50 protein-coding genes, 2 tRNA genes and 1 pseudogene (2 of these 53 running past the window's edge) are annotated in these 56808 nt (G+C 66.4%); 24 read left to right on the top strand and 29 right to left on the bottom strand.

The annotated features are described in order from the left end of the window. A protein-coding gene (locus QTH97_RS06425; protein ID WP_286567263.1) for a D-amino acid dehydrogenase crosses the window boundary here: on the top strand, positions 1-801 show its 3' portion. It extends 462 nt beyond the left edge of the window; 801 of the gene's 1263 nt are visible here — the last part of the coding sequence; its start codon lies off the left edge, out of view; the stop codon is at positions 799-801. On the opposite strand, the gene QTH97_RS06430 is transcribed toward QTH97_RS06425, so the two are convergent. From QTH97_RS06430 to polA, 3 genes are all read right to left on the bottom strand, one after another. Next, positions 782-1684 carry a LysR family transcriptional regulator gene (locus tag QTH97_RS06430; RefSeq protein WP_286567264.1) on the bottom strand — a complete coding sequence of 301 codons (903 nt, stop codon included), beginning with the start codon at positions 1682-1684 and terminating at the stop codon, positions 782-784. The two genes, QTH97_RS06425 and QTH97_RS06430, sit on opposite strands and share 20 nt — an antisense overlap. A 30-nt stretch (positions 1685-1714) precedes the next feature. After that, complete coding sequence (locus tag QTH97_RS06435) at positions 1715-3016, bottom strand: M20/M25/M40 family metallo-hydrolase (RefSeq protein WP_286567265.1); 1302 nt, start codon at positions 3014-3016, stop codon at positions 1715-1717. Positions 3017-3156: 140 nt separating this feature from the next. Next, positions 3157-5949 carry a DNA polymerase I gene (gene polA / locus QTH97_RS06440; protein WP_286567266.1) on the bottom strand — a complete coding sequence of 931 codons (2793 nt, stop codon included), beginning with the start codon at positions 5947-5949 and terminating at the stop codon, positions 3157-3159. A 96-nt stretch (positions 5950-6045) separates the two neighbouring features. Between polA and QTH97_RS06445 the strand changes: the two genes are divergently transcribed. From QTH97_RS06445 to QTH97_RS06455, 3 genes are read left to right on the top strand one after another with little or no spacing between them, the layout of a single operon-like run. Continuing rightward, positions 6046-6423, top strand: coding sequence for a hypothetical protein (locus QTH97_RS06445; protein ID WP_286567267.1), 378 nt, complete (start codon positions 6046-6048; stop codon positions 6421-6423). A gap of 7 nt (positions 6424-6430) precedes the next feature. After that, positions 6431-7474, top strand: a complete 1044-nt coding sequence (locus QTH97_RS06450; RefSeq protein ID WP_286567268.1) for a homoserine kinase — start codon at positions 6431-6433, stop codon at positions 7472-7474. A 9-nt stretch (positions 7475-7483) separates the two neighbouring features. Continuing rightward, a complete protein-coding gene (locus QTH97_RS06455) occupies positions 7484-8278 on the top strand; it encodes a BPSS1780 family membrane protein (protein ID WP_286567269.1) in 795 nt (264 codons plus the stop codon). A 121-nt stretch (positions 8279-8399) separates the two neighbouring features. Here QTH97_RS06455 and QTH97_RS06460 read toward each other — a convergent pair whose 3' ends face one another. Continuing rightward, the gene (locus tag QTH97_RS06460; RefSeq protein WP_286567270.1) at positions 8400-10772 is read right to left on the bottom strand and encodes a UvrD-helicase domain-containing protein; all 2373 of its coding nucleotides are present in this window, start codon (positions 10770-10772) and stop codon (positions 8400-8402) included. A 240-nt stretch (positions 10773-11012) separates the two neighbouring features. On the opposite strand from QTH97_RS06460, the gene QTH97_RS06465 reads away from it, so the two are divergent. Then, the gene (locus tag QTH97_RS06465) at positions 11013-11990 is read left to right on the top strand and encodes a GMP reductase (RefSeq protein WP_286567271.1); all 978 of its coding nucleotides are present in this window, start codon (positions 11013-11015) and stop codon (positions 11988-11990) included. Between the two features lie 18 nt (positions 11991-12008). Here the strand turns inward: QTH97_RS06465 and QTH97_RS06470 are convergent, their stop codons facing one another. Continuing rightward, the gene (locus QTH97_RS06470; protein WP_286567272.1) at positions 12009-12875 is read right to left on the bottom strand and encodes an alpha/beta hydrolase; all 867 of its coding nucleotides are present in this window, start codon (positions 12873-12875) and stop codon (positions 12009-12011) included. Between the two features lie 96 nt (positions 12876-12971). Here QTH97_RS06470 and QTH97_RS06475 point away from each other — a divergent pair. Beyond that, a tRNA-Ala gene (locus QTH97_RS06475) sits at positions 12972-13047 on the top strand. Between the two features lie 253 nt (positions 13048-13300). Beyond that, positions 13301-14359: an STING domain-containing protein gene (locus QTH97_RS06480; RefSeq protein ID WP_286567273.1), complete on the top strand. Its 1059-nt coding sequence runs from the start codon at positions 13301-13303 to the stop codon at positions 14357-14359. On the opposite strand, the gene QTH97_RS06485 is transcribed toward QTH97_RS06480, so the two are convergent. Next, the gene (locus QTH97_RS06485; protein WP_286567274.1) at positions 14356-14829 is read right to left on the bottom strand and encodes an Lrp/AsnC family transcriptional regulator; all 474 of its coding nucleotides are present in this window, start codon (positions 14827-14829) and stop codon (positions 14356-14358) included. The genes QTH97_RS06480 and QTH97_RS06485 overlap by 4 nt on opposite strands. Positions 14830-14971: 142 nt before the next feature. On the opposite strand from QTH97_RS06485, the pseudogene QTH97_RS06490 reads away from it, so the two are divergent. Together QTH97_RS06490 and QTH97_RS06495 are read left to right on the top strand one after the other, a co-directional pair. After that, a pseudogene (locus QTH97_RS06490) lies at positions 14972-16167 on the top strand (amino acid aminotransferase). A 1-nt stretch (position 16168) separates the two neighbouring features. Further along, entirely contained in the window at positions 16169-16546 is a 378-nt protein-coding gene (locus QTH97_RS06495; protein WP_286567275.1) for a RidA family protein, read from the top strand. Positions 16547-16568: 22 nt separating this feature from the next. On the opposite strand, the gene QTH97_RS06500 is transcribed toward QTH97_RS06495, so the two are convergent. The 11 genes from QTH97_RS06500 to QTH97_RS06550 form a co-directional block, all read right to left on the bottom strand. Next, positions 16569-16931 carry a hypothetical protein gene (locus QTH97_RS06500; protein ID WP_286567276.1) on the bottom strand — a complete coding sequence of 121 codons (363 nt, stop codon included), beginning with the start codon at positions 16929-16931 and terminating at the stop codon, positions 16569-16571. A gap of 83 nt (positions 16932-17014) precedes the next feature. Continuing rightward, positions 17015-18364, bottom strand: coding sequence for a threonine/serine exporter family protein (locus QTH97_RS06505; RefSeq protein WP_286567277.1), 1350 nt, complete (start codon positions 18362-18364; stop codon positions 17015-17017). Between the two features lie 41 nt (positions 18365-18405). Further along, a complete protein-coding gene (locus tag QTH97_RS06510; protein WP_286567278.1) occupies positions 18406-19665 on the bottom strand; it encodes an ion channel protein in 1260 nt (419 codons plus the stop codon). Positions 19666-19729: 64 nt separating this feature from the next. Then, positions 19730-20152: a YidH family protein gene (locus tag QTH97_RS06515; protein WP_286567279.1), complete on the bottom strand. Its 423-nt coding sequence runs from the start codon at positions 20150-20152 to the stop codon at positions 19730-19732. A 40-nt stretch (positions 20153-20192) separates the two neighbouring features. Next, on the bottom strand, positions 20193-20825 hold the full coding sequence (locus QTH97_RS06520) for a MarC family protein (protein ID WP_286567280.1): 633 nt from the start codon (positions 20823-20825) through the stop codon (positions 20193-20195). A gap of 8 nt (positions 20826-20833) precedes the next feature. Further along, positions 20834-21844, bottom strand: coding sequence for an HAD family hydrolase (locus QTH97_RS06525; RefSeq protein WP_444813390.1), 1011 nt, complete (start codon positions 21842-21844; stop codon positions 20834-20836). Between the two features lie 17 nt (positions 21845-21861). Continuing rightward, on the bottom strand, positions 21862-24348 hold the full coding sequence (locus QTH97_RS06530; protein WP_286567281.1) for an autotransporter: 2487 nt from the start codon (positions 24346-24348) through the stop codon (positions 21862-21864). 16 nt (positions 24349-24364) lie between these two features. Further along, on the bottom strand, positions 24365-25750 hold the full coding sequence (locus QTH97_RS06535; RefSeq protein WP_286567282.1) for a DUF1254 domain-containing protein: 1386 nt from the start codon (positions 25748-25750) through the stop codon (positions 24365-24367). Between the two features lie 35 nt (positions 25751-25785). After that, the gene (locus QTH97_RS06540; RefSeq protein WP_286567283.1) at positions 25786-26706 is read right to left on the bottom strand and encodes an HAD family hydrolase; all 921 of its coding nucleotides are present in this window, start codon (positions 26704-26706) and stop codon (positions 25786-25788) included. Between the two features lie 24 nt (positions 26707-26730). Beyond that, complete coding sequence (locus QTH97_RS06545; protein ID WP_286567284.1) at positions 26731-28296, bottom strand: arylsulfatase; 1566 nt, start codon at positions 28294-28296, stop codon at positions 26731-26733. Positions 28297-28541: 245 nt separating this feature from the next. After that, positions 28542-29249: an SDR family NAD(P)-dependent oxidoreductase gene (locus QTH97_RS06550; protein WP_286567285.1), complete on the bottom strand. Its 708-nt coding sequence runs from the start codon at positions 29247-29249 to the stop codon at positions 28542-28544. A gap of 113 nt (positions 29250-29362) precedes the next feature. On the opposite strand from QTH97_RS06550, the gene bktB reads away from it, so the two are divergent. Beyond that, positions 29363-30544 carry a beta-ketothiolase BktB gene (gene bktB / locus QTH97_RS06555; RefSeq protein WP_286567286.1) on the top strand — a complete coding sequence of 394 codons (1182 nt, stop codon included), beginning with the start codon at positions 29363-29365 and terminating at the stop codon, positions 30542-30544. A gap of 64 nt (positions 30545-30608) precedes the next feature. Then, positions 30609-30684, top strand: a tRNA-Lys gene (locus tag QTH97_RS06560). A gap of 69 nt (positions 30685-30753) precedes the next feature. Here the strand turns inward: QTH97_RS06560 and QTH97_RS06565 are convergent. Together QTH97_RS06565 and QTH97_RS06570 are read right to left on the bottom strand one after the other, a co-directional pair. Then, positions 30754-31647, bottom strand: a complete 894-nt coding sequence (locus QTH97_RS06565; RefSeq protein WP_286567287.1) for a DUF72 domain-containing protein — start codon at positions 31645-31647, stop codon at positions 30754-30756. Positions 31648-31686: 39 nt separating this feature from the next. Beyond that, positions 31687-32286, bottom strand: a complete 600-nt coding sequence (locus QTH97_RS06570) for a TetR/AcrR family transcriptional regulator (protein ID WP_286567288.1) — start codon at positions 32284-32286, stop codon at positions 31687-31689. 111 nt (positions 32287-32397) lie between these two features. Here QTH97_RS06570 and QTH97_RS06575 point away from each other — a divergent pair, with 111 nt between their 5' ends. From QTH97_RS06575 to QTH97_RS06585, 3 genes are all read left to right on the top strand, one after another. Further along, a complete protein-coding gene (locus QTH97_RS06575; RefSeq protein WP_286567289.1) occupies positions 32398-33234 on the top strand; it encodes a thioesterase family protein in 837 nt (278 codons plus the stop codon). Positions 33235-33272: 38 nt separating this feature from the next. Next, entirely contained in the window at positions 33273-34907 is a 1635-nt protein-coding gene (locus tag QTH97_RS06580; RefSeq protein WP_286567290.1) for an acyl-CoA dehydrogenase family protein, read from the top strand. Between the two features lie 69 nt (positions 34908-34976). Next, a complete protein-coding gene (locus tag QTH97_RS06585; protein WP_286567291.1) occupies positions 34977-35768 on the top strand; it encodes an SDR family NAD(P)-dependent oxidoreductase in 792 nt (263 codons plus the stop codon). Between the two features lie 3 nt (positions 35769-35771). Here QTH97_RS06585 and QTH97_RS06590 read toward each other — a convergent pair whose 3' ends face one another. Further along, on the bottom strand, positions 35772-36671 hold the full coding sequence (locus QTH97_RS06590; RefSeq protein ID WP_286567292.1) for a LysR family transcriptional regulator ArgP: 900 nt from the start codon (positions 36669-36671) through the stop codon (positions 35772-35774). A gap of 82 nt (positions 36672-36753) precedes the next feature. Between QTH97_RS06590 and QTH97_RS06595 the strand changes: the two genes are divergently transcribed. Further along, positions 36754-37383, top strand: coding sequence for a LysE/ArgO family amino acid transporter (locus QTH97_RS06595; protein WP_286567293.1), 630 nt, complete (start codon positions 36754-36756; stop codon positions 37381-37383). A gap of 132 nt (positions 37384-37515) precedes the next feature. Next, positions 37516-38436: an alpha/beta fold hydrolase gene (locus QTH97_RS06600; protein WP_286567294.1), complete on the top strand. Its 921-nt coding sequence runs from the start codon at positions 37516-37518 to the stop codon at positions 38434-38436. 42 nt (positions 38437-38478) lie between these two features. Here the strand turns inward: QTH97_RS06600 and QTH97_RS06605 are convergent, their stop codons facing one another. Both QTH97_RS06605 and QTH97_RS06610 read right to left on the bottom strand, forming a co-directional pair. Next, the gene (locus QTH97_RS06605) at positions 38479-39891 is read right to left on the bottom strand and encodes a M20/M25/M40 family metallo-hydrolase (protein ID WP_286567295.1); all 1413 of its coding nucleotides are present in this window, start codon (positions 39889-39891) and stop codon (positions 38479-38481) included. 161 nt (positions 39892-40052) lie between these two features. After that, complete coding sequence (locus QTH97_RS06610) at positions 40053-40682, bottom strand: LysE family translocator (protein WP_286567296.1); 630 nt, start codon at positions 40680-40682, stop codon at positions 40053-40055. A gap of 149 nt (positions 40683-40831) precedes the next feature. Between QTH97_RS06610 and QTH97_RS06615 the strand changes: the two genes are divergently transcribed. Together QTH97_RS06615 and QTH97_RS06620 are read left to right on the top strand one after the other, a co-directional pair. Continuing rightward, positions 40832-41737 carry an SDR family NAD(P)-dependent oxidoreductase gene (locus tag QTH97_RS06615; RefSeq protein ID WP_286567297.1) on the top strand — a complete coding sequence of 302 codons (906 nt, stop codon included), beginning with the start codon at positions 40832-40834 and terminating at the stop codon, positions 41735-41737. Between the two features lie 204 nt (positions 41738-41941). Further along, on the top strand, positions 41942-42829 hold the full coding sequence (locus tag QTH97_RS06620; RefSeq protein WP_286567298.1) for a LysR family transcriptional regulator: 888 nt from the start codon (positions 41942-41944) through the stop codon (positions 42827-42829). 122 nt (positions 42830-42951) lie between these two features. Here QTH97_RS06620 and QTH97_RS06625 read toward each other — a convergent pair whose 3' ends face one another. Genes QTH97_RS06625 through QTH97_RS06650 form a run of 6 tightly spaced genes read right to left on the bottom strand, consistent with a single transcriptional unit; the run spans position 42952 to position 49266 of the window. Continuing rightward, positions 42952-43815: an HpcH/HpaI aldolase/citrate lyase family protein gene (locus QTH97_RS06625; protein WP_286567299.1), complete on the bottom strand. Its 864-nt coding sequence runs from the start codon at positions 43813-43815 to the stop codon at positions 42952-42954. A 12-nt stretch (positions 43816-43827) separates the two neighbouring features. Next, positions 43828-45183, bottom strand: coding sequence for an MmgE/PrpD family protein (locus tag QTH97_RS06630; RefSeq protein ID WP_286567300.1), 1356 nt, complete (start codon positions 45181-45183; stop codon positions 43828-43830). 44 nt (positions 45184-45227) lie between these two features. Then, positions 45228-46418: a CaiB/BaiF CoA transferase family protein gene (locus QTH97_RS06635; protein ID WP_286567301.1), complete on the bottom strand. Its 1191-nt coding sequence runs from the start codon at positions 46416-46418 to the stop codon at positions 45228-45230. Beyond that, the gene (locus QTH97_RS06640) at positions 46418-47578 is read right to left on the bottom strand and encodes an acyl-CoA dehydrogenase family protein (protein WP_286567302.1); all 1161 of its coding nucleotides are present in this window, start codon (positions 47576-47578) and stop codon (positions 46418-46420) included. The genes QTH97_RS06635 and QTH97_RS06640 overlap by 1 nt, the downstream gene beginning before the upstream one ends. Before the next feature lie 31 nt (positions 47579-47609). After that, complete coding sequence (locus QTH97_RS06645; protein WP_286567303.1) at positions 47610-48467, bottom strand: HTD2 family dehydratase; 858 nt, start codon at positions 48465-48467, stop codon at positions 47610-47612. A gap of 16 nt (positions 48468-48483) precedes the next feature. Continuing rightward, positions 48484-49266: a citryl-CoA lyase gene (locus QTH97_RS06650; protein ID WP_286567304.1), complete on the bottom strand. Its 783-nt coding sequence runs from the start codon at positions 49264-49266 to the stop codon at positions 48484-48486. 163 nt (positions 49267-49429) lie between these two features. Here QTH97_RS06650 and QTH97_RS06655 point away from each other — a divergent pair, with 163 nt between their 5' ends. The 6 genes from QTH97_RS06655 (at position 49430) to QTH97_RS06680 (ending at position 56493) form a co-directional block, all read left to right on the top strand. Next, positions 49430-51748, top strand: a complete 2319-nt coding sequence (locus QTH97_RS06655; protein WP_286567305.1) for an acyl-CoA dehydrogenase family protein — start codon at positions 49430-49432, stop codon at positions 51746-51748. Between the two features lie 80 nt (positions 51749-51828). Beyond that, on the top strand, positions 51829-52830 hold the full coding sequence (locus QTH97_RS06660) for a Bug family tripartite tricarboxylate transporter substrate binding protein (protein WP_286567306.1): 1002 nt from the start codon (positions 51829-51831) through the stop codon (positions 52828-52830). A gap of 4 nt (positions 52831-52834) precedes the next feature. Further along, positions 52835-54340: a class I adenylate-forming enzyme family protein gene (locus QTH97_RS06665; RefSeq protein WP_286567307.1), complete on the top strand. Its 1506-nt coding sequence runs from the start codon at positions 52835-52837 to the stop codon at positions 54338-54340. 103 nt (positions 54341-54443) lie between these two features. Continuing rightward, a complete protein-coding gene (locus tag QTH97_RS06670) occupies positions 54444-54815 on the top strand; it encodes a hypothetical protein (protein WP_286567308.1) in 372 nt (123 codons plus the stop codon). Positions 54816-54841: 26 nt separating this feature from the next. Further along, positions 54842-55543, top strand: a complete 702-nt coding sequence (locus QTH97_RS06675; protein WP_286567309.1) for an SDR family oxidoreductase — start codon at positions 54842-54844, stop codon at positions 55541-55543. A 32-nt stretch (positions 55544-55575) separates the two neighbouring features. Next, positions 55576-56493: a DUF3616 domain-containing protein gene (locus QTH97_RS06680; protein WP_286567310.1), complete on the top strand. Its 918-nt coding sequence runs from the start codon at positions 55576-55578 to the stop codon at positions 56491-56493. A gap of 123 nt (positions 56494-56616) precedes the next feature. Here QTH97_RS06680 and QTH97_RS06685 read toward each other — a convergent pair whose 3' ends face one another. Then, positions 56617-56808 carry the final stretch of an AsmA family protein gene (locus QTH97_RS06685; RefSeq protein WP_286567311.1) on the bottom strand. 3540 nt of this gene lie beyond the right edge of the window, so 192 of the gene's 3732 nt are visible here — the last part of the coding sequence; its start codon lies beyond the right edge, outside the window; its stop codon occupies positions 56617-56619.

Consider the following 56808-nt stretch of genomic DNA (forward strand, 5'->3'; position numbering starts at 1 on the left):
TTGCAGCGTGTGCTCGGCAGCGAGCAGCGCCTCGTCACGCCGGAGGAATGCGTTGCGATCGAACCGGCGTTGGCCAGCTACCAAGGACAGATGGCCGGCGCGATCCACACGCCGAGCGAATGCGCGGCGGACTGTCTCAAGGTGTGCACGGAACTCGCAAATGCCTTGCGGGCGCGTGGCGTCCGCTTCATGCCCGGCACGGAGATCAAGGGTTTCGACGTGCGCGGCCGCCGGGTGGCGGCGGTGCAGACCGCAGCGGGCGACGTGGAAGCGGAGGCCTTCGTGATGGCGTTGGGCTCGGCATCGCACACGCTCGGGCGTCAGTTGGGGGCCTACCTGCCGGTCTATCCGCTCAAGGGCTACAGCATCACGGTGGAGGTCGATGCGACGCCGGGCGCGGCGCCACTGGTGAACGTGACGGACAGTGCCCGCAAGGTCGTGTTCGCGCGCATCGGTTCGCGGCTCCGGGTGGCGGGCATGGCCGAGCTGGTAGGGCACGACGCGAGCATTCCGGCTACGCGCATCGAGACGCTTGCGGAGGCGACCCGTGCCGTGTTTCCTGACGCCAGCCGGCTTGACGAATTGCATCCCTGGACGGGGATGCGGCCGGCGACGCCCACGGGTGTGCCGATCGTCGGGCGGCTTGCCCCTGCGCCCGCCAACATGCTATTCAACACGGGGCATGGCGCGCTGGGATTCACGCTGGCTTTTGGGTCGGCTCAAAGAGTGGCCCGCGAACTTGAAGCGGGCACACCGGCCGGAGACACCCCTCTCCAACGCGTCAACCCATCTGCTCGATAGCCTCGCGCATGAACCGAGTGATGCTCCGTACCGCGACAGAATCCGGCCTCCCCGCAAATCGCAGCGCCCGAATAGGCACCGGAATGTGCGGCTCCAGCGTCAACACCTCGACCTTGGCGCGATCCGCAGAGTTCGCAGTACAGCCGTCGACCAGCGCAACGCCCAGCCCGTGGTGCGCCATCGCCAGGGCCGCGTGGTAGGTCTGCACCGTCACGACCGCCTGCTCAAAGCCAACGCCCGCCTGCCGGCAAGCCTGGCTGAGGCTGGTCCCGACCGGATCGCGGCTGTCCAGCCCCACCACCGGCAAGTTCACCAGATCGTGCAGCGCCACTGATCCATTGCGCAGCAACGCGCGCGACAGCATGCCCTTGGGCGCAATGCACACCATGCGGCTGTCGGCAACCGACTCCTGGGTGAGTGACGGGTGCACTGCGGGACTGAATGCGAAACCGACGTCCGCCTCCTGCAGCAACAACGCCGACATGATCTGCGGCGAGTGCAGCGACTCGACCGTTACCGCGATGCCCGGATGCTTCTCGCGAAAGCGCTTGAGCGCACGCGGCAGCACCTCGTAGCTCAGCGCCAGCACCGTGAGGATGCGCAACTCGCCCGCATCGCCGCCGGTTCGCAGATTGGCCGCGAGCCGCTGCACCTCGTCGAGTTGCGCGAACAGCCGCTCGATGTGCGGATACAGCGCCAGCGCCTCGGTGGTCGGCGTCAGTCGGCCCTTCGCACGCTGGAACAGCGAGAACCCGAGCTGGATCTCGGCATGCTGCAAGGTCCGGCTGACCGCAGGCTGCGTGATGTTGATGAGCCGTGCCGCCGCACTCACGCTCCCCGTGAGCATGATGGCGTTGAAGACCTCGATGTGGCGAAGACGCATCGCAGCTGACAAGAACAGGCTGTTTGGGCTTCAGGGCGCTGGCCGCGCCGACACCTTGCCGCGCGAGATGTCCATGATCAACTGCGCGGCAAGGTAGAGCCGCGGCTCGATGGAGTCCACCAGCACGTACTCGGCGTCAGCCGAATGCGCGCCAAAGCCCTGCAGCCCGAAGCGCTCGACCACGGCCGCCTTGGTCTTGAGAGCGGCGAAGGCCGCATCGGTGCCGCCACCGGCGACCTTGTCGTCCGCGCCCAGTTCCTTGCCGAGTTCCTTGTAGATCTGCTGTGCGTGCAACGCGAGGGCGCGCGAGGCGTCCGTGGCTTCCAGCGGCGGGCGCCGGCGCTCGAACTTCATCTCGACCTTGGCCTGCGGAATCAGTTGCTTCTTGACGCGCTCCTGCACCTGCTGCTCGATGCGGTCGTAGTCGCTGACCTTCAGCACCCGCACGTCCGCGCTTGCCGTGGCTGTCGCCGGAATCACATTCCGGTTGGAACCCGAACGCGAGACGGTCCAGTTCATCTTCAGGCCCGTCGCCGGATCGGACAGGTCGCGCATCTGAAGGATCTGGTGCGACAGTTCGTACAGGGCATTCACGCCCAGCTCAGGCGCGGAACCCGCATGCGAGGCCTTGCCAGTCACGTTGAGTGTCACCGAGGCGATGCCCGCGGTGGCGAGCGACAGCTTGTCTTCCTTGACCGAGGATCCCTCGAACGACATCACGACATCGTGCTCCCCGCCCAGGCGCGTGATGAGCGTGCGAGCGCCGGGCGAACTGATTTCCTCGTCGCCATTGATCAGCACCGTGAGCGTGCCGTAGTCCTTGAAGTCCATCGCCTTCAGCAGCGCGATCGTGTGCGCGATGACCGCTATCCCCTGCTTGTCGTCCGCAATCCCGAGGCCATAGGCCTTGTCACCCTCGACGCGGAAAGGCTGGTTGTTCAGCATGCCGATCTGATACACGGTATCCATGTGCGCGATCAGCATGATCTTCTTGGTGCCCGTGCCCTTGAAGGTCGCGCGCATTACCTTGCCGATCTTCTCCGGCGTGTCCTCCATCCGATAGGCGTCGGCCGAAGGATCGATGAGCTCCACCTGACCACCAAGCGCCTTGAACTTGCCGGCGATCAGATTGGCAATCTTGTCGAGCCCCTCCAGATCGCGACTGCCCGACTCGATCGAGACCAGTTGATTCAGCGTCTCCAGAAGTGCCGGCTTTTCCTTCGCGGCAAGCGAAGCGATGCGTTGATCGGGCGCAGCAGAGGCACACGTACAAGCCGCCGCAAGCGCAGCGAGCAATAAGGCCTTCCGCCCCGTAGCAATAGCAGTGTTCATCAGTTCTCAAATCTCTCGACGTTAAAGGATCCATGACCAGGAATACCGCGGAACCGGCTCCGCCGGGCCGCAGGTATTGCCCCCCGGTCAGGGGGCAGGCGAAGCGGCACGAAGTGCGCGCAGGCTGGGGGCGAGCAAATCTAGTGGGCCTTGTCCCAATTGGCCCCGAAGCCGATCTCCGCCAGCAACGGCACCTGGAGGTCCGCCACGCCGGCCATGAGCCGCGGGATCTCGGTGCGCACCCACTCGACCTCGCCCTCAGGCACTTCGAACACCAGTTCGTCGTGCACCTGCATGATCATCTTCGTGCCGCGCTTCTCGGCGTCGAGCACGTCCTGCACCTTGACCATGCTGAGCTTGATGAGATCGGCCGCGGTGCCCTGCATCGGCGCGTTGATCGCGGCGCGTTCGGCACCGCCGCGGCGCGGGCCGTTCGGCGAGTTGATCTCGGGCAGGTAGAGGCGGCGGCCGAAGACGGTCTCCACATAGCCCCGCTGCTTGGCAAGCGCCTTTGTCTCGTCCATGTACTGCTTCACGCCCGGATAGCGCGCAAAGTAGCGCTCGATGTACGAGGCGGCCGCCTTGGTCTCGATGCCCAGGTTGCGCGCGAGCCCGAAGCTGCTCATGCCGTAGATCAGCCCGAAGTTGATGACCTTGGCATAGCGGCGCTGCTCGCTCGACACCTGGTCCACCGCGACCCCGAAGACTTCGCCGGCCGTCGCGCGGTGCACGTCGATGCCTTCCTTGAAGGCGCGCAGCAGCGATTCGTCGCCGCTGATGTGGGCCATGATGCGCAGCTCGATCTGCGAGTAGTCGGAACTCGCGATCACGCTGCCCGCCGGCGCCACGAACGCTTCGCGCACACGGCGGCCTTCAGGGGTGCGGATCGGGATGTTCTGCAGGTTCGGATCATTGCTCGACAGCCGCCCCGTCACCGCCACGGCTTGCGCGTAGTGCGTATGCACGCGGCCGCTGCGCGGATTGGCCAGCAGGCCGAGCTTGTCGGTGTAGGTGCCCTTGAGCTTCGACAAGCCCCGGTGCTCGAGGATCTTCGCGGGCAGCGGGAAGTCCTCGGCGAGTTTTTCCAGCACCTCTTCGTCGGTGCTCGGCGCGCCGCTCGGCGTCTTCTTGATGATCGGCAGGCCCAGCTTGGTGAAGAACACCTCGCCGATCTGCTTGGGCGATCCGAGATTGAAGGGCTGGCCCGCGAGCTCGTAGGCCTCCTGCTCCAGCGCCATGATGCGCTTGCCGAGTTCGTTGCTTTGCGCGGACAGTGTGGGCGCATCGATCAGGACGCCATTGCGCTCGATTCGGTAGAGCGTTTCGCTCGACGCCATCTCCAGCTCGTAGACGAAGCGCAGTTTCTCGTTGGCTTCGAGTTGGGGCCACAGTGCATGGTGCACGTCCAGCGTCTGGTCCGAGTCTTCGCACGAATACTCGGCGGCCTTCTCGATGGACACCTGGCTGAACGGAATCTGGTGCGCCCCCTTGCCGCACAGGTCCTCGTAGTCGATGCCGCTGCGCCCCAGGTGCCGCTCCGCCAAGCTGGCGAGCCCGTGCGGCTTGTGCACTTCGAGCACGTAGCTCTGCAGCATGGTGTCATGCGCATAGCCTTGCACCTCGATGCCGTGGTTGGCGAACACATGGCGGTCGTACTTGATGTGCTGGCCCAGCTTCTTCTTCGCGCCGTTCTCGAGCCACGACTTCAGCTTCGCGAGCACTTCGTCCCGCGGCAGTTGCACCGGCGCATCGGGATAGTTGTGGCCGACCGGGATGTACGCGGCTTCGCCTGGCTTCACGCTGAAGCTCAGGCCGACGATCTCGGCGCGCATCTCGTCGAGCGAGTTCGTTTCCGTGTCGATCGCCACCAGTTCGGCAGCCTTGAGCTTCTCGAGCCAGGCATCGAAGACCTCCCAGCTCATCACGGTGTCGTAGACCAGGTTGGTCGCCTTGGAGGCGGCCTCGAAGCTCGGATCGTCAAAAAGGCCTGTGCCGCCTTCCGGGCCCTTGCGTTTCCTGTTTTCCTCGATCAGCTCGGGCTGCACCTCGTGCGCCTCCAGCGTCTTCACGAGGCTCTTGAAACCGTACTGTTCGTAAAAGGCCTTCAGGCCGTCCGTCTGCTGCGGACCGATGGCTATCGCGTCGAGCGCGGGCAGGCCGCTCACGTGGCCATCCAGATCGCAATCGGTGCGAATGGTCACGAGACGCCGCCCCTGCGGGAGCCAGTCCAGCGCCTTGCGGAGGTTTTCGCCGGCCTGGCCCTTGACCTCGGCGGCGTTCGCGATCAGGCCGTCGAGCGAGCCGTACTGGAGCAACCACTTGGCAGCGGTCTTCGGGCCGACCTTTTCCACGCCGGGAACGTTGTCAACGGTGTCGCCCACCAGGGTCTGGTAGTCGATCATCAGGCTCGGCGGCACGCCGAATTCGGCCGTCACGCCCGCCACGTCGCGCTTCTTGCCGTTCATCGTGTCGATGATGGTGATGTGCTCGTCGACCAGTTGGCTCAGGTCCTTGTCGCCGCTGGACACGATCACCTCGACGCCCTGGCTGGCGGCCATGCGCGCGAGCGTGCCGATCACGTCGTCGGCCTCGACATCGGGCACGCACAGCACCGGCCAGCCGAGCATCCTGACCACCTGGTGGATCGGCTCGACCTGGCTGCGCAGGTCGTCGGGCATCGGCGAACGGTTCGCCTTGTACTCGGGGTACCAGTCGTCGCGGAAGGTCCTGCCCGGCGCGTCGAAGATGCAGGCCGCATAGTCGGCCCGCACCTCCCGGCGCAGGGCCTGCATCATGTTGATCATTCCCCGGATGGCGCCGGTCGCGGGGCTGCTGTTGTCCCCCGGTACGGCGCGAAGGTCGGGCATCGCATGGAAGGCGCGGTAAAGGTAGCTCGATCCGTCGACGAGCAGCAGCGTTTTCTTGTCGGTCATCGGGGCATTTTGCCGTGCCGGACGGCGGCCCCCGGCGCCGCGAAAGATCCTCACTTTGTTGTACCCCTCCGAAGAACGCGGACCTACAATCTCTCCATGTCCTCCTCCACGCTCCTCGTTCGCCGCAACCGGCTCGTTTCGCTGGTGTTGGCCTGCGCCGCGCCGAGCGCCGCTGTGTTTGCGCAGAATCCGCAGCCACCAGCTTCGACGCCCACCCAGGCGCAACCGGATCCGGACAAGGCCGCAGGCCGCCACAACCAGAAGATCGAGCGTATCCACGTCGAGGACCGCAACGCGACGGTCGACGAACTTCGTGTCGGCGGTCAGACAGAAAGCATCACCGTGAAGCCCGCCAACGGGCCGTCCTACCAGGTGATGCCCAACGAAACCGAACGCGTGCGCAATCAAGGGCAATCCGACCAGAGTTCCGGCGAGAACGGTTCCCGGGTCTGGTGGAACGTCTTCAAGTTCTGAGCACGCAGTGGCGGTTTTCACGGAAGTCGGATTCGACGAAGCCGACGCCTTGGTGCGTCGTCTCGGTCTGGGTGCCCTCACCGATCTCAGGGGCATCGAGGGTGGCATCGAGAACACCAACTACTTCGCGACCACGGAGTCCGGCGAGTTCGTGCTGACGCTCTTCGAGCGCCTCGGCGCCGAGCAGCTCCCGTACTACCTTTGTCTGATGAAGCACCTTGCGGCGCGCGGCCTTCCCGTGCCCGAGCCGGTGGCCGACCCGGCGATCGCGCCGCCTACGGGCCACGCACTGTCCATCCCGGCCAACGCGCCCTGCGAGTTGCTGCACACCGTGGCCGGCAAGCCGGCCGCCATCGTGCAACGCCTCCAGGGCAAGAGCGAACTGTCGCCGACATCCGCCCATTGCGCCGAGCTCGGCCGGCTGCTGGCCCGGATGCACCTCGCGGCGCGGAACTATCCCCGTATCCAGCCCAACCTGCGCGGTCTGTCCTGGTGGAACGACACCGCCCCCGTGGTCCTGCCCTATCTGGAAGCCCCGCAAGCTTCGCTGCTGCGCAGCGAACTGGCCTACCAGAACCACGTGGCCGAATCCTCCGCCTACGCGGCGCTGCCGCGCGGCCCGGTGCACGCCGACCTGTTCCGCGATAACGCCATGTTCGACACGCACGCCAGCGCCGAAGCGCCCCGGCTGACCGGCGTGTTCGACTTCTACTTCGCCGGCGCCGACACATGGCTCTTCGATCTGGCCGTGTGCCTGAACGACTGGGCCATCGATCTTGCAAGCGGCCGCCACGATGCCGCGCGCGCCGACGCCCTGCTCGCCGCCTACGGCACCGTGCGCCCCCTGACCGGCCCCGAGCGCGCCCTGCTGCCCGCCATGCTGCGCGCCGCAGCGCTGCGCTTCTGGATTTCGCGGCTGTGGGACTACCACCTTCCGCGTGAGGCGAGCATGCTCAAGGCCCACGACCCGACCCACTTCGAACGCGTGCTGCGTGAACGTGCCCATGCGAGCTTCGAGTTCGACCGCGGCGCCGAAACGCTGGACGCCTGACCCGACCCGATGAAACTCAACCTCGTGCCGGCGCGCACCGGCGTGCTGTGGGTCCGCACCGGACTCCAGGCATTCGCCCGGCAGCCGCTGGCCTTCATTTCGCTCTTCTTCTTTTTCATGGCGATGGTGTCGATCGCCTCGCAATTGCCTCTGATCGGCGCAGCCCTCGCGTTGATGCTGCTGCCCACCATGACGCTCGGCCTGATGGCCGCCGCCGCGCAGGCCGCAGGGCCGGAAAAGCCGCCGGCAGGAACGGTGTTCATGGCGGCGCTGAACGCCATCAGGACGGAAGTTCGGCCCATGGCGGTGCTGGGCGCACTCTATGCAGGCCTGTTCCTGGTCGTCATGGCCATCTCGGCACTGGCCGACGGCGGCCAGTTTGCGCGCGTCTACCTGCTCGGCGGCCCGCTCACCCGTGAACTGGCCGAAACCACCGAATTCCAGGTGGCGCTTTGGATCGCGATGGGGCTGTACCTGCCGCTTTCGCTGGCCTTCTGGCATGCGCCCGCGCTGGTGCATTGGCATCGAGTGCCGCCGGCCAAGAGCCTGTTCTTCAGCTTTGTCGCCTGCTTCAAGAACTTTGGCGCGCTCACCGTCTTCGGGCTGGTCTGGGTGGGCGTCTTCATCGGCGCGGGCATCGTGCTGAGCCTGCTCGCGACGCTGCTGGTCGCCGTGGGCGTGATGGGGATGGGGGAAGGCGCTTCGGCGGCCGGTGGCGCCGTGATGGTCGGCGGCGCCCTGGTGATGGCTGCGATGTTTTTCACCAGTACGTGGTTCACCTTCCGGGATTCATTTGAGGAATGACCCCCAGCCTCGTCCACTGCGTGTGGCTCGGGCACCCCTTCTCAAGCAGCAACACCTGCGGTCCGGCATAGCCGGTTCCGCGGGTGTCTCACCAACAGGCCCGGCTGAGCCGGCCGCATCGTCAGACCGGCGTCAGCTTTGCCACAGAGAGCGCCAGCCACTTGACGCCGTGGCGCGGGAAGTTCACTTGCGCACGGGCGTCGTCGCCGCTGCCTTCGAGCGCCGTCACCGTTCCTTCGCCGAACTTGTTGTGGAACACCTGCATTCCTGACCGCAGGCCGTGCGAAGGCGCGGCTTTCTGCGGGGGCACGGGTGGACTGGCGAAGGTGTCCTTGCTGCTGTAGCTGCCTGCGCCGCCGCGTGTCGTCGCATAGCCGCCTCCGTAGCCGAAGGCCGAGGGAGCGAATCCCTGGTTCTTGGGCGTCAGCCACTTGAGTGCGCTTTCCGGCAGTTCCTCGAAAAAGCGGCTCTTGACGTTGTAGCGGGTCTGGCCATGCAGCATCCGCGTTTGCGAGTGGCTCAGGTACAGGCGCTTTCGGGCGCGCGTGATGGCGACGTACATCAGGCGGCGCTCTTCCTCGAGGCTCTCGTAGTCGCTCATCGAGTTCTCGTGGGGGAACAGGCCCTCTTCCAGGCCGGTGATGAACACGCAATCGAATTCGAGGCCCTTGGCGGCGTGCACCGTCATGAGTTGCACCGCGTCCTGGCCGGCTTGCGCCTGGTTGTCGCCCGATTCCAGCGCGGCGTGGGTCAGGAATGCGGCGAGCGGGCTCAGCGTCTCGCCGGTTTCGGCATCGGGCGCGAGCGCTTCGTCGATGAGGGGGCGGTTCGGGTCGAGGCCCTGGCTGGCGGGGGATTGCCGCAGTTCGTCGATGGGAAGCGCCACCGCGTCGCGGCCGAAGCCCTCCTGCGTGACAAAGCTCTCGGCGGCGTTCACCAGTTCGTCCAGGTTCTCCAGACGATCGGCGCCTTCGCGATCGGCCTTGTAGTGCTCGACCAGGCCGCTGTGGTCGAGCACGAGTTCGATGATCTCGCGCAGCGACATACCCTGTGTCTGCTCGCGCAACACGTCGATCTTGGCGACGAAGGCCGAGAGATTGCCGCCGGCCTTGCCGCCGACCGCGCTGACGGCGTCGTGCAGCGACCGGCCGGCCGCGCGAGCCGCGTCCTGGAGCTGCTCGATGCTCCTCGCGCCGATACCGCGCGGCGGAAAGTTGACGATGCGAAGGAAACTTGTGTCGTCGTCCTTGTTCTCGAGCAGCCGCAGGTAGGCCAGCGCGTGCTTGATTTCGGCGCGCTCGAAGAATCGCAAGCCGCCGTACACACGATACGGAACCGCTGCATTGAAGAGCGCGGTTTCGATCACCCGGCTCTGCGCGTTGCTGCGGTAGAGCACGGCCATTTCCTTGCGATCGATGCCGTCGCGCACGAGCTGCCGCATTTCCTCGACCATCCATTGCGCCTCGGCGAAATCGCTGGTCGACTCGTAGACGCGGACCGGCTCGCCCGGGCCCTGGTCGGTGCGCAGGCTCTTGCCGAGGCGCTTCTTGTTGTGGCTGATCAGTTCGTTCGCCGAATCGAGGATGTTGCTGTAGCTGCGGTAGTTCTGCTCCAGCTTGATCTGGTGCGACACCTCGAACTCGCGCACGAAGTCGGCCATGTTGCCCACGCGCGCACCACGGAATGCGTAGATGCTCTGGTCGTCGTCGCCGACCGCGATCACGCTGTTGTCACCGGGCACGAAGCGGCCGTCGGCCGTGGTGCCCGAGAGCATCTTGATCCACGCGTACTGGAGCCGGTTGGTGTCCTGGAACTCATCGATCAGGATGTGGCGGAAGCGCCGCTGGTAGTGCTCGCGCACGGGGTCGTTGTCACGCAGCAGTTCGTAGCTGCGCAGCATCAGCTCGCCGAAATCGACCACGCCTTCGCGCTGGCACTGCTCCTCGTAGAGTTGGTAGAGCTCGACCTTCTTGCGGTCGTCGTCGCTGCGGATCTCGACGTCGCGCGGGCGCAGGCCGTCTTCCTTGGCGCCGGCGATGAACCATTGCGTCTGCTTGGCCGGAAAACGCTCGTCGTCGACGTTGAACTGCTTCATCAGCCGCTTGATGGCCGAGAGCTGGTCCTGCGTGTCGAGGATCTGGAAGGTGGACGGCAGGTTGGCGAGCTTCCAGTGCGCGCGCAGGAAACGGTTGCACAGCCCATGGAAGGTACCGATCCACATGCCCCGCACATTGACCGGCAGCATCGAGCTCAGCCGCGTCATCATTTCCTTCGCGGCCTTGTTGGTGAAGGTCACGGCCAGGATGCCGCCCGGCGACACCTGGCCGGTCTGCAGCAACCATGCGATGCGGGTGGTCAACACCCGTGTTTTGCCGGAGCCGGCGCCGGCGAGGATCAGGGCGTTGCCGGCCGGGAGCGTCACGGCGGCACGCTGCTCCGGGTTGAGGTTTTGGAGCAGCGGCGAATCTGCGGCGGCCGCGAGGTCGGTGAACATCCACCGATTGTAGAAAGCACTGCGTATGGGGGTTATACGAAGCGGCCGAAGTCACCCTGCGGCGCGGGCGGGTAGAATCAGTCACCGGGCCCAAGTTTCTTGACGTCCGGTTTTTTTGTGCCTGCGCACAGCAGGGTTCGGTCGCGCCGGCACGGCGCACCCGCAAATCCGGTCTCCAAGCCAAGCGCCCCATCGCCGCCGAAATCGTTCGGCGACGACCCTTTAAGGAGCTTGGATCTCATGCAAATCTTCGACTACGACAACATCCTTCTGCTGCCGCGCAAGTGCGTGGTGGAAAGCCGCTCCGAGTGCGATGCAAGCGTCACCCTCGGCGGTCGCAGCTTCCGCATCCCCACGGTGCCCGCCAACATGAAGACGGTGGTCGACGAGACCATCTGCACCTGGCTCGCGAAAAACGGCTATTTCTACGTGATGCACCGCTTCGACCTGGACAACGTCCAGTTCGTGAAGGACATGCACGCCAAGGGTGTGTTCGCCTCGATCTCGCTGGGCGTCAAGAAGCCGGACTACGACACGGTCGACCAACTGGCGGCCGCGGAACTCGTGCCCGAATACGTGACGATCGACATCGCGCACGGTCATGCGGACACCGTGAAGAACATGATTGCGTACCTGAAGAAGAAGCTGCCGAAGACCTTCGTGATCGCGGGCAACGTCGGAACGCCGGAGGCCGTGATCGACCTCGAGAACTGGGGTGCGGACGCCACCAAGGTCGGCATTGGGCCGGGCAAGGTCTGCATCACCAAGCTCAAGACCGGCTTCGGCACGGGCGGCTGGCAGCTGTCGGCGCTCAAGTGGTGCGCCCGCGTGGCGACGAAGCCGATCATTGCCGACGGCGGCATCCGCGACCACGGCGACATCGCCAAGAGCATCCGCTTCGGCGCGTCGATGGTGATGATCGGTTCGCTGTTTGCGGGCCACGAGGAATCGCCGGGCCAGACCGTGGAAGTCGACGGCACGCTCTTCAAGGAGTACTACGGCTCGGCCAGCGACTTCAACAAGGGCGAATACAAGCACGTCGAAGGCAAGCGCATCCTCGAACCGATCAAGGGCAAGCTCGCCGACACGCTGGTCGAGATGGAGCAGGACATCCAGAGCTCCATCAGCTACGCGGGCGGCCGCAAGCTCATGGACATCCGCAAGGTCAACTACGTCACGCTGGGTGGCGACAACGCGGGCGAACACCTGCTGATGTGAGACCGCCCCCGGCGCGGTTCAGGCCTCGAGCAATTGCACGGCGAGGCTGTGCAGCCGGTGACCGGGGTCGGCCAGCGCATCCACGACGCCGAAGTGGTCGAGCCCTGGAAGCACCTCGCAGACGGACACCACCTTGGGGCCCCACGCCTCTCGGATCAGCGTGTTCTGGCGAATGAACTCCTCGCTCTCGTCGCCGCCGGCGACCGCGTAGAACGGAGCGCGCTTCGGCGCCGGCCAGAAGGCCGGGCTCAGGCGCAACGCGTCGGCGTCGGTCAGGCGGATGGCGTCCTTGATGAAGGGCGCGTGCTGCAGGGGCCGCAAGTCATGAAGGCCGGAAATGGAGAGCGCGTTGCGAACGAGCTGCGCCGGCAGATCCGGCGCAACGGCTTTCCAGTCGCAACCGAGCAGCATCGCGCTGAGGTGCCCGCCAGCGGAATGACCGGCTACGGTGATGCGCGAAGGATCGCCGCCGTGGGCCACGACAGTGCGCCAGGTCCATTCCAGCGCGCGCACCATCTGCAGCGCGATGTCTGCGATGCCGATCGGCTGCGCGGGCGTGCCCGGGCACAGCGCATAGTTGGGCACCACGACGCAGACGCCGCGGTCATTGAACGCCCGGGCGATGAATGAATGGTCGCTCTTGTCGAGCGAGCGCCAATAGCCGCCATGGATGAACACCAGCACGGGCGCATCCGCCACCGGGGCGGGAAAGACGTCCAGGGTCTCGCCGGGACCGTCGCCGTAGCGCAAGTCCAAGCTGCACGGCAGGGAGGCGCGGAGCGCCGCGGAGTCCGCGGCCCAGCGCTCCAGGTACGCGGGATGACCCGGCACCCGCGCCCGGTTGTTGTACATGCGGTCCAGCCAGGCGGGATCGTACGAGACCATTCTTCTTGCTCCGGAGTTGGCGAGGCGCGCATCTTGGCACGCCGCCAGCGGGGCTGCACCGGACGCCGGGTTCTGGTTAGAATTCTGTTTGCGTTGGGGGGGGTAGCTCAGCTGGGAGAGCGCCGCGTTCGCAATGCGGAGGTCGGGAGTTCGATCCTCCTCCTCTCCACCAAACGCCCACTGTTCATGCGGTACCCGGCGGACAGCCGCCTCGCGTCCTTGACTACCCTGCTCCAGGGTCCTTGTCGCCTGGCCGACTTGGCACAGGCTCCACTGTCACGACGAATGCGCCCTGGGCCGCTGCACCCAACCATTGCGAGTGCGTCCGGCCGCCGCCATGGCGAACGCCGGTTCTGCAGCAGACTGTTGATTTCCTCGGAGGTTGCGTGAAGGCGATACACGATGCCAAAAGCGACTTGCTGCGAGTGACGCTGACGACCGGGCGTGTTGAAGACACCCCGTCGATGAAGTATCCGAAGGGCGGTGTGAGCATTTACCAGTCGGATGATGGCGCGATCACCCAAGTCGAGTTTGCGAATGCGAAAGCGCGCGGATTGGTCCCGGTGCGTAGCCTGGACGCGCCCATCACCGCGCAGGAAGGATGGGTTGCCTTTCGATCACTCGTCTCGGAGTACAACTGGCCGACCAAGTCCGCCACTCTTCTGCTGATCCTTTCCGCGTGCCTCAGCATCGGCAAGGAGTTCCCCTGCATTCTTGGCGCGCAATGTCTTCCGAAGAACTGGCTTGATGCGCTGTCGAGCGATGGAATGCTCACGATGCTGTCGCTCACGGTGGCGTTCTGCATCGGCATCCACATCAAGCTTCGCCTCGAACGGGGGCTCGTGGACGGCTCCGAAAACTACAGCATCGGCCGCGCCCTCGCCTACGGGTACTTCTCGAACTTCATCGTTGGCGTCCTGCTCACGCTGCGCGCCGAGGGCGAGCGACTGGGCTTGCCGCCGGGCAAGCGACCCGTAATGCACATCGTCTTCCCGCAGGACGTCCAGGACCTGGATGGCTTCAGAGAATCCGTCGAAAGGAACGTGAGGCTCCATACAAGGAGCCAGGACATCATCAACCTCGGCAACGTGGACAAGAAACTGTTCAAGCGCAGCCTGCTCACGCTCACTCAACTGGGTACAGAGGGAGGCCTGGACGACACCTTCTACCTCGACTTCCCCACGACCCTCTACACGATGCAGGACTTCCTGGAGACGCGGAATCTGTGGCAAAAGGAACATCGTCGCCCGCTGCTGGCCCGCGACGAGATCACGCGACTCCAACAGAAATACATTGCGCACTTCTTCGCCTACCTGGAAGAGTTGGCCAACAGCCCACTCGGCGTAGACGCTGCAAGGCGACTTGGCGCCGATCTTTCCCAAGCCGAGCTTTCCGCGCTCTACAAGGAGCACATCACGATCGTGGAGCCCAACGAAATTCTTGCCAGCATCCAATCCAGGGGCGGATCTCAATCGCCCACTTAGCGGGCCGGAACCGGCAAGTCATCGAAGCGCTTGAACTCCTGCAGCGAGAAGCTCGTTTGCACCTGCTTCACACCCGGCAGCCGGTGCAGCTTGCTCTGCAGCAGATCCGAATACGCATCCAGATCGCGGGCCACGACCATCAGCAGGAAGTCCGCCGTTCCGGTGATGCCATGGAACATCACCACCTCCGGGATCGCGCGTACGGCTTCGACGAACTCCATCGAGCGCAATTCGTTCTGGTGGTCGATGCTGATGCTCACGAAGGCCACCACCCCGTAGCCCAGGCCGCGGCGGCTGAGGCGCGCGTGGTAGCCGTCGATCAGGCCCGACTCCTCCAGGCGCCTGATGCGGCGCCAGCATGGTGACTGCGACAGGCCGGTCATCTGCGCCAGTTCGCCGGTAGTCAGGCGTGCGTTCTGCTGAAGGGCCGCCATCAGCTGCCGGTCGATCTTGTCCAGCTCGATTTGCATAAATCAACCCTGATTTCGCTAATAGTTGGATGAATTATGTGTGATGCAAAAATAAGTTGGCTTTGAAAACCTGAGAAATGAGAATCCGGAGATAGTTCATCAACCCCCTTCCATAAGCACCATGTCCACCTCTGCGCCCTCGCTGTTCGCCCACGTCCCGCCGTATGCGGGCGACCCGATCCTGTCCTTGATGGAAACCTTCCAGAAGGACGCGCGCCCCAACAAGGTCAGCCTGAGCATCGGCGTGTACTTCGACAACGAGGGCCGGCTGCCCGTGCTGCCCTCCGTTCGCGCGGCCGAAAGCGCTCTGCTCAACAACATCGGTCCGCGCCCCTACCTGCCGATCGAGGGCATGGCCGACTTTCGCTCGGCGGTGCAGCGCCTGTTGTTCGGCGCCGATGACGAGGCTGTCGCCAGCGGCCGTATCGCCACGCTGCAAACGCTGGGCGGCTCGGGCGGGCTGAAAGTGGGCGCCGATTTCCTGCACCGCTATTTCCCCGAGAGCGGCGTCTGGGTCAGTGATCCGACCTGGGAGAACCATCACGCCATCTTTGAAGGCGCAGGCCTTCAAGTGCAGACCTACCCCTACTACGACCCGGAGACCGGCGGCCTGCGCTTCGACGACATGCTGGCCACGCTGGGCACCTTGCCCCGCCGCAGCATCGTGCTGCTGCACGCGAGCTGCCACAACCCGACCGGGGTCGACCTGTCGACCGCCCAGTGGCGGGCCCTCATCCCGGTGCTGCGCGAACGCGACCTGATCCCCTTCGTGGACATCGCCTACCAGGGCTTCGGCGACGGCCTCGACGCGGACGCCTTCGCGGTGCGCGCCTTGGCGATGCTGGCCTGCAGTTCCTGGTCGCCAACTCGTTCTCCAAGAACTTCTCGATGTACGGCGAGCGATGCGGCGGCTTGAGCGTGGTGTGCGCCGATCGCGATGCAGCCGACGTGGTGCTGGGTCAGCTCAAGGCGACGGTGCGACGCAACTACTCCACGCCCCCGACGCACGGTGCGCGCGTGATCGCCCGCGTGCTGCAGGATCCCGTGCTGTTCGCGCAATGGTCGAACGAGACGGCCGAGATGCGCCTGCGCATCCGCGCGATGCGCGAGCGCCTGCATGCGGTGCTCAACGAAACCTTCCAGGGTCGGCGCAACTTCGACTACCTCGTCACCCAGCGTGGCATGTTCAGCTACACCGGCTTGAGCGAAGCGCAGGTGAACCGCTTGCGCGAGGAGCACGCGGTCTATCTCGTGCGCTCAGGCCGGATGTGCCTGTCGGGCCTGACCACCGGCAACGTGGACCACGTCGCGCGAGCCATGGCGGCCGTACTCGACTGACATGAAAGAAGTCATCGACACCGGCCTGCCGCCTCTCAAGCAACCCTTCTCCTGGGCCGTGAAGGCCTCGGGCAACCTGCTGTTCACCGCCCACGGCCCCGTGCGTGCCGATGGCAGCATCGACACCGGACCCATCGAGGATCAGGCGAGGCTCACTTTCGCCAATCTGCGCCAGGCCGTGCATTCAGCGGGCGGCAACCTGAATGACGTCACCCAGGTGTTGATCTACATGACCGACATCAAGGACATGCCGGCCATCGACGGCGTGTACCGCGAGTTCTTCGAGGCCCCCTATCCGAACCGCTCCAGCATGGGCGTGGCCGCCCTCGTGGTCACGGGCATGAAGATCGAGATCGTGGCTTACGCCGCGATCCCGTAGATCTCCCAGGAAGGCGAAGGCTTCAGTTGGCCGGAGCGGGCGCAGGCACGGGCGTTTCGGTGCGCCGAATCTTGCCGCCGCCCTGCACGCTGCCCCTGATCTCGGTGTCGCCGGTGCCGCGCACGCGTTTCTCGCATGCAGCGCGTGCTTCAGGCGGTTGCCGCTGGCATCGCGCCAGCGCGTTCTCTTCATAGCCTCCGGTGCTGTTCAGCTTGCCTTGCTGCTTGGCTTGCCTGGCCGCCGCGGCTTCGCGCTTGCAGGCAGCCTGGTCCACTCGCGGGTCGTTGCACGCTGCCGCGTCATCGGCTGCCCACACACCGGCCGCTCCGGTCACTGCACCGGCCGCAAGCATCGCGTTCAAGAGCAAACGAAAGGTTCTGTTCACGGTATCGCTCCTTTGGTAAAGAGTTGAGGCGAAAGACAGTCTGACGAGATTCGTTTCCGATGCCAAGCCAGTCGAACAGCGCCTCAGCGGCGCAGTCGGAGGTAGCGAAGCATGACGTTGGCCATGGTTCCGGCACGTTGGAAAACCGGCTCGAACAGTGCGTTGTAGACACCCGTTCCGATCACCGACCCGAGGCCGATCGCGACGATCGAGAACAGTGTGGCCACGAAGTTCTCCACCCCCGCAAGACGATCGTTGCCGACGAGCTCGGCCATCCCGATCAGGCCCAGGGATCCGGGCACCAGCAGCCACAGTGCCGGCGTGAAGGTCACCATCGAAGGCGGACCACCCAGGCGGTACTGCACCATGTACGACGCCGGCGTGATCAGCATGGCGGCGAAGAAGCCGCTCATGTAGCCACCGAACGCCGCATTTCCGACCAGTTGGCCCGCCTGCGCGACGCACAGTAGCGCGAGCATCCACGGCAAGGTCCGGAGGCGCGCGGAGTAGTGGAGCACGTGTCCCACACCAAAGAGCAGCACTCCGAGCCAGGGCGCCCAGGCCCGCACCGCACCTTCCGGCCCGGGCGTGAGCAACTTGTCCGGCGGCAGGCCGACGATCGATGCGGCGGCCAGCATGCCCAGCACGAGAAACACGAGCTGCAGCAGGCCGGACACGAAGCGCGTGCCGCCCGAAACGATGTCGCCGTAGGCCAGCTCGACAGTCGCGATGGCGAGCGTGCCGCCGGGCAGGAAGGTCACCAGCGACGCGACGAGCACGTAGATCGGACTGGCCGCAAAGCCGTGCTGCGCCGCGAGCAGCGCCACCAGCGCGACAACGAAGGCCGCGACGGTCGGCAGCAGCGTCGTGATGATCCCGCGGTTGCGCGCGAGCACCTTGAGCACGCCGACCACCAGCCCGAAGAAGGCGGCTGCCCCCACTACGTCGGCGGCGGGGCGAAGCACCAGCGCGATCCCGACGGTGACCAGCACATGCCCGAGCACGCCCCACAGCAGCCCGAGACGGGGCTGCATCGCCAGGATGGCGTAGATGCGTTTCAGGCCCTCGGCAGGATCGATCGGTTCACGCTCTGCGTCACGCGCCAGCTCATAGGCCGCCTCGATCTGGTCGAATCGCAGCACGAGCCCCTGCTCGGCCGTGAACTCGATCTGCAGCGAATCTTCTTCGGCAAAATTGACGAATACCACCGTTGGCAGTACGAGCGCATTGAAGTGTTCGATCTGGTAGACGCGAGCCATGCGCCGCAGCGATGTCTCGACCAGCCCCGCCGGCGCACCCGTGGCCAGCAGCAGGTGACCGAGGCGCAACAGGAAGCGCAGCAGATGCCGCCGCTCCGCCACCGAGCGCTCCCCGGCAACGCCCGTCGATGCGGCCGGTGGTGAGATCGTCGTCGGCTCGGAATCGGAACTCATGCCGAAACTGCTGCCTTCCATTGCCCTGGCGGGCTTTCGTTTCACGTGCCTTTCGTCGGCTCCGGCATCGCCTTGATCTGCATCTCGGCACGTCCTGCGAGGGCGAGCCAGGCCGGCAGGATCGCCAGGCACAACAACGGCAGCAACTCGATGCCCGGGATCATGACCGCGCCCATGAAAAGGCTCAACCACCCGTCGCGCGTGGCCACCAGCGTGAAGCCGAGCACGGCGCATGCAACGGTCAGCGCCATGGGCACCGCCGGAAATAGCTGATGAACCAGCAAGCCGAAGGCAACCCCCACGAAGACGAGCGGGAAGATGCGCCCGCCGCGAAAGCCGCAGGTCGCGGAAATCAGGACCGCGACGAGCTTGATGACAACGATGAGCGCCAGCCCCGTGGCGTCGTACTGACTCGCCGTGGAGGCCAGCGTCTTCATCTCGCCCAGTCCCTTGAACATGGTGATCGGTCCGCCGACCAGGCCCAGGATGCCGAGCAGGAAGCCGCCCAGCGTCAGCGCAAGCACGGGATGCTTGAGCGACAGGAAGAAGCGATGCAGCAGCGGAAACAGCCAGACCGCCACCATCCCGATCACGACGGCAGCCAGCGCGACGAGCATGCCGGTCCCGATGTCCGCGATCGTGGGGTTGAGGTAGGGCGTTACCGCGAGCGAGAAGTCCAGTTCCTCGAACTGCGACATGGTGAGCGCGCCCGAGCCTGCGGCCACCAGGGGTGCGAAGAGCTGGTCCCAGACGGGCGCCTCCTTTTCCTTGTCCGACGCGACCATCTCCGAGAACAGCAGTGCGGCCGCGACCGGCGTGCCGAACATCGCGCCGATCGTGCCGGCCGCAGCGAGCATGACCCACCCCTTCGCGGGCACGCGCGGCATCAGCTTGGCGCCGATCGCCACGGTGAGCCCCACGATGATCGCGATGATCGGGTTCTCGGGCCCGAGGCTCACCCCTCCGGCCAGCGCCAGGACGAGCGCCAACGCAAGGCCCGGCAGCACGACGATGGGCGTCGGAGGGCCGAACAGCGAGACCGTTGCCGGGTCCGGCCCGGCATGCCCCGGAGCGAAACGCACCACAAGGCCGACGGCCAGGCCGGTCAGCGTGAGCATGCCCAGAATCCACCACCACGTGGTGGCGGTTGCACCGAACTTCGGCGGCAGCACCTGCCAGAGAAAGTGCTGCAGCAGGTTGGCGGCCAGCACCACGACCAGCAGGACCAGGGCAGCAGCCACGCCGACCACGATCGCCGGAATCGCCAGCGCGACCATCTTGCGGAAGCGAGGATCCATCATTTCTTCATCACCGCCGTTTCGAAGTTGCTCGACATGTTGGATCTCTCGAAGCGTTGCCGGACCGTCAGCCGAAAGGCCCGCTACCGAACACCATGCTGGCGATCGCCAGCAAGCCGATGACCAGAAGCAGCAGTGCGACGATCAGGGTCAGGGAGACCGGAAACTGGCTTTCCGCATGAATGAGCCCCTGCGCCTTCAATGCCTGGCGTTCCCGGCGCAACCCGAACATGAAGAAGCAGTGATAGCCGATGCCGGAGATCAGCATCGCGATGCCCAGCAGCACCAGCGCAACGCCGAAATGACGGGCCGCGTCGCTGCTCTTGAGAACTTGCGCATCATGGAGCTTCTGGAACACCTGGAAGATGGTGAAGCCGAAGCCGATCAGCGATAGCGATGTACGGATCACCGACATCAACGTGCGATCGGCGCTCATGCGCGTGCGCTGGAACGACATGCCCGTCCTGCGCGACGACAGTTCGGTCGACATGCGTTCCGAATCCGACCCCGCTCCAATCCATGGTTTCTCGTCAGGCATTCATGACTCCCAGGTTGTGCAGTGCATAGAGGATGATGGTCACCGCGAGAGCCACCTGGAGCACGCCGAGCACAGCTCCCAGGATCTCGAGGACGATCGCCGTCGCGCCGCCCAGGATGCGGCGCGCAAAGAGCATGGCGAGAAGGTTCAGGACCATCACGCCGACCACAATGGCAAAGATCGTCAGCGCGCGTTCCACACTCGTGGTGTGCGCGAGAAGCACGATGACCGATGCGGTCCCGTAGGGCGTGACGACAGTCGGGAACGCGATGCGCATGGCCGCCGCCATCGGAGACCCCGGCAAGTGCGGAGGCGGCGTGGACGCCGGCGCGTACTGCTCCAGCACCAGGCGCATGCCCACGACGAAGAAGATCGCCCCTCCCGCGAGCAGGAGCGCTGGCGGCGAGATGGACCAACTCTGGAGAAGTGCCCGCCCCACGAGGGCGCCTGCGATCACCGCGATCAGTGCGATCACGAACGTGCGCATCGCGATCTTCCTGCGCTCGATGTCGTCCAATTCGTGCGTGAGCTTGGCGAAGGGACCGATGACCTTCAACGGCCCGAGCATGACGAACATCAGCGTGAAGACGCTGCCCACCCCCAGGGAGAAGTTGGTGTCGTGCATGGGCAGTGCTACTTGTCGAACGGGAACACGCGGTTCCAGTCCCGCTTCATGTCGACCACGGTCCAGCCCTTGGCCGTTGCTTCGTCCAGCGCCTTGTCCAGCCTGCCGACATGCGAGTTGCGGTCGTACGCGTATTCGCGCTCGGCGTCCGTATGGTGGACGATCCCCATGAAGCTCGGGCCCACCCCCGCGGCCGTCCATTCGAGCATCTGCTGGTCACCGTCGGAATTACCGAACGCCAGGATCGGACGCCGGCCGATGAAACGCTGGATGCCGACCGGCTTGCCGGGGCCGTCGTCGACCAGGTCGATCTTGGCGAGCCGCATGAGCACCGGCTTGCCGTCGCTGCCCATGCGCAACGCGAGCTGCCCCGTCGAGCCGACCACCTGCTCCGGCGGGATGCCGTAGACCTTGCCGGTGAACACGCGCATGAACTCGACGCCCCCGCCGGAAACGATGAAGGTCTTGAAGCCGTTCTCTCTCAAGTACGCGAGGAGTTCGAGCATGGGCTGGTAGACCAGCTCGGTATAGGCCCGCTTGAAGCGGGGATGGCGCGCGGTCGCCAGCCATTCGGCGGCCGTCTTCGAGAACTCCTCGGTCGTCATGCCGGCATGCGTCGCGGCCAGGATCTGCATCATTCCCTTTTCGCCCGAAGCGGCGACGGCCTTCATGTCGCCCTTGAGGATGGCGCTGAAAGGCGGCGTGGTCTTCCATTCCGGATGCTGCGGCGCCAAGGCCTTCACGCGGTCGAACGCGTACGCCAGCTGGACATAGGCCGGCTGTTCGACCCACAAGGTGCCGTCGTTGTCGAACACCGCGATGCGCTCGGCCGGCGGGACGAAGGTCGGCGAACCTTGCGTGGTCACGTCCGCCACGAACTTCAGGATCGCCTGCTTCGTGGCGCCGTCGTTCCACGAGGGGAGCCCCTGCGCCTGCGCCATCGCAGCCATCAGCAGCAGCACCACGGCCGCCATCCAGCGCCGGACCGTCGAGGCCGAAGGATTTCTCTGCATGTTCATTTCGCTCATCCCCTCGGCTATCTGCGCCCACGGAAACCGCCGCCGCCATGGAAGCCGCCGCCTCCAAAGCCGCCGCCGAAGCCCCCGCCGCCGCGGAACTCGCCACCACTGAAGGAGCGTTGCATGCCCATCGACGAATCGCGCAGGTCTGCAGAGCGTTGCGTCCCGAAGTCGCGCGCGCCGCGTTCGCTGTCGAGCTGCTGGCCGGCCGACTGGCCGCCTTCCCAGCCGCTCGGCGTTGCCTTCTGCCAGCCGTCGCCGGTGTTTCGGTAGACGTTGCCGTCCTTGCCCGCGTAGACGTCGTCGCCGACGTGCGCGACCGTACCGCCGCCCTCGCCGGTGGCGCGGCCATAGCTCGTCACCTGGCCTGTGTTCTTGTTGTAGACGGCGCCTCTGCCGCCCGACACCTCGTTGCCGGTGTACGCATTGCCCGCGGTGCCGCGCGCGCCGACCGCGATGCTGCCGCCCGGCCCCGTGGCCACGCCCCGGGAGCCAGCCGCGTAGTTGCCCGTGTAGACGTTGCCGACCGCACCGCGCTGGCCCGCCGATGCAATGCCGGTGCGCGAGTTGTACGAGGAACCGACCTGGCCGGCCCAGGCATTGCCCGTCCATGCGTTGTAGCCGCCGCCCACGCGCGTCACGCTCGCGCGGTTGCCCCACTGGCTGTAGATGTTGCCGGAGTAGCCGGCCCAGCCGCCCGGACCCCAGGCCACCGCGCCGCCGCGCGGACCGTATGCAGCGCCGCGCCAGACCGGCCCGGCCCAGGGGCCCCAGTACGGGTACGGCCCCCACCCCCAGCCCGTGGCCACCGTCGCCGCACCCCACGCCCAGCCGAGCCCGAAGGCCACCGCCCAGCCGGTCCACGGCGTGTACGCGACTGCCGCGCCGTACCCATAGGTCACCGGCGCTCCGTACCAGACAGTGCCGACCCAGGGGTCGTAGACATAGCCCGTGCCGTATACGACCACGCCCGACACCGGATCGACGATCGACCCCATGTACCCCGGCGAATAGCCGACGTAGACGGTGTCGGGCGTCGTCTCGTAGACCCGCACATAGGTCACGTAGTACAGCGGCGAGCTGGGCGGGATCGCATAGATGGCCGCCGGCACCGACCTCGCGACGGCCCACGGCCCGCGCACCGACCCCGCGACAAACCACACTCCGTTCTCCACCGCGTAGTAGCCGCTGTCGCTCACCCGGATGATGGGCGTCGGCGAATTCGCGACGTACGTCAACGGAGTGCCCTCGATCGACCGGAACCTGGGCTCCCCGTCGAAGCGCGGCGGCGTGAGCTGGGTGCCCGCCACCTTCACCGCCGCCGTCTGGGGCACCGACGCGGCGATCGCTGCTTCGCGCGCCTGCGACGTGCCGGCGATCGATGCCTTGACGTTCTCCTTCGGGCTGTCGTCGGGTATCTTCGCGAATTCCGCCGGCAGCGCATTGGCCGGCACGTACTGCCACGGGCCGTTGTCGGTGGTGGAACGGAACCACCGCCCGGCGATGAGCACATAGGTCATGTTGTCCAGCATGTTCTTGAAGATGTTGCCGGTGGTGTTCTCCACGTAGAGCAACTGCGCGCCGTTCACCGGCACCGGGCGCGGCGTGCCGTCGGTCACGATGAGTTCCGTCGGCGCGGTCGCCACGACGATCGTCGGCGTCTGGCTGTCGAGCCGCGGCGCCGGCCGGTCGGCCGTCGACTGGCCGGTCAGCGGATCGATGGAGCGCGCATCGGAGGCCTGCTGGAAGGCCTTGCCGAGTGCTGACGATGGCGCATGCAGGACAGTCCATGGGCCGCCGATGTCCGGAGCGCTCATCCAGCCGTCGAAGACCTTGAGGTAATGCGTGCCCGTGCTGTCGCGCAGAAGCAAAGGCCGGGTGTTGAGCACGCGCTCGAAGGGCAAGCCCTGCATCCGGCCGTACCGGGGTTCTCCGTCGATGTAGACCAGGATGGCCGGCACGGTCGAGAAGACGATCTTCGGCGGGTCGTTGCGCAGCGGCTGGCGGTCGGCCGTCTGCTGCGTCTCGACGATGTGCATCGCGGCCTCGAGCCGATCCAATGCGATCGTGCGCGACTGGCCGCCGATGGCTTGCGCGATCGCGTCGGTCCAGGCCTTGGACTGGACCTGCGTCGACGACGGGAAGTCGATCTTGACGAGGCGAACGCTGTCGATGGTGACCACGCGCCGGCTCTTGTCCGTGAGCGTGCGGGCATCGAAAGTCACGACGCCATAGCGGGTCTCCGGATGGTCGGTCCCGATCTCCACCTGCACCGCCGAGCGGCCCGCGAGCCTGACGCCGTCCCAGCTGTCGAGCTGTGGCTCGAAGACCATCAGGGTCACGTTGCCTGTCTTGACGGTGCGCGGCCACGGCGATTCCGCGCCGATGGCTGCAGCGCTCGCGGCGCCGGAAGCCGTCGCGTCCTGCGCCCATGCCGCGCCACCCTGACCCAGCACAAAGAGGCAGATCGCCAGGCTGACCGCGCTGCTCGCAACACGTCCCATGAATGCTCCTGATGAACTACGAAGACCTGACCACAGCGGGCGGGGTCCAACTGCCGTCGACGGCCGCGGGCTCCGGCCAATAGGACCGGATGTAGAGCGAAAACTCGCTCGTGCCATCGACAGGCGCCGGGAGCCAGTTGGTCTCCTTGTCCGCGCCGGGTGACTGGGCCTGCACGTAGATCGTCAGAGAACCATCCGCGCCGTACTGCAGCGACTTGTTCTTGGTGCCGACCGAATACCGGGCCAGCGGATTCGGCTCGAAGAAGTGATGGCGGTTGTAGAGCGTCAGCGACCAGAAGCCCTTGACCGGCGGCGTCGCGCCTTTCGCGAACGTGACCGTGTAGCGGTTTGCGCTGTTCAGCCGCTCGCCGTTGCCGTCGAGGTCCTGGTAGAAGTACTTCGTCTCGTTCTGCTTGTTGACGAAGATGTTCGACTTCGCCACCGCCGTGCGCGTGAAGTAGTCGCTGCCGAAACTCGCGCCGTTCGCGATGGTCGACCAGTGGTGCGGCAACTGCCGCCCGTAGTTGCGAAACTGAAACAGCGGCTCGATCAGTTCCTTGTCCGCCGCTGCGAGCGCCTGGTTGAAGACCTCCCTGACCCGCGCATCCTTGCCCGCCGCATCCACCACGGCCAGCACCTGCGCGTAGCGCGCCGATTCGCCGGCCATCGGCTTCGCATCCGCAAGCGCACCCGGCAGCATGTCCAGGAACTTCCCCGGCGGCACCCACTTGGTCTCGGCGCCGTCACCGCCGCTGTTCGAAGGGTTCTTCACCACCGGCACCTTGCGCCAATCGGTGACCTTCATCTTGCCGTCGAAGCTGGCCACCGGATACACGGCGATCTGGTTGATGGCCGACTGCACCGCCTGCAGGTCCTGCGCCGTGTCTTCGCGAAACACGCGCGGCACAACGACGCCGGTGCCGGTCTGCGACACGAACACCTTGCTGATGCCCTGCGGCACGGTGCCCACCCAGTTCGGCCCCGCCAGCAAATAGAAGCCGGGGCGCGTGCCGTACATCCGTCCCAACTCCGCAAAGCTGTCGGTGCGCGAATCCACCACCTGGTAGACCCAGAAGCGATTGCCGAAGTCGGGCACCTGCACGACCACCGGCGACACGTCCAGCGCCAGGATGCTGTTGCCGTAGACCACGTCCTGGTTCGGGCACGCCACCGCACGCTCGGCCGGGTCGATGTAGTCCGTGAGCATGGTCACCGAATTGAGCGGCCCGACCGGCAGCACGCCACCCAGCAGCATCGGATGCGGCAAGGGCGCGAAGGTGAGGCGGCGGTTGTAGACGTTGACGATGGGCCATGCCCAGAAGAAGGCGTCCCGAGCGACCAGGCGCACGTAGTCGTCGGTGAGCTTCATCTGGGTGTCGGGCCCGGGGATCCCGTGTGCCATCGTCATCTCCTCGTGAAAGCCGCGCTCGGCGCGGCTCAGTCTGCGAACACCCTGTTCCAGTCGCGCTGCATGCTCACGACCTCGATGCCGTACTCCCCGGCCTTGTCGAGCGCCTCGACCAGCGGGCTGAGGCGGAATTCGCGGTCGTAGGCGAATTCGCGCTGCGCATCGTCGTGATGCAGCAGCAACGCCAGTCGCTGGCCTTTTCCAGTCTTGACGTAGCGCAGCATCGACAGGTCGCCGTCCGAGTTGCCGAAAGCGAGGATCGGGCGCCGGCCGATGTGCAGCCCGATGTTCTGCGGCTTGACGTCGCGGTCGTCGAAGGTGCCCAGTTCCGAGAGCTTGAAGAGTTCCGCACGTCCCTCGCGCATCTCGAAGCGCGTCTTGACGCTGCTGCCGATCACCTGCTCGGGCGGAATCCCGTAGACCTCTTCCGCAAAAGCGCGCATCAGGTCGATGCCGCCACCGGAGACGATGTAGTTCTTGAAGCCATTGGCACGCAGGAAATCGAGCAACTCGATCTGGGGCTGATAGACGCACTGCGTGTAGAGCCGCCCCAGCTTGGGATGCCTGGCCGAGGCCAGCCAGTCGCGCGCCGCGCCCATGAACTCGTCCTCGGTCACCCCGGCGTGGGTAGCGAACGCGATCTCGAACGCGGCCTGCTTCCCCAGGGTCGCGATGGTCTTGAGGTCGTGTTCGAGGAAAGCCTTGTAGGGCTGGCGGTCCTTCAAGGTCGGATCCTTGTCGGCCAGCCCTTTGAGGCGATCGTTGGCAAAGTAGAGTTGCGACTGCATCGGCTGCTCGCACCAGAGCGTGCCGTCGTTGTCGAAGGTCGCGATACGCTCCGCGGGCCGCACGAAGTCAGGCCCGCCCTCCTTCGTCACGCGAGCGACGAAGTCGAGCAGGGTCTGCTTCAGTGCGCCGTCGTTCCAGGAGGCCAGCACTGTGTTGTTCATGGCGATCCTCCAGACGAACCGACTTCAGTTGCTTCCGCCGGCCGCAGCCTCGGCCATCTTCGACAGTGCGTCGTCGATCGTGAAGGTGTTGGGCTTCTGGATCGGCGGGAAGTCCTTGAAGGTCGCCGCAAAGCGGTCAGCGATGGTGTATGCGCCGTAGAGGATGTACGCGTGGTAGAGGAACCATTCGTAGTAGCTGTTGGAGGTCACGTCGGCGCGCTCGAACGGGTCCGTTCGAAGGTTGAAGATCTTGGGAAGCCGCAGCGCCACGAAGGGCTCGCCCCAGATCCGCATGGTCCCCTGAACACGCTGTTCCATGAACACGACCTTCCAGTTGTCGTAGCGGATGCCCAGCACGTCGCCGTCGTCGCTGATGTAGACGAAGAGCTTGCGCGGACTCTCCTTCTCCTTCCCTGTGAGATAGGGAAGAAGGTTCATGCCGTCGATGTGGTTCTTGTACTTGCGCCCGATCGCGTCGACGCCCTTCTTCGCCTTCTCGACGATGTCGGGCTCGCCAGCCATTGCAAGGAAGGTGGGCAACCAGTCGTGGTGCTGCACGATGCCGTTGGAGACGGTGCCGGCGGCGATCTTGCCGGGCCAGCGCACGACCATCGGAACGCGGAACGCTCCTTCCCAATTGCTGTTCTTTTCGCTGCGGAAAGGTGTCATGGCACCGTCCGGCCAGCTGTTCATGTGAGGACCGTTGTCGGTCGAGTACATCACGAAGGTGTCCTCGGTAATGCCCAGTTCGTCGAGGTAGTCGAGCAGTTCGCCCACGTTCTTGTCGTGGTCGATCATCGTGTCGTGGTAGGGCGACTGCCAGCGCCCGGCCTGGCCCAGGCTTTCCTTCTTCGTGTGCGTGAAGAGGTGCATGTGGGTGAAATTGAGCCAGACGAAGAAGGGCTTTCCGTCCTTGTGCTGCCGCCCGATGAAGTCCTTGGCGGCCGCGGCGAATTCGTCATCGCAGGTCTCCATGCGCTTCACGCTGAGGGGACCGGTGTCTTCGATCTTCTGCTTGCCGACGCGACCCCAGCGCGGCTCCTCGGTCGGATCGTCCTTGTCCGTCGCCCAGGAATGGACCACGCCGCGCGGGCCCACCTTCTTCCTGAAATCCGGGAAGTCCTCCTCGGGGTAGTAGTCGTACATCTCCGGCTCTTCCTCGGCGTTCAGGTGATACAGGTTGCCGAAGAATTCGTCGAAGCCATGGTTGGTCGGCAGCATGCTGTTCAGGTCGCCCAGATGGTTCTTGCCGAACTGGCCGGTTGCGTACCCCTGGTTCTTCAGCAATGCGGCGATGGTCAAGATGTTGGTGTTCATGCCGATCGGCGCGCCCGGAATGCCGACCTTCGACAGTCCCGTGCGGTACACGCTTTGGCCGGTAATGAAGGATGAACGTCCCGCGGTGCAGGATTGCTCGCCATACGAATCGGTGAACTTCATGCCCTCTTTCGCGATCCGGTCGATGTTGGGCGTCCGATAGCCCATCAGTCCCTCCGAATAGCAGCTGAGATTGGTGATGCCGATGTCGTCACCCCAGATCACGAGGATGTTGGGCTGCTTCGCTGCCGCCGCCGGTTTCTTCGATGCCATTGCGAGCTCCTTGGTTGGTCACGGGCGTTCGCCCGGCGCACCAGACGGGAACTGGGCGGTCAGGGCGGTCGATGGGCGCGGGCGCGACGGATTCCCGCCGCGCCGAGGCGTACCGCTAGCATGCGCACGCCGTCGGCAAAGCGCACTTGTCCCAAGGTGAAGCGCCCCTTGCACCTTGGTGCAAGGGGTCACGGGGCCAGGTGGACCAAGCCGGGCCCAGGACGGGTCCCGGGCCGGCAGTCGCGTCAGGCGTCGAGCGTCAGGTGCTGCCCATGCAAGGCCGCGGCGGCAGGCGATGCCAGGAAGCCGATGGTCTGCGCCGCCACGCCGGTCGACACCCACTCGGCCGGGTTGGCATCGGGCATGGCCTGCCGGTTGGCCGGTGTGTCGAGCACGCTGGGCGCGACGCTGTTGACGTTGATGCCATGCGGCGCAAGTTCTGCCGCCGAAGCCTCGACCAGGCGCTGCAACGCGCTCTTCGAGGCGATGTAGGCGGACATGGCGGCGGCGCCGCGCGATGCGGTCTTGGCGGTGACGGCGATCACGCTGCCGGCCTTGCGTTCGATCATCGACGGCACCAGCGCCTGGGAAACCGCCACGAAGGACCAGGCGTTCAGGGTCATCATCCGGTCCCAGGCCTCGCGACTCAACGCGTGGACGGGTTCGCCCATTTCAAAGCCGCCGGCGATGTGGACCAGCGCATCGACCTGCCTGAAGGCGCCCAGGATGCGCTGCGCTGCGTCGACCATCGCCGGCACGGAGGTGACGTCGGCCTCGAGCAGCAGGTGCTGGGAGTTGTCGAGCCCCGGGAATGTGCTCGACAGATGGTCCATCCGATGGTCGATCAGGGCCACGCGGGCGCCCTGATCGAGAAAGTGCTGCACGACGGCGCGGCCCAGCGCACCGGCCGCGCCCGTCACGACCACGTGCCTGAGGGTGTTGGCTTCGATCATTGGAGGCTCCTTGTTGGGGCACGGATGGTAACGCCGGCGTCGGCCGGGTCCGGGGCGAATGGCCTCTGGACTGGCATCATCGAGGTTTCGTTTTTTTGCATCGGAGACTTTTCATGAAAGAAGTGGTTGTTGTCAGCGGCGTGCGCACCGCCATCGGAACCTTCGGCGGAGCGCTCAAGGACGTGCCGCCCACCAGGCTCGCGGCGCTGGTCACCAAGGAGGCGCTGGCACGCGCCAAGGTGGACGGCAAGGACGTCGAGAACGTCGTCTTCGGCCACGTCATCAACACCGAGCCACGCGACATGTACATGGCGCGCGTGGCCGCGATCGAGGGCGGCTGCGCCCAGGAGACACCGGCATTGACCGTCAACCGCCTGTGCGGATCGGGCCTGCAGGCCATCGTGAGCGCCGCGCAGAGCATCCAGCTCGGCGACGCGAAGGTGGCCGTGGGTGGCGGCGCCGAGAGCATGAGCCGTGCGCCCTTTGCCTCGCTCAGCGCCCGCTGGGGCGCCCGCATGGGCGACACCAAGATGGTCGACATGATGCTCGGCGCCCTGCACGACCCCTTCCAGACTGTCCACATGGGCATCACGGCGGAGAACGTCGCGAAGAAGTGGGGCATCAGCCGCGAGACGCAGGACCAGACGGCGCTTACCAGCCACCAGCGCGCCCAGAAGGCGATCGAGAGCGGCTATTTCAAGTCGCAGATCGTTCCGGTGACGCTGGAAAGCCGCAAGGGCCCGACCCAGTTCGACACCGACGAGCATGTGCGCTTCAACGCGAAGCTCGAGGACATGAGCAAGCTCAAGCCAGCCTTCCTGAAGGAGAACGGCACCGTCACTGCGGGCAACGCGTCCGGTGTCAACGACGGCGCCGCCGCCGTGGTCCTGATGGAAAAGGAAGAGGCCGCCCGGCGCGGCCTCAAGCCGATGGCACGCGTCGTCGCCTACGCGTTCGCTGGCGTGGACCCGGCCTACATGGGCATCGGGCCGGTCCCGGCGTCTCGCAAGGCCCTGGAAAAGGCGGGCCTGAAGGCTTCCGACATGGACGTGATCGAGGCCAACGAGGCCTTCGCCGCGCAGGCCTGTGCGGTGAGCAAGGATCTGGAGCTCGATCCTGCCAAGGTGAACCCCAACGGCTCGGGCATTTCGCTCGGCCATCCCGTGGGCGCGACGGGCGCGCTGATCACCGTCAAGGCCCTCTACGAGCTGGAGCGCATCCAGGGCCGCTACGCGCTGGTGACCATGTGCATCGGCGGGGGACAGGGCATTGCGTGCATTTTTGAAAGAGTGTGAACGACTGGCTCGAAGTTGTGGCTATAATCGTGGGATTGCCTGAAACGACACACAAGTCAATCAGGGGCTCTTAGCTCAGTTGGTAGAGCAGCGGACTCTTAATCCGTAGGTCGAGTGTTCGAGTCACTCAGGGCCCACCACCAACACTGAAAAAGCCTGCTACCGGAAACGGCAGCAGGCTTTTTTCTTGGCGCTCTCTTTGACCGCGCTCAGCCGTGCGCCAGCAGCATCTTCAAGAAGCTGATGCCGTTGCGCTGCCCTTTGTCCTCGTCGCAGTTGTTGAAGATGATGTGCGTGTTGCGCACCTTGTAGGCGATGCGCAGGGCCTCGACGACCAGCTCGCGGATTTCCTCGTCGGGGTAGTCGTAGTCGAATCGCTCGGCGGCCGAAGAGGCGCCCCGGGCGTTGTAGGTCTCGGTGTTGCGGCCATGCAGCCGCAGCAGCGCGTAGTCCGGATGCGTCGTCTCGACCAGCATCGGCACGCTGTTGTCGAATCCTTGCGGCCCGTCCACGATGGTGTGCACGGCTTTCAGCTCGCGAAGGAAATCAAGCGTGCCGGCGCGGTGGGCCTCGTCGAGCCATGAGCGGTGCCGGAACTCGACGCTGACGGCGTGGCCCTCCATCATCTCCACGCAGTGCTCCACGTGTGCATGGCCTTCGGGATTGCACAGGAGCCATGGCGGAAACTGGAAGTGGACCAGCCCGAGCTTGCCGCCGATCCTCAAAGGGGCGAGCGCATCGACGAAGCGCCGCCACAGCTCGGCCCGTATCTCCGGCGGAGTGCTGCGGTAGTAGAGCGTCTTGGTCGTGCCCAGCGCCTCCTTGATGTCCTTGTGCATCACCTTCGGGTCCGTCTGGTGACCCGTGAAGAGCCGGAAGGCCTTGGCGTTGAAGGTGAAGGCGTCGGGCGTGCGGTCGACCCAGTTCTGCGTCGTGACCGGATCCGGGATCGCGTAGTAGCTCGAGTCGACTTCGACCAGCGGAAAAATCGAGGCGTAGTAGCGCAGCCGCGCCTCGGGCGTCTTCGCTTCCTTGGGATAGAAGCGCCCGCAGTCAATCAGCGTCTTGTCAGTCCAGGAGGCGGTTCCGACGAGGATGGCCATCGGCGCATGCTAATGGCGCCGTCGGCCCAATGCGATTTGTTACGCGCACAGGTAGGCTCGGATCGCGGTCCGGGCCTGCCGCGACAGTGCCTGCAGGTCGGGCTGGCCGGCAGCCCCGATGTGGGCGTTCGCGATCAGCCCGTACAGGATGGTGAAGCTCACGCGCGCGGCCTCCTCCTTCTCGCACGTCGGCGACAGGTCGCTCGCCGCGCCGAGGGCGCCGGTCCACTCGCCGACAAAGCGGTCGTACATCTTGCGATAGGCGTCCGGGCCGGAGAGGTGCCGCTCCAGCAGATAGTGCGCACCCCATTCGAATGGCTGCTCCCGGTGTGCGTCGATCTGCGATTCGATCACCGCATCGACCATCTCTCGCAGCGGCCGGCCCTGATGCCGCTCGACGGCATCGTGCAGCGCCATCAGCAGCGCCTTGGAACGCAGATGCAGGCACACGCGCGCCAGGTCCTCCTTGCTCGCGAAGTACTCGTAGAAGCTGCCGAGGCCCGTGCCGGCGACGGACACAAGCTCGCGGATTGTGATGCCTGCGTAGCCCCGCTCCACCAAAAGCCGAACAAAGGCTTCCTGCAGGGCCTGTGAGGTGTGGCGTGCGCGGGACTGGCGCGGCTTTCTCCTCGGCGCCATGGGGGACCGACCGGGCCTGGCTTTCATGCTGCGGAACCCGAACACCCTCGGCGCCTGTTGTTCCTAGAATTTTCGACACGCATTGGATGCATTTTGCAGCGCGGAGACACCATGACCGACAGCCCCCATACCGCCGAAACCGCGCCCTCGCTCGCCGTGTTCACCCGCGATGGCGACACCTGGCTTCCCGGCAGCCTGGCACGCGGACCGTGGGACCCGCGCGCGCAACATGGCGGCGCGCCTTCCGCGCTGCTGGCGCACATCGCCGAAAGCGCCATGCCGGAACCCGGCTGGCAGCTCGCACGGCTGAGCGTCGAACTCGTCCGGCCCGTGCCCATCGCACCGCTGACCGCACGCCACGCGGTGCAGCCCTCGCGATCGACGACACGGGTGACGGTCGACCTCCACGCCGGCGACACGCTTGTCGCCCGCGCGCATGGGCTCCTGCTGCGCGCACAGCCGCTCTCCTTGCCAGCAGGATTGCCTGGGTGGTCGCCGGCGATGCTCTCGCCGCTTCCGCCGAATTGCGAGGACCGCGTCCGCATCCCCGGCCTGCCCGACGGCGAGTACTTCCATCGCATGGCGGTGGAGTCACGCGTCGCGCACGGCGACCCGGCCCGACCCGGCCCTGCCGCGGCATGGTTCCGGCTCATCGTTCCGCTGGTGCAAGGCGCCCCCACCTCCCCCGCCATGCGCGTGGCCGCGGCGGCGGATTTCGGAAACGGCCTGAGCTGGATCCTGGCGCCCGAGCGCTACCTGTTCGCCAACGCCGACCTCAGCGTGCACCTGCATCGCCTGCCGGTGGGCGAGTGGGTCGGGCTCGCGTCCGAAACGCATGCGGACGCCGGCGGCGCCGGCATGACGCTCTCTCGCCTGTACGACGAGCAGGGCCCGATCGGCGTCGCCGTCCAGACGCTGGTGCTGCGCGAGCGCAGCGCCGCGGCCTAGGCCCTCCTCCGAACCCCGCACTTCCATCGAGACACACCATGACCGGCATTCACCCCCACAACCAGGTTCCCGAACTCAAGGACTACAACGTCTACACCAGCGACCCCGTGCTTCGCCGAGCCGTGCAGCGTGGCGATGCCGGCTGGCGAGATGCCGAACTCGTGCGCCAGGGCGCCGAGTACGGCGCGGAAGCCACGCTGCGCGCGGCCGAGGACGCCAACCGCCATGAACCCGAGCTGCACACGCACTCGCGCACCGGCGAACGCATCGACCTCGTCAAGTTCCATCCCGCGTGGCACACCATGATGTCGATCGCGCGCCGCAACGGCATCGCCAACCTGCCCTTCTTCGACGGGCGCCCCTCCGCCTGGACCGCCTACGGCGCCTCGCTCTACATGCACAGTCAGATCGAATCGGGGTCGACCTGCCCCACGACGATGACCAAGGCCTGCATCCCGGTGCTGCGCCACAACGCTGCGCTGTACGGCGTCGTCGAATCGAAGCTGGCTGCCATGGAACACGACGAACGCGACCTGCCGCTCGAGCAGAAGCGCTCGATCGCGGTCGGCATGGGCATGACCGAGAGGCAAGGCGGCAGCGACGTGCGCACCAACACCACGCGCGCCGTGCCTTTCGGACAGGGTCCGTGGGGCAGCGAGTTCCTCATCACGGGCCACAAGTGGTTCTTCTCCGCGCCGATGTGCGATGGCCACCTCGTGCTCGCCAAGACCGACGAGCGCGGATCGACTTGCTTCTTCGTGCCACGCTGGCGGCCTGACGGCAGCAAGAACCCCATCCACATCCAGCGCCTGAAGGACAAGGTCGGCAATCGCTCCAACTCCAGCAGCGAGGTCGAGTTCAAGGAAGCCTGGGGCGTGCTCGTGGGCGAGGAAGGCCGCGGCATCCCGACCATCATCGAGATGGCCACCTTCACACGCCTGGACTGCGCGCTGTCCAGCGCCGGCTTCATCCGCCAGGCGCTGGCGCAGGCGCTGCACTACACGCGCAACCGGCATGCCTTCGGCAAGGCCCTGGTCGACCAACCCGTGATGACCGAACTGCTCGGCGACATGGCGCTCGAGTCCGAGGCCGCGACACTGCTCGCGATGGACCTCGCATCGCACTTTGGCTCCACCGATGCGCTCGACGTGGCCTGGCGCCGCCTCATGACGCCCGCGGCCAAGTTCTGGAACTGCAAGCGCGCGGTGGCGCTGACCGGCGAAGCGATGGAAGTCTTCGGCGGCAACGGCTACGTGGAAGACGGCCCGATGGGCCGCCTGTTCCGCGAAGCGCCGGTCAACTCCATCTGGGAAGGCTCGGGCAACGTGATGAGCTTGGACGTGCTGCGCGCCGTCTCCCGCAACCCGGACGACGCGCACCTCGTGCTCGACCATCTGCAGGACGTGGCCTCGCAGGACGCTCGCGTGCTGGCGCAGGCGCACGCGCTGCGCGACGCGATCCAGTTGCCACCGACCGAACTCGAACGCCAGGCCCGCCGCTTCACCCAACGGCTCGTGCTCACGGCGCAGGCCTGCCTGATGCTCCAGCATGCGAGCCCGGAAGCATCCTCAGCCTTCATCGGCAGCCGCTTCGACCCCGACTGGGGCCCGGTGGCTGGCATCAGCGCCGGCACCAGCGATCCGGCTGCGCTGCTGCGCGCGGCATGGTCGTAGGCTGGACAAGCCACGGGGGAATGCTGCACGCTCCGCCTTCCATTCCAGAATGCAGAAAGGCGGTCATCCATGGACTTGAAGCTCAAAGGCAAGCTTTCTCTCGTCTCCGGCAGCACGGCGGGCATCGGCCATGCGATCGCGGCTGCGCTCGCTGCCGAAGGCGCGCGGGTGATCGTGAACGGACGCTCACAGACGTCGGTCGATGAAGCAATGGCCCGCATCGGCGCGGGAGAAGGCGGCGAGGTGCTGGGCTTCGCCGGCGACCTGGGCACGCCCGCCGCGGCCGAGGCGCTGGCGGCTCGGTATCCGAACATCGAGATCCTCGTCAACAACCTGGGAATCTTCGAACCCAAGCCCTTCGAGGAGATTCCCGACGAGGACTGGAAGCGCTTCTTCGACGTGAACGTGCTCAGCGGCGTCCGGCTCGCCCGCCTGTGCCTGCCGGCGATGAAGCGCGCGAACTGGGGCCGCATCATCTTCATCTCGAGCGAAAGCGCGCTGCAGATTCCGGCCGAGATGATCCACTACGGCATGACCAAGACCGCGCAGATCGCCGTCGCGCGGGGCCTGGCCGAATCGCTGGCTGGCACGGGCATCACCGTCAACAGCGTGCTGCCCGGACCGACCAAGTCCCGCGGCGTCGGCGAATTCGTCGAGACCCTGGCCAAGGCGGACGGCAAGTCCTTCGAGGACTTCGAAAAGGAATTCTTCGAGACAGTGCGGCCGACCTCGCTCATCAAGCGCTTCGAATCGCCCGAGGAGATTGCCGCCCTGGTCGCCTATGTCGCCAGCCCACTGTCGTCGGGAACGACCGGCGCCGCGCTGCGTGTCGACGGGGGCTGCACGAAGAGTGCCTTCTGAGCGCTAGGACACAAGCACGCGGCGCGCAGCCGTGTGCACGTGCCGCGTCAATCGATCGAGGACCGGGACCTCCAGCGTTGCCGACTGCCAGTACAGCGCCACGTCGAGCGGTCGATCCGGCAACAGTTCCACGAGACGACCCTCCACCAGATGCTTCTGCACGAGGCACGCCGGATTCATCCCCCAGCCGATACCCGCGAGCGCAGCGGTGACGAAGGCCTCCGACGACGGCAGCCGGTGCGCCGGAAGCGGAATGTCCTTGCGCAGCGTGCGCCGCACCCAGCGCTCCTGCAACCGATCGTTGCGGTCGAAAACCAGGCTCGGCGCCTGCGCGAGGGTCTCGGCGGATACACCCGCCGGGAACCAGCGGGCGACGAATTCCGGACTGGCCGTCGGCACGTAGCGCAAGGCCCCCAGCTTGCGAACCCGGTAGCCCTGGACCGCCTTGGCCAGCGACGTGACCGCCGCCAGGACGTGACCGCGACGCAGCCACTCGCCGGTCTGATCCTGATCGTCCACGGAAATGTCGAGCAGGGCCGCGTCCTCGTGCGAGAACGCGGACAAGGCGTCCACGAACCAGGTTGCCAGACTGTCGGCGTTGATGGCGACGCGGATACCGGGACGCGCCTGCCCGGGGTCCTGCGGGTCCAGCCACGGCAGGTCCGTTCGGAGGGAGTGCTCCAGCATGGCGACCGTCTCGGCATGACGGCACAGGCGCGCGCCCGCTTCCGTGGCCGTGCAGGGCTGTCCCCGAACGATCAGCACGGCGCCGACACGTTCCTCGATGAGGCGCACCCGCTGCGAGACCGCGGATGGCGTGATGTTCAGGAACCGAGCGGCGCGCTCGAAGCTGCCTTCACGGACAACGGCCGCGACAGTGGCGAGCAGGGAGAGGTCGAGCATCGGCGAATCAGATAAGCATTGCTTCACTGACCTTAGCAGCTTTCACTTCGCCGTTGTCCACTTCGTCGCGACACTTGCCCGCATGGCCGATGCTTCGAACTTCGCGGTTTTCCTGACGGGCATGACCCTCAGCGCGTCCCTGATCCTCGCCATCGGGGCGCAAAACACCTTCGTGCTCCAGCAAGGATTGCGGCGCGAGCATGTGCTGGCGGTCGTTGCCGTCTGCGCTCTCCTGGACCTGGCGCTGATGGCCGTGGGCGTGGGGGGCGTTGCCGCGACGATCGGAGAGCATCCTCGACTGCTGTCCGCGCTGGCGATCGCCGGAGCCGCGCTTCTGGCGGCGTACGGAATCGTTGCGTTCCGGCGCGCGATGCGACCGGAGGCCCTGGTCGCCCGAACCGACGGCAGGTCCAGGCCGGTCCTCGGGACCATCGCCAGGACGCTCTCCATCAGCTTGCTCAACCCTCACGTCTACCTCGACACCGTGGTCCTGATCGGTGCCGTGGGCGCGCGCCAGCCGCTGGGGAGCCAATGGATCTTTCTGCTCGGCGCCGGCATTGCCAGTACCGCCTGGTTCTTCGGCCTGGGCTTTGGAGCGCGCGCCCTCGCTCCACTTTTCTCGCGTCCGCTCGCCTGGCGCGTGCTGGACATCGGGGTCGGCATGACCATGCTCGCATTGGCGCTCAGGTTGTTTCTGGGCGCTTTCGACTGAGCCAGCGGCGCACCAGGGTTTAGCCGGCGGTTGCCCCAAAGGACTATTGCGGGACGGGCCATCTCAAGCGGAGACTCCGCCTTTCGCCGCCCAAACGGCCCGGCGCATCACGCGCACAACCGAGGAGCAACCGTGTTCAAGTCTCTCTTGGGATGGCTCGCAGCCGCCCTCATTGCCGGTGCGGCCCAGGCCCAGGTGCCGCCGTTCCCTTCGACCTTCAAGACCCAGGAAATCGCAGTCAACGGCACCAGGCTGCATGTCCGCTCCGGCGGCAAGGGGCCAGCGGTGACCCTGATCCATGGCTACGGCGAGACGGGCGACATGTGGGCGCTGATGGCCGCCGACCTCATGAAGGACCACACCGTCGTCGTGCCGGACCTGCGCGGCATGGGCCTGTCGGCCCATCCGGCCGGCGGGTTCGACAAGAAGACCCAGGCCGCAGACATCGCGCAGGTGCTCGACGCGCTCAAGATCGACAAGACCGACCTCGTCACGCACGACATCGGAAACATGGTCGGATTCGCCTTCGCCGCGCAGTACCGCGACCGCGTCGGGCGCTTCGTGCTGATCGACGCCCCCGTGCCGGGTGTCGGCCCGTGGGAGGAGATTCTCAAGAACCCGCTGCTCTGGCACTTCCGCTTCGGCGGCCCCGACATGGAGCGCCTGGTGGCCGGCCGAGAGCGCATCTACCTCGATCGCTTCTGGAACGAGTTCTCCGCCAATCCGAAGAACTTCGACGAGGCCTCGCGCCGGCACTACGCCAAGCTCTACGCCAGACCCGGTGCCATGCGCTCGGGCTTCGCGCAGTTCGCGGCCTTCGATCAGGATGCGGTCGACAACAAGGCCTTCCTGGCGGAGAAAGGAAAGCTGACCGTGCCCGTGATGGCAATCGGCGGCGAGAAGTCCTTCGGCCCCACCATGGCGGTCGTGATGCGCGCCGCCGCCGACAACGTCACCGAGGGCGTGATCCCCGCCTCGGGCCACTGGATCATGGAAGAGAACCCGCAGGCGACCGTGAAGATGGTGCGCGGGTTCCTGGGCGGAGCGAGCTGATCGGGGGTGCGGCGAACATGCCGGAGGCCCCCGGGCTGTCGCCTACTGCGAAAGCTGCTTGACCATCCGGTACATGAATTCGCGGCCGTCATAGAGCCGCGGGATCGCGACCCGCTCATCGAGGCCGTGCGCGCGCGCGTCGCTGGGCTCCGAGAAGATGCCGGAAACGCCATACATCGGGATACCGAGGTTGCGCATGAAGCGGCTGTCGGTGGCGCCGGTGCTCATCGTCGGGACGACCGGGATGCCGGGCCACATCTGCTGCGTGAGGGAATCGACCACGCCCAGCACGTCGGCGCGCAGCGGCGACGGCGGACTCTTCAGCGGCGGGTTGCTCGCTTCCATCTTGATGCGACTGCCCCCCAGCACCTTGCGCAGCGTGGCATCGACCTCGGCGGGATCGTCGTGCGGCAGGATGCGGCAGTTCACCGTCGCCTTGGCCGACTGCGGCAGCGCGTTCTCCGCATGGCCGGCCGTGATCTGCGTCGCGACGCAGGTGGTGCGCAGCGTGGCGTTGTAGAGCGCCGAGCGCGACAGGCGATCGGTCGCGGCCTCATCCGGCTTTCCTGACGCGACGGCGCGCATGTCCTCGGCCATCTGGCCAGTTTCGAACTGGGCGCTTTTCTCGAAGTAGCTGCGCGTGACGTCGGCCAGCTTCACGGGGAAGCGGAACGCACCGAGTCGGTCCAGTGCCGCGCTGAGCTCGTAGATGGGATTGGCGGGCGTGGGCAACGAGCTGTGGCCGCCGACGTCGCGCACTTCGAGCTTGTAGGTGGTGTACATCTTCTCGGCCACCTGCACCCGGTGCAGCACGGGCTTGCCGTTGTTGAGCTGGCCGCCACCGCCCTCATTGATGCCGAACTCCGCATCGAGCAGTGCGCGCTGGTTGTTCACCAGCCAGAAGGCGCCATTGGTGGGCACGTCGCCAAGCTCCTCGTCAGCCGTGAGCGCGAGCACGATATCGCGGGTGGGCTTGAAGCCCTCGCGCTTGAGCTGGCTGAAGATCGAAACGAACGAAGCTGCCATGGCCTTGTCGTCCGACGCACCGCGAGCGGTGAAATAGCCGTCGTCTTCCTTGAGCTTGAACGGATCGGTCTTCCAATCCGCGCGGCGAGCCTCGACGACGTCGATGTGGGCCAGCAGCAGCAGCGGCTTCTTTCCACCCGTGCCCTTGAAGCGAACGACCAGATTGCCCTTGTTGGGGTAAGGCTCGAAGAGCTGGATTTCGTCCGCCTTGAAGCCCGCATCCAGCAAGTGCTTGCGCATGGCCTGCGCAGCCTCGGTGTTGTTGCCCGTCAGATGGGTCGTGTTGATCTCGACGAGTTCCTTGTAGATGTCGTGGAAGCGCTGTTGCTCGGGCGTCAGCGGCGGCATCTGAGCGGGCGTTTGGGCACCAGCCCAGGGAGCGGCACACAGCAGGGCTGCCGCGGCGCAATGACGTAGCTTGTAATTCATTAGATATCAGTCTCCGGATTGAACGCTATGCAGGCCCCGCCATCCATGCGGCGGAAGCCCGATTCAGTATATGAGGCGGCCTGCAATGGACCCTGTCCCAGAAACGACGCGGGACGCGACGCAGGGACTCGGCCCGTCGGTCACGTCGAACAGTCGAGACTTCAGGCCCGCTGCTTCAGCGCCAGCACCGACAGGCCCGACGCGATGAAGGTCAGGCCGGCTCCGACGTTCAGGCCAGTCCCCACACGCGGATGCCGTTGAAGCCACAGCGACAGCTTCGAGGCCCAGTTCCCCAGGATGCTGAAGATGACCGCGGTCATCACCGCGAAGATGGCGCCATAGACGAGCATCTGCACGGTCACCGAGCCCCGCCCCGCATTCACGAACTGCGGCAGGAAGGCCAGAACGAAAAGCCCCGGCTTCGGATTGAGCACATTGGACAGCAGCCCCGTGAGGAACACCTTGCGCAAGGGCTGATGCGAACTCGGCACGAAGGAAATCATGTCCCTGGACGCGAGGGCCCTGTACCCCAGCCAGAGCAGGTACAGCCCGCCGGCGGCCTTCACCACCCAGAACGCCACGGGCGATGCCTGAATGACCAACGACAGGCCGAGTGCCGCGGCGACCGTGTGGAACATGATTCCGAGCCCCGCCCCCGCGGACGACAGGCAGGCCGCTGCCCGCCCCTGGCTCAGCCCGCGGCTGATGGCCAGGATGTTGTCGGGGCCCGGCGCCAGGACGACGAGCAGACAAGCCGCCAGGTAAGTGAGGAGGATGTCTAGGGGGAACATGTGTTGAAGCCCGTGGCAGGAGTTGGTCGTCCGGCCGGCGATTGTCCGGCATCGGCTGCCGAAGCCCCTCTTTCGAAATGCCGAACCGCGCGTGTTCAGCCCGTGGCATTCTCCTTCGGCGATCCCGCAGAAGTATCTGGAGTGTTCCGATGGTTGAAGGAAAAGTGGTTCTCGTCACCGGCGCAGGCGGTGGTATCGGGCGCGATATCGCCCTGGCCATGGCCAGTCATGGCGCACGGGTGGTGGTCAACGACATCGGCGCCGCGGTCGATGGCCAGGGGCACAACGCGGGGCCGGCGCAACAGGTGGTGGACGAAATCCACGCGCTGGGCGGCGAGGCGGTCCCCAACACCGACAGCGTGGCGGACGCTGCGAGCGCCGCGAAGATCGTGCAGTGCGCGGTCGACAACTTCGGCCGCATCGATGCCATCGTCAACAACGCCGGCATCCTGCGCGATCGCTTCTTCCACAAGATGTCGGTGGACGAGTGGGACTCGGTCATCAAGGTGCACCTCTACGGTTCGTACTTCGTCAGCCGTGCCGCCGCGACCTTCTTCAAGGAGCAGAACTCGGGCGCCATGGTGCACATGACCTCCACTTCCGGCCTGATCGGCAACTTCGGCCAGGCCAACTACGCCGCGGCCAAGCTCGGCGTCGCGGCGCTGTCGAAGTCGATCGCTCTGGACATGCTCAAGTTCAACGTGCGCTCCAACTGCATCGCGCCCTTTGCGTGGAGCCGGATGATCGGCGCGATTCCGACCGACACCGAGGAGCAGCGCGTGCGCGTCGCCAAGATCCAGCAGATGACGCCTTCGAAGATCGCACCGCTGGCGGTCTACCTTGCCAGCGATGCGGCGAAGGAAGTCAATGGGCAGATCTTCTCGGTGCGCAACAACGAGATCTCGCTGATCAGCCAGCCGCGCCCCGTGCGCTCCATCCATCGTTCCGAGGGCTGGACGCCGCAGACCATTGCCGAACATGCGATGCCGGCGATGCGCGCGAGCTTCTACCCGCTCGACCGTTCGGCCGACGTCTTCAGTTGGGACCCGGTCTAGCTGAGCTCGCCCCCAGGCTTGCCCAATTCGTGTGGCCGCCTACCCCCTGCCGGGGGCAACACCGGCGGGACGACGAAGCCGGTTCCGCGGTGTTCCACGAAATGGCGGCCCGCTGTGCGGGGTGGCCCCGGGGGGACTTGGGCGGGATTGGCGGGACAATGAGTGTCTTGTTCTCACTGCTCGGCGCGTCGGCGCCTTTCTTGCGTGAATCTGCATTTCGACCTTTTCGACCTGAAGCTCTTTGCCTATGTGGCTGAGGCGAGGAGCCTGACGCGTGGCGCGGACAAGGCCTGCATCTCGCTGGCCGCGGCGTCGACGCGTATCAAGCAGATGGAGGAAGCCATCGGCGGGAAGTTGCTGCACCGCAATGCGCAGGGCGTGAGCCTCACCGCGGCGGGCGAAGCGCTGCTCTATCACGCCAAGCGCGTGATGCAGCAGATGGAGCACCTGCGCATCGACATGCAGGACTTCGGCAAGGGCATCAAGGGGCACGTGCGCGTGTTCGCCAACACCACTTCCATCACCGAATACCTGCCGGAGAAGCTGGCCGGCTTTCTCACGCAGCATCCGGCCGTGCAGGTCGATCTGCGCGAGTACCTGAGCGAGGAAATCGTGCGGTCGGTGGCCGATGGCGGTGCGGACATCGGCATCCTCGCCGGCGATGTGCACACCGGGGATTTCGATGCACGGCCCTTCGGCCGCAACCATCTGGTGCTGGTGGTTCCCGCAACGCATCGCTTCGCGGGCGCGGAGTCGATGGCCTTCGTCGATACGCTCGAAGAGCAGCACGTGGGCCTGCACCATGGCAGCGCCATCCACCGCTTCCTGCTGCGCAAGGCGGAGCTGGCCGGCCACGGCTACAGCCCCCGCATCCAGGTCGGCAGTTTCGAGGCAATCTGTCTGATGATCGAAGCAGGTGTCGGCGTCGGCGTGCTGCCGGCCTCTTCCGCAGCGCGCCTGTCACGCGCCTTGCGCATCACTACCGTGCCGCTGGCCGATGCATGGGCCGAACGCGAACTCAAGATCGTGGCGCGCAACCGCGATCAGTTGCCTGCCTCGGCGCGCGAGCTGTTCGACTACCTGGGGGGGTGAAATCTCCCCCCAGGCTTGCCCACTTCATGTGGCCGCCGCCCCCCTACCGGGGGCAGCACCAGCGGCCCGGCGAAGCCGGTTTCGCGGCGCTTTCCAGATGGGCAGTTGAGGATGTTCCAGCGTCACGGGGTTTCGGGATGCTCGGGTCTCATGGCACGAAGTACCGCCTGAGCCTTCAGCACCACGGGTCGATCGACCATCTTGCCGTCGACCGTGACCGGTGCACCACCGCTGGCCGCGTCGGCGTCGATCACTCGCCTTGCCCAGTCGAGCTGCGTCGGCGTGGGCGAGAAGCCCCGGTTGACGACTGCCACCTGCTTCGGATGAATGCACAGCTTGCCGCCGAAGCCGAAGCGCCTCGCCTGCAGTGCATCGGCTTCGATGCGCGCGGGATCGTCGATGGCGGTGCTCACCCCATCCACCGGCGGCTGCAGGCCCGCGAGGCGCGAAGCCAGCACCACCCGCGAACGGAAGTACAGCAGCTCCGGCCCGTCGCCTTCGATGTCGAGATCGGCCTGGAAATCGATGGTGCCGAACACCAGGCGCTGCACGCCGGGCGCCGCCGCGATCTCGTCGAGCCTGTCGATGCCGCGTGCGGTTTCGACCAGTGGCAGCAAGGCGACGCCAGGCAGCGACGCGGCGATCATGCGCAGCACGGCAGCATCCTCCGCCTTGGGCAGCATCAGCGCATCGACACCCTTCCGGGCGCACAGTGCGAGGTCGGCCGCATGCCACGGCGTGTCGGCCGCGTTGACGCGAATGCCAACGAGGGGGCCTGCACCCCCGCCGCTTTCGCGCCCGGCAAGCCACTGCACCATCTGCGCGCGCGCCTCCACCTTGCGATCGGGCGGCACGGCGTCCTCGAGGTCGAGCACGACCGCATCCGCGCCGCTCTGGCAGGCCTTGTCGAAACGCCCGCCCTGGTGGCCAGGGACGAAGAGCAGGCTGCGGGCGACGGCCTGGCCGGGTAACGGAGCGAGCGGCATCGGCGAAACCCTTCAGCCCAGAAGCCGCCCGACGCGCGGCTCGCCCGCCAAGCTCCAGATGCGCTGGCACAGCGCCTGCGCCTCCTGCGCCGTGGCAGCCTCGCCGTAATGCGTCAGCCGCTTCATCTTGTCCTCGATCTCCGCACGGCTCAGGGTGTTGCCGGGGTCGCCCTTGGGCTCGTCGACCCGGCCCGACAGCGTGCGGCCGTCGGTCGTGGTCACGCTGACCTTGCCGATCCAGCGCGCGGGGTAGGCGGCGTCGACCTCTCGGTCGAGTTCCATCATCACCTTGTCGCGGAAGGCAGCGACCTCGGGCGCGAGAAAGTCGCGGTCGAACTCGGTCAGGCCCGCCCGGCCATGCACCGCGATCAGGCCCAGCACCGTGCCCATGGAGAACTTGCCCTGGTGCACCGTGGCCGGCACCACCACGCGGCCCAGCACGTCGATGGCACCCTGGTGCACGTGCGTCACGACGCGCTGGACATCGCCGGCCTTCAGGCCGTTTTGCGACATCACTTGCAGCAGTGCATCCGCGGCGGGGTGCGTGTGGCGGCAGGACGCATGGAACTTGAACGAGGTCTCGGCCAGCGCCCAGCGCGTGCCCAGGCCGTCGGTCAGGCGCGCCGGATCGGAATCGGTCGACATGCCTGCGCCCAGGCCCTGCGCGCCTTCGAGCACGCGCGCCGCGCCGGTGAAACCGTCCTGCGCCAGATAGGCCGACATGAGGCCGCTGGCCGCCGCATGGGCGCAATGCAGTTGCTTCGAATCCGCGGCGTCGCGCAGGAACTCCCACACGCCCGCCGACTGCGTACCGGCCGAGCCGAAGGCGTGCAGCATCTGATCGGGCGAAAGTCCGAGCAGACGGCCGACCGCCGCCGCAGCAGCCAGGGTGCCTGCGGTGGCCGTGGTGTGAAAGGTCCGGTAATGCGAGCGGCCGAGGAATTCGCCGACGCGGATGCCGACCTCATAGCCGGCCACCACTGCCGTCAGCAGTTGAGCACCGCTCGCACCCAGCGCCTGCGCGGTCGCGAGCGCAGGCGCAAGAACAACCGCCGCCGGATGGAACACGGAGCCGTTGTGCACATCGTCCTGCTCCACGTAGTGCGAGGCCGCGGCATTCACGAGCGCAGCGAAGACCGGCGACGTGGTGCCGCGCGAGATCAGCACTTCGCTCGGCCCTTCGGCCGGCCCCATCATCTCGGCGAAGCGCTGGATGCTGCGCACCGGCCGCGCCGAGCGCGCAGCGAGCACGGAGCCGAGCCAGTCGAGCATCAGGTCCTCGGCGCGTCGGATCACCGGCTCGGGAATCTGCTCGAACGAGAGGTCGGCTGCAAAGGCGGCCAGCGCCTGACTTGGATGCTTGTGCATGGCAAAGGTCGATCAAGAAGTGAGGAAAAAGGAGCGGGGCCGTCTCATACCGCCCCATCGGCGCGCAGGGCAGAGATCGCTGCCGCGTCGTAGCCGATCTCGGCCAGGACCGCGTCCGTGTGCTGCCCCAGCGTGGGAACCGCATCCATTCGCGGATCCCACTCGCGCGGCATGCCCGGCGGCCACAGCGCGGGAATCGCGCCCGCGCCGGTGCCGACCTCGGTCCAGCGTTCGCGTGCACGCAGTTGCGGGTGCGCCCACACGTCCTGCATGGTGTTGGCCTGCGCGTTCGCGATCTGGGCCGCGTCGAGGCGCTCGATGATTTGCGCCGCGCTGAAGGGCGCGAAGGCCTGGACGATGATTTCGCGCAGTGCGTCGCGCGACGCCGTCCGCAGCGTATTGGAGGCAAAGCGCGCGTCTGTTGCCAGCCCAGGCTGCTCCAGCACCTTGGCGCAGAAGACTTGCCACTCGCGCTCGTTCTGCAAGCCCAGCATCACCATCTTGCCGTCGCCGGCCGGGAACGGACCATAGGGGTAGATGGTGGCGTGCGCGGCCCCTGCTCGCGGCGGCGGTGCAGCGCCCTCGAATGCGTAATACATGGGGAAGCTCATCCACTCGACCATGCTCTCCAGCATCGAGACGTCGATGCGGCAGCCCTTGCCCGTCTTGCCGCGCTGCAGCAGCGCCGCGAGGATGTTGCTGTACGCGTACATGCCCGCCGCGATGTCGGCGATCGAGCAGCCGGCCTTTGCCATCTCGTCGGGCGTTCCGGTGACCGACAGGAAACCGGACTCGCTCTGGATCAGCAGGTCGTAGGCCTTCTTGTCGCGATAGGGGCCGGGCTGTGCCGCATCATCGCCATAGCCGGAGATGTCGCAGACGATCAGCCCCTCGTGCTCCGCCGACAGCGCCTCGTACGACAGACCCAGCCGCGCAGCGGCGCCGGGCGCGAGGTTTTGCACCAGCACGTCGGCCTCGGCGACGAGGCGCTTGAGCACGTCCTGTCCCTGCGGATGCTTCACGTCCAGCGTGAGGCTTTCCTTGGAGCGATTGGTCCAGACGAAATGCGAAGCCATGCCCTTCACGCGCTGGTCGTAGGCGCGCGCGAAGTCGCCGGTGCCCGGACGCTCGACCTTGATGACGCGCGCGCCCAGGTCGGCCAACTGGCGCGTGCAGAACGGCGCCGCGATGGCATGTTCAAGCGTGACGACGGTAATGCCTTCGAGCGGACGCATCAGAAGCTCCTTGGCAGCCCGAGCATGTGCTCGGCGACATAGCTCAGGATCAGGTTGGTCGAGATCGGCGCCACCTGGTAGAGCCGCGTCTCGCGGAACTTGCGCTCCACGTCGTATTCGGCCGCGAAGCCGAAGCCGCCGTGAAATTGCAGGCAGGCATTGGCCGCTTCCCACGAGGCCTTGGCCGCGAGGTACTTCGCCATGTTGGCCTGCGCGCCGCAGGGCTCGCGCGCATCGAAGCGGCGGCAGGCCTCGTAGCGCATGAGGTCGGCAGCCTCGATCTCGATGAAGGCCTCGGCGATGGGGAATTGCACGCCCTGGTTCTGGCCGATGGGCCGGCCGAACACGACACGCTCCTTGGCGTAGGCCGTGACCTTGTCGATGAACCAGTAGCCGTCGCCGATGCACTCTGCCGCGATCAGCGTGCGCTCGGCGTTCAGGCCGTCGAGGATGTACTTGAAGCCCTGCCCCTCCTCGCCGATGAGGTTCTCGGCCGGGATCTCCAGGTTCTCGAAGAACAGTTCGTTGGTCTCGTGGTTGACCATGTTGAGGATAGGCCGCACGGTGAGCCCGTTTCCGATGGCCTCGCGCAGGTCGACGATGAAGATCGACATGCCCTCGGACTTCTTCTTCACGTCTGCCAGCGGCGTGGTGCGTCCCAGCAGGATCATCAGGTCGGAGTGCTGGATGCGCGAGATCCAGACCTTCTGGCCATTGATGACGTAGCGGTCGCCCTTCTTCACCGCCGTGGTCTTGATCCTGGTGGTGTCGGTGCCGGTGGAAGGCTCGGTCACGCCCATGGACTGCAGGCGCAGGTCGCCGCTGGCGATCTTCGGCAAGTACTGCTGCTTCTGCGCCTCGGAACCGTGGCGCAGCAAGGTCCCCATGTTGTACATCTGCCCATGGCAGGCGCCGGAGTTGCCGCCGGCGCGGTTGATCTCCTCCATGATCACCGAGGCCTCGGTGAGACCGAGGCCCGAGCCGCCGTACTCCTGCGGGATCAGCGCGGCCATCCAGCCGGCCTTGGTCAGCGCGTCGACGAACTCGGCCGGATAGGCGCGCGCCTCGTCGACCTTGCGGAAATATTCGTTGGGGAACTGCGCGCACAGGTCGCGCACGGCGTCGCGGATGTCATGGTGGCGGGGATGGGTGTCGCTCATGGCAGGGTGATGGAGTTGATGGGGGTTGGCTTCATTCCAGACCGGCAGTCGCTTGCATCAGCAGCGCGCCCTGTGCGTCCTCGGCCCACAACGTGACGGTTCCGTCGTGCTGCGGCGCATGCCCGCAGACGCGCAGCAATTTGCCGCAGGTCAGCGGGCGAACGGCCTTGAAACTGTACGAACGCACCGCGCGGCCCGGATTGTTCTGCTGCGCCGCTTCGAGCAGCAGCGTGGCGATCAGCGGGCCGTGCACGATGAGATCGTCATAGCCCTCGACCTGCGTCACGTAGGGATAGTCGTAGTGGATGCGATGGCTGTTGAAGGTCAGCGCCGAATAGCGGAACAGCAGCGGCGCATCGGGCCGGTGCTCGATGGACCACGCCGGATCGGCCGGCGGGGTCTGCGGCGGTGCGGACTCGCCGGCCTTCGGCGCTTCGCGGTAAACGATGTCGTGGCCCTCGCGCAGCAGCAGCGTGCCGCCGGCATGCACTTCGTGCTGCACCTTCACGAACACGAGCGCACCGCCCTTGCCCTGCTTCAGGCTGACGTCCGCCACGCGCGAGGTCTTGGTCGCAGGCGTGGCGACTTGCAGCGGCGCGAAGAACTGGAACTGGCTGCCCGCCCACATGCGCCGCGGCAGCGGCACCGGCGGCAGGAAGCCGCCGCGCGCTGGATGGCCGTCCGGCCCCAACTGGTTCTGCGGCGCCGTCGGCAGGAAATAGCACCAGTGCCACAGCGGCGGCAGGGCCTGCCCTGCTTGCCAGTCTTGCTCGCCGTTCCGCACGGTTGCAGCCATGGCGCTCGCGGTCCAGGGCGACAGCAGCTCGTCGCGCGTCTCGGTGCGGCCGATCCAGCTGCGCAGATGGTCGAGGTCCAGGGTGTCTGTCATGGCGGCAATCCTTCGCTCAGTCCTGGCGCGGGCCGCCGGCTTCGCGCTCGACGCGCTGCCAGATCTCCACGGCCATGGGGTCGTCGATTTCCTCGAGGATGTGGCCCACGAGCCCGATCGCGCGCGCCATCACCCCGAAGCCGCGGATGATGCGCCACGGAAAACCGAACTCGGCCGCGATGGCCCCGATGGCACCCGTGGCATTGATGGGCAGCGATTTGCCCGACACGCGCTCGGCCTCGACCTGCACCGCCTGCATCAACGCGACGTAGTGGCTCGACAGGCCGTTCTCGGCAGCAATCTGGAACAGGCGCGGCGTGCGCGGGTCGATCGGCTTGTGCAGCGGATGGCCGAGCCCCGGCACGATTTCCTTGCGGGCGCGGTAGTCGGCCACGATGTCGCGCGCCATGTCGGCGAGCGGGCGCTCCGGCTTGGAGCCGAACGGAATGGCCTCGTACAGCATGCGCGCCGCGCCCTCCGTGCTGCCGACGAACACCGTTCCCAGACCGCAGAGGCCGGCCGCGACGGCCGCTTGCAGTGCCTCGGGCGCGCCGGCATAGGTGAGGCGGGCGGCCAGCGCACTGGGCGTGATGCCGTGCTCGACGAGGGTGACCACGATGGCGTTGAAGGTCACGGATTCCTGCGGCGTCGGGATGCGCCCGGTGAGTTCGAGAAAGGCCATGTCGCCCAGGTTGAGGTGGCCGAGGATCTCGGACGGCAGGTCGCGCCCGCGCACGGTGATCCTGTCGGGCGTGCTGTGGCCCAGTTCGGTGTGCAGGGACTTCTTGATCTTGGTCATTGGATGCTTGAAGAGGAAAAAACGGCGACGAAGCGAATCTATTCCTCTGCCGGCGCTGCGGGTCAGTGTTTGCCGAACCCTCCCTTCCGCAAAGGCGAATGCCCTCTTGGGACACCTTCTGGCACGCTCCGCTCCGCCCTGACAGCAACGAAGCAAGACCCCCATGGACCACGAATCACTGGCAGCGATCCGCGAAGCGGCGCTGGACTACTTCACCCGCAGCCGCAGCATCCAGCGCTGCCGCGCCCTGATCGAACAGCCCGAGGGCAGCAGCGCTGCCGGTTGGGCGGAACTGGTCTCGCTGGGCTGGCCGGGCATGCTTGCACCCGAATCGGCGGGCGGCCTTGCGCTGGACCTCTCCGGCGCGGCGGAAATCCTGCGCGCGGCCGGCGAACACGTGGCTCCCGAGCCATTGCTCGCCGTTGCAGGCCTCAGCGCCCTGCTGCTCACACGCCTGGACAGCGCCCCCGCCAGCGTGCTGCTCGAAGACCTGGTCGCCGGCCGCAGCCTGCCGGCGCTGGCCTGGCAGGAAAGCGCGGGCGATCTCAGCGACGTCCCTCTGGACTGCGGCTGCGAACCACGACGCGACGGCGGCCTGCTGCTGCAAGGCGAGAAGATCATGGTGCTGCCCGGCGCGGCCGCCACCGGCTGGCTGGTGTCGGCGCGCGGGGACGATGACACCGTGCTGCTGTGGGTGCCGCGCGGCACCGCCGGCGTGACGGAAATCCTCACGCCGCTCGTGGATGGCGAGCACGCCGCCACGTTGCGATTCGACCAGGTGGCCCTGCCCGCGAACGCCGTGCTGGCGCAGGGCGGCTCCGCACGCGACGCGCTTCGCCACGCGCTCGCGGCGGGTCAGATCCTGCAGGCCGCCGAGTTGGCCGGTGTCGGCCAGGCGATGCTCGAACAGACGCTGGCCTACCTGCGCACCCGCACGCAGTTCGGCAAGCCCATCGGCTCCTTCCAGGCGCTGCAGCATCGCGCGGTCGACATGTTCATCCACCTCGAAGTGGCGCGGTCCACCCTCGCCGAAGTGCTGGCGCTGGCCGAAGACCCTTCGGCCGCGGGCATCGAAAGGCTCGAGGCCGAGGCCAGTCGCGTCAACGCGCGCTGCACCGCCGCGGCGCTGCAGGCTTCGCGCTCGGCCGTGCAGTTGCACGGCGCGATCGGCTACACGCAGGAATGCGATCTCAGCCTCTTCTACAAGCGCACGCTGCGGCTGTCGGCATGGCTGGGCAACGTCACCACGCACCAGCGCCGCTATGCGTCGCTGGCCGAGGGCTCACGTTCTGCCGACGCGGTCCAATGGGACGGCGAGTTTCCGCGGCAGGCCGACTGGAGCGCCCTCCCCGATCCCGAGTTCCGCCGCATGGTCCGCGCCTTCCTCCAGCAGCGCTATCCGGCGCATCTGCGGTATCTCTCGCACCGCGCGCGCTGGAGTGAGATGCGCGAGTGGTACCTCACGCTCTCGGCGCAAGGCTGGGTGGCGCCCGCGTGGCCGCAGGCGCATGGCGGCATGGGCTTGCCGGCCGACAAGATGATCGCGTGGATCGAGGAACTGGAGCAGTACGGTGTCGCCCGCGCGCCGGACCAGGGCATCGTGATGATCGGCCCGCTGCTCATCCAGCACGGCACGCCCGAGCAGCAGCAGCGCTTCCTGCCGCGCATCCTGAGCGGCGAGCACGTGTGGTGCCAGGGCTACTCCGAGCCCAACGCCGGCTCCGACCTCGCGGGGCTGCGCACCGAGGCGCTGCAGGCACGCGATGCCCAGGGCGACCACTTCGTCGTCAACGGCCAGAAGATCTGGACCACGCTGGCGCAGGACGCCAACCACATCTTCATGCTGGTGCGCACCGACCGGGACGCGAAGAAGCAGGAAGGCATCAGCTTCCTGCTGTGCGATCTGCGCACACCCGGCATCACGATCCGTCCCATCCACACGCTGGCCGGCGAGCCGGAGTTCTGCGAGGTGTTCTTCGACAACGTGCGCGTGCCGGCCGAGAACCTGGTCGGCAAGCTCCACGCCGGCTGGACCATCGCGAAGGCCCTGCTGGGTTTCGAGCGCATCTTTCTCGGCAGTCCCAAGCAGTCGCAGTACGCGCTGGGGCAACTGGCGCGGCTGGCCAATGCACGGCGGCTTTTCGCGGACCCGGTGTTCACCCAGCGCTACACGGCGCTTCGGCTCGACGTGGCCGATCTGTCGGCCGCCTACACGGGCTTTGCCAACATCGTGAAGGCGGGCAAGCCGCTGCCTCCCTCGGTGTCGCTGCTGAAGATCTGGGCGAGCGAGACTTACCACCGCATCGGCGCGCTGCTGGTCGAGGCGAGCGAGGAACAAGGCGCCATGGCCGGCGACCAGGATCTGGCCGGGCAGCCGTTCAACGCGCTGTCGCCATTGATCGGGTCGACCTCGGCCATGATTTATGGCGGCACCAACGAGATCCAGCGAAACATCCTCGCGCGGCAGGTGCTGAACATCTAGCTCGCCCCAGGCTGCGAGCACTCCGTGTCGCTTCGCCTACCCCCTGCCGAATTTCCATACCAACTCAGGAGACGACAGACATGGTCCGTATTGAAACTGCTTCGCGCCCTTCTCGGCGCAAGGCACTCGCGTTGCTGGCAGGTGGCGCCTTGTCGTTGCTCGCACCCACCGGGGCCCTGGCGCAACAGGCGCCGCTGCCAGCGGTCATCAAGCTGGTCGTGGGCTACACCGCCGGCGGGCCGGTCGATGGCGCGGCGCGACTGATCGCGCCGGCGCTCTCGCAGGAACTGGGCACGCAGGTCATCGTCGAGAACAGGCCCGGTGCGGGCGGGTCGATGGGCGGTGACATGGTCGCCAGGTCTTCGCCCGACGGTGCGACGCTGTTTCTCGGCGCGAGCCCCACGATCACGATCAATCCCAACGTGCAGCGCAAGATGGCCTTCGACCCGATGAAGGACCTCACGCCCATCGCCCCGCTGGTGGCCTACACGAACGTGCTGGTCGTCAACCCCAATCTGCCGGTGCGCAACGTCAGTGAACTCCTGGCCTACGCCAAGGCCCACCCTGACAAGGTCTTCTACGGCTCCGCGGGCGTCGGCTCTTCCAACCACCTCAGCGGCGCGCTCCTGGAAAAGATGACCGGCGCCCCCATGGCGCACGTCGCCTACAAGGGCAGCGCGCCCGCCCTGGCCGACGTCATGGGCGGCACCCTGTCGATGATGTTCGACATCATCGCCACCTCCCGCCCCTACATTGCCTCCGGCAAGGTGCGCGCACTCGCCGTGACCTCGCCGCAGCGCAACCGGATGCTGCCGGATGTGCCCACGATGATCGAGTCCGGCGTGCCCGGCTACGACGTCGGCGGCTGGTTCGGCCTCTACGGCCCCGCACGCATGGACCCCGCGCTCGTCGCCCGCATCAACGCGGCCGCCAACAAGATGCTTGCCCGCGAGGATCTTTCCGCCCGCCTGCTCGACCAGGGCTATGACGTCTGGGTCGGCAGGCCCGACGTGCTCGCTGCCAAGGGCGTGGCCGACCGCAAGCTCTGGGCGACGGCATCCAAGGGCATCGAGGCGGAATAGACGAATGACAGCAACCCGCATTCACGAACTTCTGGCGCAGCGTGCAGCGCAGACACCCGACGCCGTCTTCCTTCACCAGCCCGCAGGACACACCACCTACGCGGAACTGCAAGCCATGGCCGACATCGCAGCGCAAGCACTGGTCGAAGCAGGTGTCCGGCCGACCGACCGCGTGGTGCTGGTGGCCGAGAACTGCCCCGAGCACATTGCACTCATCATGGCCTGCAGCCGCATCGGTGCATGGTCGTGCGGCGTCAACGCGCGCATGTCGCCGGGCGAAGTCGCCGCCGTCGTCGAACGTGCCGACGCGCGGCTCTGCTGCTTCACCAGCGCGGCCTCGGACGCGGCGCACCAGCATGCCCAGCGCGCGGAAGCCGTCGCTTCCACGCTTCCCGGCGTGATGCGGTCCGCGTCGCGCACCGGCGCGACGGCCGAACCCGCCGAGGCCCTCGCCGATACCGCCGCGATCATCTTCACCTCCGGCACCTCGGGCACGCCCAAGGGGGTGATGGTGTCGCATCGCGGCCTGTTGCACTTCGGTCGCGTCTCCGCGAACTCGCGCGCACTCACCGGCGAAGACCGCGCCTATGCCTTCCTGCCAATGACGCACATCTTCGGCCTCGGCACCGTGCTGATGGCGAGCCTGAGCAGCGGCGCATCGCTCGTGCTGCGAAGCGGGTTCTCCCCGGACGACTTGCTCCACGCGCTGGCACATGAACGCGTGTCGAACCTGCTAGGCCCGCCCACGATGTACGCCCGCCTGCTGGCCCACATCGACGCACAGGGCATGACGCCGCCGTCGCCGCTTTTTCCGCAACTGCGCTATGCCTACACCGGGTCCGCGCCGCTCGACCTCACGCTCAAGCACCGCGTCGAATCGCTGTTCGGCCAACCGCTGCATTACGGCTACGGCCTCTCGGAGTACGCAGGCTCGGTCTTCCTGACGCGACGCGGCGAGCCGCGCGACGACACGGCAGCGGGTTACCTTGTCGACGGCGCCGAGGCACGCATCGTCACGCCCGAAGGCCACGACGCGGCGCCAGGCGAAGTCGGCGAGATCTGGCTGCGCGGCGCGGGCCTGATGCTGGGCTACTTCCGCGATGCGGAGGCCACTGCACAGGTCATGCGGCCGGGTGGCTGGTATGCATCGGGCGACCTCGGCCGGCTCGCGCCCGACGGCGCGCTCTCGGTCGTCGGGCGCCTGAAGGAAATGATCATCCGCTCGGGCTTCAACGTCTACCCGGCCGAGGTCGAGGCCGTGCTCAACCGCTTTGCGGGCGTGCACCTGAGCGCGGTCGTGGGCGTACCCGAAGCCGACGGCAACGAGACCATCGCGGCGTTCATCGAGCTCGAGCCCGGCGCGGCGCTCGACCGCGATGCGCTGCGCGCACACCTGATGGAGCATCTGTCGCCCTACAAGCGCCCTTCGCGCATCGAGGTGCTGCCTTCGTTGCCCACCACCTCGACCGGGAAAATCCTCAAGCGCGCGCTGGTGGCGACCCAAACCTAGCGGGCTGCCAAACCCGATCACGCCCGTTCTGCTGGCGTGACGGGCGGGGAACATGGGCGGTCACAATAGGCGTTCGACCGAATCCAGAACAGACTCCAACCCAATGATCGATGCTGCCCAGTTGCGCGACTTGAGTTCGCAACAGATCAAGTCCGAGGCCCTGCGATGCAGCTGCAAGGTCCTGCAGACGGCGTCCTGGGAAAGCGTCACCGACGAGCGATGGCCCGCCGGGGTGCGGCAGGTCGGAACGCTGCGCCCCCCCGATATCGACGAGCCGACGTTCGAGGAATTCCATCCGGACGGCACTCGGTACGGGTCGGACGACGCGCCGATCGCCGTTTCGTGGTTCCCTTTCAACCGTAGCGACGTGTATGCGTGCGGCACGTGCCGAAGCGTATTCCTGCGCTACACGGAGTACGGCGGCTACTACGTGGATCACCGTGTCCGGTGGGTCGACCCCGCTTTGGTCGTTTGAATATTTCAATGTCGAAGGAGAACGCGATGTCCGGGAAAGTTGCCGTGGTGGTGGGAGGCGGAAGCGGCATGGGTGCCGCAGCGGCGCGCAAGCTGGCGGAAAAGGGCTTCGAGTTGGCCGTCCTGTCTTCATCGGGCAAGGGCGAAGCGCTCGGCAAGGAACTGGGCGGCATCGGCGTCACCGGATCGAACCGGTCGAACGATGACCTCGAACGATTGATCGACCTGACCCTGGAGCGCTGGGGCCGCATCGATGTGCTCGTGAACGGCGCTGCCCACGGGCCGAAGGGGCCGGTGCTGGAGCTCACGGACGAGCAGTGGCATGCGGGCATGGACATCTACCTGCTCAACGTGATCCGGCCGACACGCCTGGTCACGCCCGTGATGGAAAGACAGAAGAGCGGCGCCATCATCAACATCTCTTCGGCGTGGGCGTTGGAGCCCAGCCCGATGTTCCCGACATCGGCCGTCTTTCGAGCAGGACTTGCTGCGTTCACCAAGCTCTTCGCGGACCAGTACGCGGCCAGCAACGTGCGCATGAACAATGTGCTGCCCGGCTGGATCGACAGCCTGCCCGCGAAGGAAGACCGGCGTCAGAGCGTGCCGATGCAACGCTACGGCACCAGCGACGAGATCGCTGCAACCATTGCCTTCCTTGCTTCGGACGAGGCTGCATACATCACGGGACAGAGCATTCGCGTCGACGGCGGCTTGATGCGCTCGCTGTAGCGCCTCTGGCCTCGCGGGTGGACAATGCGTTGGTGGCGAACGTCGAATCACCTGCTTTCCGGCCCCTGACCGGCATCTATGAGCCGTCGGCGATCCAGCAATTGCCGGACGGTCGCCTTCTTGTCGTCGAGGACGAGAAGGACCACCCCTTCAGCCTGGTCACGATCGAAGCCGGCCAGGTCCACAGCGTCGCGCTCACCGCCACCTTGCTGCAGACCTTCATTGACTTCTGGAAGCTGGACGACCTCGAAGGATTGACCGCGGACCTGGCAGGCTTCGTCTACGCCATCACCTCCCATTCTCGCGACGACGAAGGTCACGCCAAGAAGTCTCGCGAGCGGCTGGTGCGCTTCCGGGTCGACGGGAATCGGGTCGTCGAGCCCAAGATCGTCGAGGGTTTGAAGCAGGCCATGACGACGACGCATCCCCTGCTGGCTGCAGCCGCCGGGATCCGGCAGGTCAAGGCCGCGGGCGGACTCAACATCGAAGCCTTGGAGGTCGACCCGTTCCAGCATCATCTGCTGATCGGCTTTCGCAGCCCGCTGCACGAAGGCCGCGCGATCATCGCCAGCGTCGTGAATCCGACGGCCATCTTCGAAGCGGACGAGGAACCTCGCCTGTCGCCCGAACTCGATGAACTGGATCTGGACGGCCACGGCATCCGCGCGTTGTCCTTTCTTCCCGCGCTCGGGCAGTACCTGGTCATCGGCGGGCCCGTGTCGCGCGAGCCCGGCGAATTCTCTCTCTGGCTATGGAACGGCCGGCGCAGCAACTCCGTGCACCGCGTCGCGGTTCCGGGTCTCCGGGACCTGGCGCGCACTGAAGGGATAAGCCCGGCGACCATCGACGGGGCCGCAGGAATCATCATGGTCAGCGACGACGGCGACCGCAAGGCCGGAAGGCCAGCGAGTTACCTCTGGATCGGCCTCGATCAACTGAAAATCGGCTGACCGCTCGCTTCGAACGCCCGACCTCGCGAGTCGCAGGCCGCGCTCGGCGGCATCGAGCGCGTTGTCGTGCCGACGACGCTTTGTCTGCCCATCCGCAGCGAACCCAAACATCGGGCGCACCGATCAGGGCTTGAACGACAGGGGGAAAGGCAACTTGACCGATGGCGATGACCGCATCAGCATGTCCAGCGGGTCGCTCGACAGTTGGGCGCCGGCGGCGATGCGGGCGCAGGGGTTGGCGGTCGACTCCAGCTTGCGCCACAAGTCGCCCGCCAACAGCGATGCCCCGGCGGTGGCCCAGGCCGCGGTCCCCAC

This window comes from Variovorax gracilis (genome assembly GCF_030317115.1).
Classification (GTDB): domain Bacteria; phylum Pseudomonadota; class Gammaproteobacteria; order Burkholderiales; family Burkholderiaceae_C; genus Variovorax; species Variovorax gracilis.

What these genes read in the sequence shown, in the direction of transcription:
- QTH97_RS06430 (WP_286567264.1), bottom strand. Translation starts at nt 1,684, where the DNA reads ATGCGTCTTCGCCACATCGAGGTCTTCAACGCCATCATGCTCACGGGG.
- QTH97_RS06435 (WP_286567265.1), bottom strand. Translation starts at nt 3,016, where the DNA reads ATGAACACTGCTATTGCTACGGGGCGGAAGGCCTTATTGCTCGCTGCG.
- polA (WP_286567266.1), bottom strand. Translation starts at nt 5,949, where the DNA reads ATGACCGACAAGAAAACGCTGCTGCTCGTCGACGGATCGAGCTACCTT.
- QTH97_RS06445 (WP_286567267.1), top strand. Translation starts at nt 6,046, where the DNA reads ATGTCCTCCTCCACGCTCCTCGTTCGCCGCAACCGGCTCGTTTCGCTG.
- QTH97_RS06455 (WP_286567269.1), top strand. Translation starts at nt 7,484, where the DNA reads ATGAAACTCAACCTCGTGCCGGCGCGCACCGGCGTGCTGTGGGTCCGC.
- QTH97_RS06460 (WP_286567270.1), bottom strand. Translation starts at nt 10,772, where the DNA reads ATGTTCACCGACCTCGCGGCCGCCGCAGATTCGCCGCTGCTCCAAAAC.
- QTH97_RS06465 (WP_286567271.1), top strand. Translation starts at nt 11,013, where the DNA reads ATGCAAATCTTCGACTACGACAACATCCTTCTGCTGCCGCGCAAGTGC.
- QTH97_RS06470 (WP_286567272.1), bottom strand. Translation starts at nt 12,875, where the DNA reads ATGGTCTCGTACGATCCCGCCTGGCTGGACCGCATGTACAACAACCGG.
- QTH97_RS06485 (WP_286567274.1), bottom strand. Translation starts at nt 14,829, where the DNA reads ATGCAAATCGAGCTGGACAAGATCGACCGGCAGCTGATGGCGGCCCTT.
- QTH97_RS06495 (WP_286567275.1), top strand. Translation starts at nt 16,169, where the DNA reads ATGAAAGAAGTCATCGACACCGGCCTGCCGCCTCTCAAGCAACCCTTC.
- QTH97_RS06505 (WP_286567277.1), bottom strand. Translation starts at nt 18,364, where the DNA reads ATGAGTTCCGATTCCGAGCCGACGACGATCTCACCACCGGCCGCATCG.
- QTH97_RS06510 (WP_286567278.1), bottom strand. Translation starts at nt 19,665, where the DNA reads ATGATGGATCCTCGCTTCCGCAAGATGGTCGCGCTGGCGATTCCGGCG.
- QTH97_RS06515 (WP_286567279.1), bottom strand. Translation starts at nt 20,152, where the DNA reads ATGTCGACCGAACTGTCGTCGCGCAGGACGGGCATGTCGTTCCAGCGC.
- QTH97_RS06520 (WP_286567280.1), bottom strand. Translation starts at nt 20,825, where the DNA reads ATGCACGACACCAACTTCTCCCTGGGGGTGGGCAGCGTCTTCACGCTG.
- QTH97_RS06525 (WP_444813390.1), bottom strand. Translation starts at nt 21,844, where the DNA reads ATGAACATGCAGAGAAATCCTTCGGCCTCGACGGTCCGGCGCTGGATG.
- QTH97_RS06530 (WP_286567281.1), bottom strand. Translation starts at nt 24,348, where the DNA reads ATGGGACGTGTTGCGAGCAGCGCGGTCAGCCTGGCGATCTGCCTCTTT.
- QTH97_RS06535 (WP_286567282.1), bottom strand. Translation starts at nt 25,750, where the DNA reads ATGGCACACGGGATCCCCGGGCCCGACACCCAGATGAAGCTCACCGAC.
- QTH97_RS06540 (WP_286567283.1), bottom strand. Translation starts at nt 26,706, where the DNA reads ATGAACAACACAGTGCTGGCCTCCTGGAACGACGGCGCACTGAAGCAG.
- QTH97_RS06545 (WP_286567284.1), bottom strand. Translation starts at nt 28,296, where the DNA reads ATGGCATCGAAGAAACCGGCGGCGGCAGCGAAGCAGCCCAACATCCTC.
- QTH97_RS06550 (WP_286567285.1), bottom strand. Translation starts at nt 29,249, where the DNA reads ATGATCGAAGCCAACACCCTCAGGCACGTGGTCGTGACGGGCGCGGCC.
- bktB (WP_286567286.1), top strand. Translation starts at nt 29,363, where the DNA reads ATGAAAGAAGTGGTTGTTGTCAGCGGCGTGCGCACCGCCATCGGAACC.
- QTH97_RS06565 (WP_286567287.1), bottom strand. Translation starts at nt 31,647, where the DNA reads ATGGCCATCCTCGTCGGAACCGCCTCCTGGACTGACAAGACGCTGATT.
- QTH97_RS06570 (WP_286567288.1), bottom strand. Translation starts at nt 32,286, where the DNA reads ATGGCGCCGAGGAGAAAGCCGCGCCAGTCCCGCGCACGCCACACCTCA.
- QTH97_RS06575 (WP_286567289.1), top strand. Translation starts at nt 32,398, where the DNA reads ATGACCGACAGCCCCCATACCGCCGAAACCGCGCCCTCGCTCGCCGTG.
- QTH97_RS06580 (WP_286567290.1), top strand. Translation starts at nt 33,273, where the DNA reads ATGACCGGCATTCACCCCCACAACCAGGTTCCCGAACTCAAGGACTAC.
- QTH97_RS06585 (WP_286567291.1), top strand. Translation starts at nt 34,977, where the DNA reads ATGGACTTGAAGCTCAAAGGCAAGCTTTCTCTCGTCTCCGGCAGCACG.
- QTH97_RS06590 (WP_286567292.1), bottom strand. Translation starts at nt 36,671, where the DNA reads ATGCTCGACCTCTCCCTGCTCGCCACTGTCGCGGCCGTTGTCCGTGAA.
- QTH97_RS06595 (WP_286567293.1), top strand. Translation starts at nt 36,754, where the DNA reads ATGGCCGATGCTTCGAACTTCGCGGTTTTCCTGACGGGCATGACCCTC.
- QTH97_RS06605 (WP_286567295.1), bottom strand. Translation starts at nt 39,891, where the DNA reads ATGAATTACAAGCTACGTCATTGCGCCGCGGCAGCCCTGCTGTGTGCC.
- QTH97_RS06610 (WP_286567296.1), bottom strand. Translation starts at nt 40,682, where the DNA reads ATGTTCCCCCTAGACATCCTCCTCACTTACCTGGCGGCTTGTCTGCTC.
- QTH97_RS06615 (WP_286567297.1), top strand. Translation starts at nt 40,832, where the DNA reads ATGGTTGAAGGAAAAGTGGTTCTCGTCACCGGCGCAGGCGGTGGTATC.
- QTH97_RS06625 (WP_286567299.1), bottom strand. Translation starts at nt 43,815, where the DNA reads ATGCCGCTCGCTCCGTTACCCGGCCAGGCCGTCGCCCGCAGCCTGCTC.
- QTH97_RS06630 (WP_286567300.1), bottom strand. Translation starts at nt 45,183, where the DNA reads ATGCACAAGCATCCAAGTCAGGCGCTGGCCGCCTTTGCAGCCGACCTC.
- QTH97_RS06635 (WP_286567301.1), bottom strand. Translation starts at nt 46,418, where the DNA reads ATGCGTCCGCTCGAAGGCATTACCGTCGTCACGCTTGAACATGCCATC.
- QTH97_RS06640 (WP_286567302.1), bottom strand. Translation starts at nt 47,578, where the DNA reads ATGAGCGACACCCATCCCCGCCACCATGACATCCGCGACGCCGTGCGC.
- QTH97_RS06645 (WP_286567303.1), bottom strand. Translation starts at nt 48,467, where the DNA reads ATGACAGACACCCTGGACCTCGACCATCTGCGCAGCTGGATCGGCCGC.
- QTH97_RS06650 (WP_286567304.1), bottom strand. Translation starts at nt 49,266, where the DNA reads ATGACCAAGATCAAGAAGTCCCTGCACACCGAACTGGGCCACAGCACG.
- QTH97_RS06655 (WP_286567305.1), top strand. Translation starts at nt 49,430, where the DNA reads ATGGACCACGAATCACTGGCAGCGATCCGCGAAGCGGCGCTGGACTAC.
- QTH97_RS06660 (WP_286567306.1), top strand. Translation starts at nt 51,829, where the DNA reads ATGGTCCGTATTGAAACTGCTTCGCGCCCTTCTCGGCGCAAGGCACTC.
- QTH97_RS06665 (WP_286567307.1), top strand. Translation starts at nt 52,835, where the DNA reads ATGACAGCAACCCGCATTCACGAACTTCTGGCGCAGCGTGCAGCGCAG.
- QTH97_RS06670 (WP_286567308.1), top strand. Translation starts at nt 54,444, where the DNA reads ATGATCGATGCTGCCCAGTTGCGCGACTTGAGTTCGCAACAGATCAAG.
- QTH97_RS06675 (WP_286567309.1), top strand. Translation starts at nt 54,842, where the DNA reads ATGTCCGGGAAAGTTGCCGTGGTGGTGGGAGGCGGAAGCGGCATGGGT.